This is a genomic window from Arthrobacter sp. efr-133-TYG-120, from assembly GCF_030209785.1.
Taxonomy (GTDB): Bacteria; Actinomycetota; Actinomycetes; order Actinomycetales; family Micrococcaceae; genus Arthrobacter.
Map to the genome: position 1 here is coordinate 1 of NZ_JARVRI010000012.1, position 57,671 is coordinate 57,671.

Here is a 57,671-nt window from a genome sequence, read left to right on the forward strand (position 1 = left end):
GGGGCGGGAAGATGCGGGTGGTGCGGCCGATGTCCAGGACGCGGCTGTCGCTGCCGAGCAGGACGGGGATGATGTCCGCGTCGCAGGCGATCTTGCGGATGATGGCGGGGTGGATGGGGCCCTGGAACGTGGACGCGCCGCTGCTGAGGCGCGGGCCGGGGCGGGTGGGCGTTTCGCGGTCGAGGTGTTCGAGGTGTTGGAGGCGGTTGAGGAGGTCTTGGTAGTCGATGGTGACCATGACCTGGGGCCGGAGGCCGCCGTTGGCGGGCAGTTGCCCGGTGGTCAGGGCCGCTGCGCAGGCGCCGGTGAGTCCGTCGAGGAGTTTCTGGGCCCGGGAGCGGCGGTCCAGGCCGGTGTCAGCCGCGCCGTCGCCGTCGGCTGCGTCGGTGTCGGTGGTGTGCTGGAGGCGGGGGTTGGTGGCGGTGTTCATGGCGGTGGCGAGGGTTTCGTATTGTTCGGCGGTGGCGAAGATTTCCAGGTGGTGCAGGCCGTGGCGGGGTTTGCGGATGAACGCTCCTTGGCGGTGGCGGAGTTCTTCCTCGCCGGGTTCGGTTCCGTCCTGGTCGATGGCGTCGATCCAGCGTTTGGCCGTCCGGTGCACGAAGTCGGGATCGCTTTCCATGGCGGTGCGGGTGAGGGAGTGTTCCATCTGCCGGGCGGTGTCCGCGTCGGCGTGGTGGCGTACCTGCTCCAGGGCCGTGCTGATGATCGTGGCCGAGCGGGTCGGCACGGCTGCGGTGGACAGGGCCGCGGCGAGGACTTCGTGGCGTGCGGGGAGGTCTTGTCCGGTGAGTCCTGTCTGCGGGAGCACGCCGGCGGCCAGGGTGAGCCGGCGCCGGGCTTCGCCGATGCCGATCCGCAGCCGGGCGCGCAGGAATTCGGCGGCGTTCCGGTAGCCGTCGTCGACCGCGGCCGCTGCCGTGGGGCCGGGCGCGGACCCCGGCGCATCCGGCGCGGTTGCCGGGTCTGACTGACCTCCCGCGTCCGCTGCTGCGGTTCCCGTATCGGCTGCGGCGGGTTCGGTCCAGCCGGTCCGCCAGCCCGGCGCCGCGGACGGCCGGCGGGAGGCCTGGGCTTCGCTGCGGGTCCGTTCCACGGCCTGGGCCGCGACGAGCTGCAGGAACTCGACCGTCCGGGAGATCTCTTCGACCGTGCCGGCGAAATCCGCCATCAAGGAAACCGAACGAGCGGGCGTCGGCGACGGCGGTTGAGCGCAGCGCATCCATCGCCGCGACCGCCCGGTCAAGGCCACCCGCGGTGGACGGCGCGGCGGCCGGGTTTCGGGGCCGGGAAGGGCTTTGGAACTGGGAAGGGTTTTGGAACTGCGCTGCGAATTGGAGCTGGGCGTGCCGGGCGGGGACGGGCTTCAGCCGGCGGGACAGGCGTCCCGGCGACGGGATCCCGCCGTCGGGCGCGGCCGCCCGAGGTGCGACGAGTTGACCGATGCCTTCCATGAATAAACCCTGTCACGGGGGTCGGACATTTTTACCTCCCGCACGGCCGTTCGGCGTCGCGACAAGCGAAACAAGGAAAACACGTCCCAAGAATCAGGTGCTGAGCTCCCAATGAACCCGGATCGCGTCGGCGATCGGGCCGGCGCCGCACTCACAATTGCAGAAGACAGATTCCCGCGCCGTCAATCCGCCCACCAACTTGCTGCCGTCAATGCACCTGAAGTAGCCGCGACACGCGGGACCAATATCACCCGGTGCGCGACGCCCGCCGGTGCCGGCGCGACCGCGTGGCCGAGGCTGGTAATCAAGTACGACGGTCACAGCGCGGGGGACTAGTATTGAAGTTACTTGGTCAATGTGACCTGGAAATCCGGTGCGCGCTGTGTGTGGCCCCCGTCCGCCTGCGCCCCGGCCAAGGTCTTCTATCTACCCATAGGGGTTTTTGTGTCTACACCTGATGTAAGCAACGAAGCCGGTTCGTCCGCAGCCAGCGTTACGGGCAGCAGCCGCGTCAAGCGCGGCATGGCCGAGATGCTCAAGGGCGGCGTCATCATGGACGTCGTCAACGTCGAGCAGGCCCGCATCGCCGAAGATGCCGGTGCCGTGGCCGTCATGGCGCTCGAGCGCGTTCCCGCGGACATCCGCGCCCAGGGTGGCGTGTCCCGCATGTCGGACCCGGACATGATCGACCAGATCATCGCCGCGGTGTCCATCCCCGTCATGGCCAAGGCCCGCATCGGCCACTTCGTCGAGGCACAGGTCCTGCAGTCCCTCGGTGTTGACTACATCGACGAGTCCGAGGTCCTGACCCCGGCCGACTACACCCACCACATCGACAAGTGGAACTTCACCGTTCCCTTCGTCTGTGGTGCCACCAACCTCGGTGAGGCGCTGCGCCGTATCAACGAGGGCGCGGCCATGATCCGCTCCAAGGGCGAGGCCGGCACCGGGGACGTCTCCAACGCCACCACCCACATGCGCCAGATCCGCGCCGAGATCCTCCGCCTCTCCATCCTGCCCGAGGACGAACTCTACGTTGCGGCCAAGGAACTGCAGGCCCCGTACGAGCTCGTCAAGGAAGTTGCCGCCACCGGCAAGCTCCCCGTGGTGCTGTTCACTGCCGGCGGCATCGCCACCCCGGCCGACGCTGCGATGATGATGCAGCTCGGTGCGGACGGCGTGTTCGTCGGTTCGGGCATCTTCAAGTCCGGCAACCCGGCCCAGCGTGCCGCCGCCGTCGTGAAGGCCACCACCTTCTTCGACGACCCCGACGTCATCGCCAAGGTCTCCCGCGGCCTGGGCGAAGCCATGGTGGGCATCAACGTCGAGGAAATCCCGGAGCCCCACCGCCTCGCCGAGCGCGGCTGGTAGGCCTTCGTTAAGCCGACGCGCCAGACGGCGCGGTTTGTTGGCGCCGGTCGGCGCTGATCCTCGGCCTGCTATTCCCCTCGACTCGCTGCCGCGGCTGCGCCGCCTACGTGTAACCGCGGCTAAGTACGGCGCCTTGCGTTGGCGGGTCGCACCGTCCATCGCATCGCTCTCCCGCTAAGTACGACGCCGGCCGGTCACCTTCTTCGGTGACCGGCCGGCATCGTGCGTTAACCCAACTGACTCCCAGTTGTTGTCGTTATGAGGCTCCATAACGACATTAACTGCGAGTCAGTTGGGGCGGCCCAGCAGCTATTCGAGGCCGCGGCGCTTGAGGAGCGGCTCGAGGGAGGCGTCGCGGCCGCGGAGCGTGCGGAATGATTCCAACGGATCGCGGCTGTTGCCACGGGAGAGCAGCTCCGAACGGAATCGTTCGCCGTTCTCGCGCAGCAGCCCGCCTTTTTCCGTGAACCAGTCCACCGTTTCCGCGTCCAGCACTTCACTCCAGATGTACGAGTAGTACCCGGCGGCGTAGAAGTCCCCGGCGAAGATGTGCTGGAAGTACCCCGTGCGGTACCGGGGCGGAATGAGGGAGTGCGCCACGCCTGCAGCAGCCAATGCCTTGGCTTCGAAGTCCAGCGCGTCCTGAGGAACGCCGTCGACGTCCAGCACGTGCCAGGCCAGGTCCAAAAGGGCGGCGCCGAGGTATTCCGTCGTGGCGAAGCCTTCGCCCCAAAGCTTGGACTCGTTGAGGCGGTCGATGATGTCCTGGGGAAGCGCTTCGCCAGTCGCGTGATGCCGGGCGTAGTTACCGATAATCTCGGGCCACATGATCCACATCTCGTTGACCTGCGACGGATACTCCACGAAGTCCCGGGGGACCGAGGTGCCGGAAAACCGGGGATACATGACGTTGGAGAAGAGTCCGTGCAAGGCATGGCCGAACTCGTGGAACGTGGTCCGGACCTCGTCCAGGGTAAGCAGGGTGGGTTCTCCGGCCGGCGGTTTGGAGATGTTCAGGTTGTTGATCACCACCGGCTTGTTACCCAGGAGTGCTGATTGTTCGACGAGCGAGTTCATCCAGGCGCCGCCGCGCTTTGAGTCCCGCGCGTAGTAGTCGCCCAGGAAGAGACCAAGCTCGGAGCCGTCTCCGTTTCGCACCTCCCAGACGCGGACATCGGGGTGGTACCCCTCAAGGTCATTCCGCACGTGGAAAGTAATACCGAAGAGGCTCGTGGCTGCGAAGAACACGCCGTCCACGAGTACCCGGTCCAATTCGAAATAGGGCCGAAGGAGTTGTTCGTCCACTTCGTAGCGCTCCCGCCGGACCTTCGAGGAGTAGTACGCCCAGTCCCATGCTTCCAATGGGTGCCCTGCGCTCTCCGCCAGGGCAGCCGCTTCTGCATCGGCGTTGCGGATGGCGGCCGGAGCAAGTCGGTTGAGCATCGCTTGCACGGCCGCGAAATCGGGGGCGGTCTGGCGGTCCATGACCATTTCGGCGTAGTTGCCGAATCCGAGGAGTGTCGCCTTCTCGGCCCGCAAACGCACCATCGCCTTCACCAGTTCCAGGACGTCCAGGCTGCTGCCGTCGCTTCCCCTCGCAACGGACGCCTCAAACAGGCGACGGCGGAGCTCGCGGTTCTGCAAAGAAGCCAAAGCAGGCTGGTTGCTCGGCTGTATGAGAGTCAGGAGGTATTTTCCCTCGTGCCCGGCAGTGCGTGCGGCCTCCGCAGCACTGGCGATGTCGTCCGCCGGCAGGCCGGCAAGTTCTGTGGCGTCATCCACCACCAGGGCGGCCGCCTTCATGGCTTCCTTGACCCGTTGCCCGTACTCCGTTCCCAATCGGGAGAGTTCCGCGTTGAGGCTCTTGAGTTTTTCCTGGTCAGCCGGGTCGAGCTGGATGCCCGACTGGCGGAATTCGCGGAGGTACTCCTGCACCAGGCGGATGGATTCGTCATCGAGTCCCGAGGTGTCTACGGCCGCGAATCGCCCGTACAGTCCGTGGTTGAGGTAGACCGCGTCCTGATGGCTCACGAACCGGGGAGACAGCTCGGTTTCGAGTTCGCGGATGGCCTCCGAGGCGTCGGCGGAAACCAATGTGAAGAAGGCCGCCGCTGCCCGCTCCAGCAGGCGGCCGGAGCGTTCCATCGCGACCGCCGTGTTTTCGAAGGATGCGGGCTCCGGGTTGTCGACGATGGACTGGATCTCGGCCAGGTGCTCAACGAGGCCCGCATCAACGGCTTCGGCGAAGTGGCTGTCCTGGATCTTTGCGAAGGGCGGCAATCCGTAGGGAAGGGTACTCGGCTCCAAGAGAGGGTTCGTCATGAAGCAACCCTTTCATGCAGGGGCCCCGCCCACAACGGTTTTCCCGTGTTAGCGCGGCCGCCGCGCCGCGTGTTCGCGCGCGAGGCGGGCAAAGTCGTCGTCGGGCGTTCCGGGGACGAAAGTACCGTACTTGCGTTCGACGGCGGTCCGGATCAGGAAATCGGCGATGGCCGGATTCTTGGGCAACAGGGAACCGTGCAAGTAGCTGGCAACCACATTCCGGTGCCTGGCGCCTTCGTGGTTGTCTTTGCTGTTGTTGCCGGCACCCTTGGACACGGTGCCGAGCGGCTCGACGCCGGCACCCAGGGAGGTCTGTCCGCTGTGGTTTTCGTAACCCATGATTTCACCGAACTCGGGTGAAGTGAGCGTGACGTTTCCGATGAGGCGTTCGTCCGTACCGATGGTCTCGACGTCAAGGATGCCGATACCGGGGATAACAGGTCCGCTCTTCGTCTTGAAGAACTTGCCGAAAAGCTGGTAGAGCCCGCAAATGACCAGCATGGGCGTTCCGTCCTCGGCCATCCCGCGCAGTTGCTCGCCGCGTGACTGGAGATCGTCCTGGATGACTACCTGGCCGCTGTCCTGGCCGCCACCGCCCACAATGAGATCGACATCTTCGGGGAAGTCGTCGCCCACATTGTATTCAAGGAGCTCGGGCGTGTAACCGTGCCAGAGCAGGCGCTGCCGCAAGACGAGCGCATTGCCCCAGTCCCCGTAGATGTTCATGTCACGGGGGTACAGCTGCAGGACCCGGATGGTGCCTTTGCTAGTGTGTGCGGTACCTTCGGCCGGGGTCATGAGACCACCTCTACTGTGGTGATTTTGGAGAGTTCGCGCCGGATGGCCAACATCGCGGTGTACGTGCAGAATACGCGTTTCGGTTTGCCGGCCGAACCCCGGATGAATTCGGCCAAGGCCGCAGTGATGTCGGTGTCCACTGAGCCGAAGCGGACCTCGTCGTACTGGAGGCGCAGTGCCATGTCATAGGCACGGACGCCGGTGACGACCTCGACACCGTCCTCGCGCAGGGAGTCGAATTCAACGTCCCAAAGCCACGACATGTCCCGGCCGTCGGCATAGTTGTCATTGATGGCGATCATGGAAGCGTAGCCCTTCGCCGGGAAAGACTTCAGGCCCAGGCGGAAACCGCTCGGGTTCTTCACGAGGACCAACTCAAAAGGCTGGCCGTCCACCGTCAGGCTCTCCCCGCGGCCAAACGCCGGAGCCACTTCGGAGAGCGCCTTGACCAGCTTGGCGGAGTCGCCGGGCCGCCCGCTTGCCCCGGTGATGCTCCTGGCGAGGACCAACGCGGCCGCGGCATTGAAGATGTTGTAGACGCCGCGGAGTTTCATGTGCGTGGACACAAGGGTTCCGTCGAACTCGAAGTCGGCGTCGTCGGTACCGACCCGGCGGAGCACGACGTCGGCCGCCGGGGATGCGGGGACCTCACCGCGGGGGCTGGTTTCCGGAGCCGCGGCCCGCATGTCGTCGTCGTTCGGGAAGGTGCTGCGGAGCGATTCGTCCAATCCGAAGTAGAGCACCTCGGGGCCGCTCACGGCTCCGGCAATACGGGCGACCCGGGGATCCTCGCGGTTCAGGACCACGGTCCCGGTGGTTCGCTCGGCGATGCGCTGGAGGAGTAGCGCCGTGGTGTCGATTTCGCCGAAACGGTCCAGTTGGTCGCGCAGGACGTTGAGGAGAAGGCAATAGCGCGGCGGCACCTTGTTCACGAAATGCACGGCGTGTGCCTCGTCGAGTTCCAACACCGCGACGTCGGCGTCCAACCTGCCGCGCCAGTCCACCTCACCCAGGAGAGCGGCCGCAACGCCACGGGTGAAGTTGCTGCCCGTCCGGTTGGTGAAGACCTTCAAGCCCTGGCTTTCCAGGAGCTCCACCACCATTTTTGTGGTGGTCGTCTTGCCGTTGGTTCCGCTCACCACCGCCACACCGTGGGGGAGCGAGGACAGCGTCCTCTGCATGAAGCCGGGGTCGATCTTCTCGACCACGAGGCCGGGCAAAGCCGAACCCCCGCCGCGCAGCCGGGACACAGCACGGACCAGCTTGCCGAGTGGAACGGTGAACGAAAACATGCTCTGTAATATATCCCAGTTGGTGCATAAACCACGTGCCGTAAAGCCGCGATCGGGTTGCCGGCGCAAGCCCGGCAGTGGCAGCGCATTATGATGGTCGAATGACCAATCCCCCTTCCGAGGCGTCATCAAGCGTGGGCGCTGGCCTGCGCATCGGCGTCCTCGCACTACAAGGCGATTTTCGTGAGCACATCCACGCCGTCGAAGCGGCCGGTGCCACCGGCGTCGGCATCCGGCGTCCGGCGGAGCTCGACGACATTGACGGCCTCATCATTCCCGGCGGCGAGTCGACTACCATCGACAAGCTGGCGCGGATCTTCGAACTCGCCGATCCCATCCGCAAGCAGATCGCGTCCGGGCTGCCGGTGTATGGATCCTGCGCCGGCATGATCCTGCTGGCGGACGACATCGCCGATCCCGCCACGGACCTCGCCGGAAATCCGCAGCAGACTTTCGGTGGATTGGACATCACGGTCCGTCGCAATGCCTTCGGCCGGCAGCGCGAGTCCTTCGAAACCGATCTTGACTTCAAAGGCCTCGAGTTCAGCGCAGGCGAGTCCGGCGTCGACCCCGTCCACGCCGTCTTCATCCGCGGACCGTGGGTGGAACGGGTCGGACCCGGCGTCGAAATCCTTGCGCAGGTGGAACCGGGCAAAGCGACCCACACGGACACTTTGCACGGGTTGGCTAGAATTGTTGCAGTGCGCTCAGGTCGGTTGCTGGCCACCTCCTTCCACCCGGAAGTGACTGGGGAGAAGCGCGTGCATGAATTGTTTATTCGAATGATCAGAGGGGAAGTTTAAAGCATGTCAGGCCACTCCAAATGGGCGACGACCAAGCACAAGAAGGCCATCCTCGATAGCCGCCGGGCCAAGTCGTTCGCCAAACTGATCAAGAACATCGAAGTCGCGGCCCGCATGGGCGGACCGGACCTTGCCGGCAACCCGAGCCTCGAACTGGCTGTGACCAAAGCCAAGAAGACCTCGGTCCCCGCCGACAACATCGACCGCGCCATCAAGCGCGGAGCCGGCCTCACCGGCGAAGTGGTCGACTACACGGAGATCATGTACGAGGCCCGCGGCCCGCAGGGTTCCGCCCTCCTGATCGAGTGCCTCACGGACAACAAGAACCGTGCCGCCTCCGAGGTCCGCCTGGCGATTTCCCGCAACGGCGGCACTATCGCCGATCCCGGCTCCGTGAGCTACCTCTTCACCCGCAAGGGCGTCGTCAACCTGCCCAAGAACGGGCTCAGCGAAGACGACATCCTGATGGCAGTGCTCGACGCCGGCGCAGAAGAAGTCAAGGACAACGGCGACAACTGGGAAATCCACTCGGAGCCCACCGATCTCCCGGCAATCCGCGAAGCCCTCACGGAGGCCGGCATCGAATACGAAACGGACGAAGCTGAATTCGTCCCGTCCATGCAGGTGCCGCTGGACCTTGACGGTGCCAAGAAGTTCATGAAGCTCGTCGACGCCCTCGAGGATCTCGACGACGTCCAGAACGTTTATACCAACGCGGACATGAGCGAGGAAGTCCAGGCTGCGCTCGAAGCCGAGTAGCGCCCGCTTGCCACACAGCTTCACAACAAACAGGGAGGCCCGGACTTGACTCTTCGCGTATTGGGAGTCGATCCGGGCCTCACCCGTTGCGGCATCGGAGTGGTCGACGTCGAACGGAACCGCCGCGCCACGATGGTAGCTGTCTGCGTCGTGGGAACCTCCCCGGAGCAATCATTGGACCAGCGACTGCTGGTCATAGCCAAGGCCATCGATGAATGGCTGGACCTCTATAAACCCGACGTTCTCGCGGTCGAACGGGTCTTCTCCCAGTTGAACGTCAGTACGGTCATGGGCGTTGCCCAGGCATCCGGCGTCGTCATCGCGGCCGCCGCGCGGCGGGGCATCCCGGTGGCGCTCCACACGCCGTCGGAGGTCAAAGCCGCCGTGACGGGAAGCGGCACCTCCAACAAGGAAGCGGTGACGAAACTCATCACCAAGATCCTTCGTCTTGACGCCCCGCCCCGCCCGGCCGACGCCGCGGACGCGTTGGCCCTCGCTGTCACCCACGCGTGGCGGGCCGGCAGCGGTGCCGCAGTTGCCACCACCGGACCGGGGAGCAGCGCATTGACGCCCGCCCAGCGAGCCTGGGCTGAAGCCGAAGCGAAAGCGCGCCGCGCCCGGTAATTGTCGGTGGCCCTTGCTAGGCTATTCGTAGATATGTTCGGATAGCCCGCGGCGCAGCATGCGCGGGGCAGTACTTCAGGAGCCGGGTCTTGATCAGTTTTCTCCGCGGAACCGTGGCACACGTCAGTCTCTCCACGGCCGTCATCGATCTCAACGGCGCCGGTATGAGCGTCTACGCCACGCCCCAAACCCTCAGCCACCTGCACGTCGGCGAGGAAGCGAAGCTGTTCACTTCGTTGATCGTCCGGGAGGACTCCCTGACGCTCTTTGGTTTCTCGAACGACGACGAACGCGAAGTTTTCGATGTCCTGCTCAGTGTGGGCGGGGTGGGGCCGCGCCTGGCCCTTGCAGTCCTGGCCGTCCACGAGCCCGAGGCGATCCGGGTGGCCGCGCATTCCGGCGATGCCAAGTCATTCACCAAGGTCCCCGGTATCGGCCCGAAAGTGGCCGGCAGGATCGTCCTGGAACTGGCGGGCAAACTCGTTCCCCACGGCACCGCGCCCGGGGCCGCCCCCGCCGTCGCGGCCGAGTCTGTCTGGAAGCCGCAGGTGGTCGCCGCGATGACGAGCCTGGGCTGGTCGGAGAAGGACGCTGCCGGCAGCATCGACAAGGCAATGGCCGATTCCCCGGAACTTGCCGACGCCGGCAACGTCGCCCAGATCCTGCGCGCAACCCTTCGCTGGCTCGGGCAGGACGGCGCCCGCGCCGGAAACCGGGTAGGCAGCCGTGGCTGAGCAGTCCCTCGTTACCGGGGGAGAGGAACCCGAAGAGCGCATCATCGAAGCCGCACTTCGCCCGAAGAACCTCCACGACTTCGTAGGCCAGCACCGTGTCCGAAAGCAACTCTCGCTCGTGCTGGAAGCCTCGAGGATGCGCGGCCGCAGCGCGGACCACGTCCTGCTTTCGGGCCCTCCTGGGCTCGGCAAGACCACTCTCTCCATGATTATCGCCGCCGAGATGAACGCACCCTTGCGCATTAGCAGCGGGCCGGCCATCCAGCACGCCGGAGACCTTGCGGCCATCCTCTCCTCGCTTTCTGAAGGCGAAGTGCTCTTCCTCGACGAAATCCACCGGATGTCCCGGCCCGCAGAGGAAATGCTGTACATGGCCATGGAAGACTTCCGGGTGGACATCGTGGTGGGCAAGGGCGCAGGCGCCACTGCCATTCCGCTTGAGCTGCCGCCCTTCACTCTCGTGGGCGCCACCACGCGGGCCGGCCTGCTGCCTGGACCGCTGCGTGACCGCTTTGGTTTTACCGGGCACCTGGAGTTCTACTCAGTGGCGGAGCTGGAACTGGTACTGCGCCGCTCGGCCGGACTGCTTGACCTGAAGGTCAACTCGGCAGGCTTCAGCGAGATCGCGGGCCGTTCCCGCGGAACCCCGCGTATCGCCAACCGGCTGCTTCGCCGTGTCCGGGACTGGGCTTTGGTACACGGCATCGAACAAATCGATGCCCGTGCCGCCTCCGCTGCGTTGGACATGTACGAGGTGGACCAGCGTGGCTTGGATCGCCTGGACCGTGCTGTGCTGGAAGCCCTGATCCTCAAGTTCAACGGCGGTCCCGTAGGGCTGTCCACCCTCGCTATCGCCGTGGGGGAGGAACCGGAGACCGTCGAAACGGTCGCTGAGCCGTACCTGGTGCGCGAAGGCCTCTTGGGACGGACGCCGCGCGGCAGGATTGCCATGGCGTCAGCCTGGACGCACCTCGGATACGCCGTGCCGCCAGGAGTGTTCGGGCAGGACCCGCTGGCGTTGTTCGAGGATAGCGAAAACGGGGCGGAAAGCATCGACACCGGCCGTTAGCACGATCCATTCAGCTTAACCCTCTAGACTGGTATGACACTCGGCACGTTCGAGTCCTTGGTTCTGTGCCCGCCCGTCGGAGCATTGTGCGGCCAAGTGGGCGAAAGCTCCACGGCCGCCGGATCCACCGGGCAGACATGGCCGTGAAACCAAAAACGTAAGTAAAGAACGGAACTTCCCTGTGGATCCAATGACAATCCTGCTGTTCGCCATGCTCGGCGTCTTCATCTTCATGATGTTCCGCCGCAACAAGAAGACGCAGCAACAGCAGGCCAAGCTGCAGTCCCAGTTTGCCCCCGGCGTTGACGTCATGACCAGTTTCGGACTGTTCGGCCGAATCGTCTCGATGGACGACGCCGAGAACAAGGTTGTCCTGGAACTGTCCCCGGGCAACCTCGCCACGGTGCACCGCCAGGCCGTCACCAAGATCGTTGAGCCCGCCGAGGAGGCCGCAGTTGACGTTCCGGACGACGCGTCGTCGCTGACGGCCGCGGATGCCGATGCATCTGCATCCGCGGAGACCCCGGACGAGACCCTCAAGCGCCTCAACGACGAGGGCAAGAAGGACAACTAGCCCGTACCCGCTCTACAAGCGGGAATAGTTCTACGGCAATGAATCGCCGCCGGCCTGCGCTCACCCGTGCACGTCGGCGGCTGTTCCGTCATCAACAGGAAGATCGAACATGGCACGAACCGGCCACAAAAATGCAGCCCGCAGGGTGCTGATCTGGCTTGTCGCAATATTCGCTGTACTGACAGCAGTCCTCGGTGGCGGCGTCATCACTGGTCACGCCAGCTGGGCCCCAAAGCTCGCGCTTGACCTCGAGGGCGGCACGCAAATGATTCTCGCGCCCAAGGTCGAAGGATCAACCGGCATCAACGAAGAACAGTTGAACCAGGCCGTCGCGATTATCCGCCAACGCGTTGACAGCTCCGGTGTCGCCGAAGCGGAAATCACCACGCAGTCCGGCCGTAACGTCGTGGTAAGCCTTCCCGGTACGCCAAGTTCGGAAACCCGTGCCCTGATCCAGGCATCTGCCGACATGAACTTCCGCCCAGTGATCACCACCGGTGACCCTGCGGCCGTTCCGGTCGCATCCCGCACGCCGGACGCGAGCCTGCCCAAGCCCACCGCTGCGCCGACCAACGCCAGCGACAGCAACTGGGTCACAGCCGACGTCTACAAGGCCTTCGAAGCCTTGGACTGCGTCAACCCGGCCCAGGATAAGCAGCCGCGGTCGGATCCCGCCAAGCCGCTGGTGACCTGCGAGCCGGCAACGGCCAAGACTCCTGCCGTCAAGTACATCCTTGGCCCGGTCGAAGTGAAGGGCCAGGACATCGTGTCGTCCTCCTTCGATCCCGTCCAGGGCGCGCAGGGCTCGGTCACCAATGCGTGGGGCGTGACCATCACGTTCGATGCCAACGCCACCAAGACCTTCAAGGACGTTACGCAGAGGCTCAACCAGTTCTACGTGGCATCGCAGGCGCAGGGCGGCAACGACCCCAAGGCCCAGTTCGCCATCGTCCTGGATGACCAGGTTATTTCCGCGCCGCGTGCCCTCGCAGTCATTACCGATGGCAAGCCGCAGATCACGGGTAACTTCACGCAGGCCTCGGCACAGGCGTTGTCGGACCAGCTTCGCTACGGCGCTTTGCCCATCAGCTTCGATATCCAGTCCGAGGAACAGATTTCCGCCACCCTCGGTGGCGAGCAGCTTCGTCTTGGCCTGATGGCCGGTGTGATCGGGCTCCTGCTCGTGGTGGTCTATTCGCTCTTCCAGTACCGGGCCTTGGGCTTTGTCACCATCCTCTCGCTCGTGGTGGCCGGTGGACTGACATACCTAGCCATCGCGATCCTTGGCTGGACTGAAAACTACCGGCTGTCCCTTGCCGGTGTGGCAGGTCTTATCGTGGCCATTGGCCAGACAGCAGACTCCTTCATCGTGTACTTCGAACGCATCCGTGACGAACTTCGTGAGGGCAAGGGCCTCGTGTCCGCCGTCGCGAACGGTTGGAAGCGCGCCAAGCGCACGGTCCTCGCGTCCAAGGCCGTCAACCTGCTCGCGGCCTTGGTGCTGTACTTCGTCGCTGTTGGAAACGTCCGCGGCTTCGCCTTCACCCTTGGCCTCACCGCGCTGGCAGACCTCCTGGTCGTGTTCATGTTCACGCACCCCACGCTCCAGGTGCTGGCCCGGACCAAGTTCTTCGGCGAGGGGCACCGCTTCTCCGGCCTCGACCCTGAGCGACTGGGCGCCGTGCCGCTGTACCGCGGTGCCGGCCGGCTCCGCACGCCAACGGAGAAGCCCGCCGTCGTGCGCGCCCGCAACACCGGTGCTGCCGCTGAAGCCGAGCGCCGCATGACCATCGCCGAACGCCGGCTTGCCGAGAAGCAGGCCCAGTTGACTGGTTCTTCCAACGGCACCAAGGAGGAGAAGTAATGACCACGAGCTTCGCAAAGTTCGGCAACGAGCTCTACACGGGCAAGCGTTCTTACAACTTCGTTTCCAGCAAGAAGATCTGGTTCATCATCGCCGCAGTAGCGGTGGCGATCTCCATCCTCCTGCCGGTGGTCAAGGGCGGGTACAACCTCGGAATCGACTTTCGGGGCGGCTCCGAGTTCACGGTGTCCAACGTGAAGACCACCGAATCCGCCCCGGGCGAGAAGGCAGTCCACGACGTCGTTGCTGGTGCCGTTCCGCGCGTCGCCAACGTCGCTGGTAGCACTATGCGCATCCAGACCGACAAACTCAGCGATGACCAGACCATCAAGATCAAGACGGATCTCGCGAAGGCCTACGGCGTGACCGAAAACCAGGTCACCTCGACCTTCATCGGCCCCACCTGGGGGCAGGATGTCACCAAGCAGGCCCTGATCGGCCTTGCGGTGTTCGTTGGGCTGGCCGCTCTTTTGATGGCGTTGTACTTCCGCACCTGGAAGATGTCGGTTTCTGCCCTTGCCGGCATGCTGGTCACGATGTTCACTACGGCCGGTGTCTACTCCTTGAGCGATTTCGAGGTGACACCGTCGGCCATCATCGGCTTCCTGACGGTCCTCAGCTACTCCCTGTACGACACCGTGGTGGTTTTCGACAAGATCCGTGAAAACACCTCGGACATCGCGACCTCCAGCCGGCGCACTTTCGCCGAAGAGGTCAACCTTGCCGTCAACCAAACCCTGGTGCGCTCCATCAACACCATGATGGTGGCAGTATTGCCGGTCGCCGCGATTCTGTTCATCGGCGCTGGACTGTTAGGCGCCGGCACGCTCCGCGACCTGTCCCTCGCCCTGTTCGTCGGCATCCTGATCGGTACGGCGGCGACGATCTTCATCGCGGCTCCGCTCTACGCGTGGCTGCGCCAGAGCGAACCCGAGCTGCAGAAGCAGGCCAAGAAGGTGGCGACCCGGCGCGCGGCAGCCGTCAGCGCGAACTCGGAAGCAGCGGCCGTTTAGCCTCGTTTCCCCTTGAAGGGCCGGTCACCGCCGAAAAGTGGTGACCGGCCCTTTTGCGTTCCCGGCTCCGTCATCTGGGTACCGGTTCTTGGAGAGCTCACCAGCGGGAATAGACTTGGAGAATTAAGTCAGTCGTGAGAGGTGCTTTTGTGGAGGAACGTACGACGTCGGCGCCGCCGGCGGGCGGAGAGGACGGCCTGAGCCGCGTGCCCGGCACCGCAACTGCAGCTACGGGAAGCACCGTGGACGGTGTGCCCGTGGACTCCCCGGGCGTGCGCCCGACGTTCCCCGGACGACGCGAGCGGACGCGCTCCAGGCTGGCGAAGTTGACGGGACGGGGCACCAGCACCTATTCGCCCATCCTCGAACCGCTCCTGCGGACCGTCAGGGCCAACAACCCCAAAGAAGACCTCGATCTCATCCAGCGGGCCTTTACCGTGGCAGAGCGCAGCCATCAGGGCCAGAAGCGGAAGAGCGGCGATCCGTACATCACCCACCCCGTTGCGGTGGCCACGATCCTGGCCGAGCTGGGCCTCACAGGCACAACCCTTGCTGCTGCACTCCTGCACGACACCGTCGAGGACACTCCCTACACCCTCGCTGACCTGACGCGCGATTTCGGCCCCGAGGTCGCGATGCTCGTGGACGGCGTCACCAAGCTGGACAAAGTCCAATTCGGTGAGGCCGCACAGTCCGAGACCGTCCGCAAGATGGTCGTGGCCATGGCCAAGGACATCCGGGTACTGATGATCAAGCTGGCGGACCGGCTGCACAACGCCCGTACGTGGCGCTTTGTTTCCGCTGAATCTTCCGCCCGCAAAGCGCGCGAAACACTTGAGATCTTTGCACCGCTGGCCCACCGCCTTGGTATGAACACCATCAAATGGGAACTTGAGGATCTTTCCTTCGCCGCCTTGTACCCGAAGGTGTATGAAGAAATCGTCCGGATGGTGGGGGACCGCACTCCGGAGCGCGAGAAGAGCCTGAGTGTCATCCGCAACCAGATTGCCGAAGACCTGCGCGTCGCCCGCATCAAGGCCACCATCACGGGCCGGCCCAAGCATTACTACTCGATCTACCAAAAGATGATTGTCCGGGACAAGGACTTCGACGACATCAACGACCTCATGGGCGTGCGTGTCCTCGTGGATTCCGTCCGTGACTGTTACGCGGCTCTTGGCACCTTGCATTCGCGCTGGAACCCCCTTCCGGGACGGTTCAAGGACTACATCGCCATGCCGAAGTTCAACATGTACCAGTCCTTGCACACCACCGTGATCGGTCCCGGGGGCAAGCCCGTTGAGATCCAGATCCGTACCCACGAAATGCATCGGCGTGCCGAGTATGGCGTGGCGGCACACTGGAAGTACAAGGACCAGCCCAACCGGACCGCCGTAGGTCCGGGGAGCCCCAAGGACGGCGACATGGGCTGGTTGCGTTCCCTGGTCGACTGGCAGCAGGAAACATCGGATCCGGGCGAATTCCTGGACTCGCTGCGTTTTGAAATCAATGCCCGGGAAGTGTTCGTCTTCACCCCCAAGGGCGAGGTCATGGCCCTTCCCGCAGGATCGACACCGGTGGACTTCGCCTACGCGGTGCACACCGAAGTGGGTCACCGGACCATCGGTGCGCGCGTCAACGGCAAGCTGGTTCCGCTCAACAGCGAACTCAATCACGGCGACTGGGTGGAGATCTTCACCTCCAAGGCCGAGGGCGCAGGACCGAGCCAGGACTGGCAGCATTTCGTCAAAAGCGCCCGGGCGCGCAACAAGATCCGGCAGTGGTTCAGCAAGGAACGCCGCGAAGAGGCCATCGAGCGGGGCAAGGACCAGCTGACCCGCGCCATGCGTAAGCAGAACCTGCCCCTGCAACGGCTCATGACACATGACGCCTTGTCCACGGTGGCCGAGGAATTCCACTACGTCGACATTTCCGGCCTGTATGCCGGCGTCGGAGACGGGCACACTTCGGCACAGTCCGTCATGGAAAAGCTCATGGAGCACCTCGGTGGGCATGAGACGCCCGATGAGGACCTGGACGAAGTCAGCATTCCCTCGCAACTCCAGAAGACCCGGTACTCGGACTCCGGCGTCATTGTCCGCGGCGTGGGGGATGTCTGGGTGAAGCTGGCCCGCTGCTGCACGCCTGTACCGCCTGATCCGATCCTCGGGTTCGTGACCCGCGGCTCGGGGGTGTCGGTACACCGCACGGACTGTACGAATGTCTCGGACCTCCGTGACCAGCCCGATCGCATCGTCGAGGTTGAATGGGCTCCGACCCAATCCAGCGTCTTCCTGGTGGAGATCCAGGTGGAAGCCTTGGACCGGAAGTCGTTGCTTTCGGATGTCACTCGCGTGCTTTCGGAAAACCACGTCAACATCCTGGCTGCTTCCGTGCACACCTCCAGCGACCGGGTAGCCATCTCCCGCTTCGCGTTCGAAATGGGCGATCCTAAGTACCTTCACCACGTGCTCAGTGCCGTGCGCAGGATCGACGGGGTCTTTGACGTCTACCGGACCACGGGCAACCGCAGGAGAAGCTGAACCTAGCAACTCAGGCGGCTACCTTAGGCGGCAAGACGTCGGAAGGCGGCGGGTCAGCGGTCCGAGCCAACGCGGCAATCTTGCGCAGTGCAGCCTTCTTGTGGGGCACCCTCGTGGACGCCTCCACCGCGAGGGTCAAGAGCCGCAGCCGGACGCCCAATTCATCCCGGGACAGCAGCATCCGCAGTGCGGGCAAGGCCCTGCTGGCTTCTACGTGTAGGGCCACATCCACGGCCGTCCGCAGGGGACTGGTCACGAGCAGCCCGCCGATGCTGACCACGTCCAGTTGGCCTAAACGGACTTCGTGCAGGATACAGCCGCGGGCCGAACGCAAGCTCGATATACGGTGTTTGGCGTCCACGAGAAGCGAAAGCCTCTCTGGGGCATCCGCGCAACCGTAAATCCAGGCCGCCGTCATGCGCCCCGCGATGACCTTCCTGCGAATGCGATCCGGAACCACCAGGGCGGCCGCGCGGGCTCGGAGCCGAGGCGTGACATCCAGCCCCGAGGGAGTGAAACTCTTCTCGTAGAGTGGTGTGAGCACGCCGTCCGTAGCCATTGATTGAAGCTCGGCCCACGTGAACTGCGGGCTGGGCGCGTACAGCTCTTGGGCAGGGAAGTCCTGTTGCTGCGGAGGCGGTAATCTCGGGGCCATTCAGCAATCATCGCGTGGCTGCCGCAACGGGAACAGGCCCCGTGTCGGTTATGTGGATAACCGGCACGGGGCCTGTTGGTTCAAGCTCTACTACTACGCGAGATCGCTTGCCGAACGCTGGATCTGGTCAAGCCAGGCCTCTCGTGCTTCAAGGGCCTCGCGGGCGTTCTTGATGCGGCGCTGGTCTCCGGCCTTTTCGGCCTTTTCCAGGTCTTCCCTCAGGCCGGCGATAGCCGCTTCCAGCTGCGACAAGGCGCTGTTGGTGCGGGCCTTCGTCTCCGGGTTGCTCCGGCGCCATTTGTCCTCTTCGGCGTCGCGGACGGCGTCCTCAACCTTGCGAAGGCCGGCTTCGATCCTGCCCATGTCGGCGCGCGGCACCTTGCCGGCTTCTTCCCAGCGGTCGCGGATGGACTGCAGGGCCTTCTTGGCAGCATTGAGGTCCGTGATCGGCAGCAGGGCCTGTGCCTCGACAACGAGCTCTTCCTTGACGGCAAGGTTTGCCGTGTACTGCTGGTCGATCTCGTCGTTGGCAGCCTGGCGGTTGCTGAAGAATACGTCCTGCGCGGCACGGAAACGGAGCCAGAGGGCGTCGTCATCCTTGCGGCTGGCGCGAGGCGTAGCCTTCCACTGGTCCATGAGACGGCGGTATTCGCCGGCGGCGAATCCCCAATCCGTGGAACTGGAGAGGGCTTCGGCCTCGACGATCAGCTGTTCCTTGGCGACCTTGGCCGCCGAGTTGGTGCTGTCCAACTGGGAGAAGTACGCACGGCGGTGGCGGTCAAAGACGGTACGGGCCGAGCGGAACCGCTTCCACAGCGCGTCCTCGTTGCTTCGTCCAAGCCGGATGCCGTTCTTCTGGGCTGTCTTCCAGCTCTCGAAGAGTTCGTTCATGCGGGCGCTGGACGTCTTCCACTGGACCTGGGACGGATCCTGGGATGCGATGGATTCGGCTTCGGCGACGATCGCCTCGCGTGCCGCGAGCTCCGCGGATCGTGCGGCGTCGTGTGCAGCTTTCTCGGACTTCTCCAACTCGGAAATCTGTCCAGCCAAGGCATCGAGTCGAGCCTCGGCAGTGCGGATGTCGCCCACCATGTTTCGCTCTGCCAGCTGCTCACGCAGGTGCTCGACCGTCTTCTGCATGTCCGTGGCCGGGGCCTTGGACTCCACGCGGTGTTCCATCAAAACGATCTGCGCAACAACGTCGTCGTACTTCCGGGCGAAGTATGCCAGCGCCTCGTCGGTGCTCACTCCCGGGTACTGTCCCACCGGCTGCTCTTCGCCGTCGATGGTCAGGAAGACGTGGCCGTCACCCTCGGCGCGCCCCCACTTGGCGGCTTCCGCCAGGGACACAGCCGTAGGCTGGGCTGCCGGTGCGGCCGGAATAACGCTGGCGGCTGCCTTGGGGCGGGCAGCAAATGCGGCGGGGGAGGGCGCATGCGAGGGGGCCGGACGTGGCGCCGGAGAGGCAGGCTTGGGCGCGGGTTCTGCCGCGTCGGCCACCGGGGCATCGGGTTCTGCCGCGTCGGCCACTGGGGCGTCGGGTTCTGCCGGGGCAGCGAGCTCGGCCGGGGCAACCGGCGCAACACCGGCTTGCTCAGCTACGGGAGCCTGGGTTTCTTCGTCGTTGGCCACTACTGCAGTTTCGTCGGATTTCTGACTGTCTGTCACCGCTAAAAGTCTTTCGCTTGGAGGGATTACTAAGGTAATGCGCCGTGGACCATGGTCCGGGCTAGTTACTTCAGAGAAAACGAGTCTATCGTGACAGCTGCCACAGGGGTGCCGTCGGTGGCGCTGCTCCCCGGATTAATACCGGCTTGGGCGATCTTCGTCACCACGTCCATGCCGCTCGTCACCTTGCCGACCACCGTGTACCCGCCGGCGGAGTCCGGGGGAATGACGGTGTCCTTGTACACAATGAAGAACTGGTGCCCGTTGCCATAGGCGTTGTTGCCGGTCCTGGCGACGGCGATGGTTCCGGCCGGGTAGGTGTTGTTCGCCGGGGTGTTCTCAAGTGGTCCCCAGTGGAAGTTGGGGTCGTCTGTGGTGTCCGTCCCCTTGGCTCCGCACTGCAGCACCGAGAAATTGTCGGCGGTAGTCAATCGAGGGCACTTGAGGCCGCTGTAATAACTCGCGTCAGTGAGGGATTTGAACACTGCTGCGGCCTGGGGAGCTGTTGTGCCATCCAGTTCGACGCCGACTGTCCCTCCATTGAGGCTGAGCTGGCCAGTGAAAGTCTTACCTGCGGCCGTGTCCGCTTTGGGAATGCCGGCGCTATTCGAGCCCGTCGCCGCGGCCGAAGCGGAGGGGTTGGCAGAGGCGGACGGCGAACTCAGCCCGGCTTGGGCCGCTGCGAACTCCGATTCGCTCGGATTCGAGTTGAACACCGTGAGTTGGAGCACGACGGCGGCAATCAGGGCGGCGGCACCCACGCTGACGGCGATCACATTGTCCCGGCGGCGGCGCTTGCCCTGTGCACGCCGAAGCTCGCGCTTGGCTTCCATCTGCCTGATGCGCCGTTTGGCTTCACGGTTGTCCCGCGGCCTTGTAGACAATGGTCCTCCTGGTTGTCTGGACAAGCTTCCCTCGCAAGCAAGCCGAACCCGGGCGCCCGCATTAGATGTGCAGGCGCCGAAAGCATAAACTGGCTGCCGCACATAGTTTATGCATGACTGGCTGGACGCCAGCCCATCCTGAGCCGAATCGGCCCGTGGTTCGTGGCGCTGGGTCCGGCCCGCGCAATCATTGAGGAGAAATTTCCACCATGGCCCGTACCGCCTCCCTGTCCGGATTCCCCGAGTGGCTTCCCCAGGAACGGTTGGTGGAACTGCATGTGCTGGACACGTTGCGCAAGACGTTTGAACTCCACGGCTTCTCTTCCATCGAGACGCGCGCTGTCGAAACCGTCGGCCAGCTTCTCCGCAAGGGCGAGATAGACAAAGAGGTATACGGACTGAGCCGGCTGCAGGAAGACGAGGACGGCGGCGAAGGCGGAAAGTCGGACAAGGCAGATCCCAACGCCTTGGCGCTCCACTTCGACCTCACGGTGCCGTTTGCCCGCTATGTCGTCGAGAACGCCGGCTACCTGGCGTTCCCGTTCCGCCGCTACCAGATCCAGAAGGTGTGGCGGGGGGAGCGGCCCCAGGAGGGCCGCGCCCGTGAGTTCACGCAGGCGGACATCGACGTGGTGGGCGACGGCGAGCTGCCTTTCCGCTACGACGTCGAGATCGCCCTTGTCATCGCGGAAGCGTTGAGCGCCCTTCCGATTCCGGACTTCCGCCTGCGCATCAACAACCGCAAGCTCGCCGAGGGCTTCTACCGCGGTATCGGCCTCACCGACACTGCCGGCGTGCTTCGAAGCATCGACAAGCTCGAAAAGATCGGCGAAGCGAAAGTTGCCGAATTGCTCAGGAGCGAGCTTGGCGCCACGGATGAGCAGGCAGCGCTTGCCTTGAAGCTTGCCAGCATCCGCACCGAGGACACGTCCTTCGTGGCGCAGGTGCGTGCGCTTGGCGTATCGGACGAGCTTCTTGAAGAGGGCCTCAGCGAGCTGGAACAAGTCATCGAGGCTGCCGTGCAGCGCGCCCCCGGCAAAGTTGTTGCCGACCTGAGCATCGCCCGCGGCCTCGACTACTACACCGGTACGGTCGTCGAAACCGTCCTGGTGGGACACGAGCAACTCGGTTCCATTTGCTCCGGCGGCCGCTACGACGCCCTCGCCAGCAAGGGCAACCGCAAGTTCCCCGGCGTCGGGCTGTCGATCGGCGTGACCCGCCTGGTCTCCCGCATCTTGAGCCAGGAATTCGCGACGGCGTCGCGCTCGGTTCCCACGGCAGTCCTGGTGGCGCTGAACAACGACGACAGCTGGTCTGCGGCCCAGGATGTGGCGGCCCAGCTGCGTGGACGGGGGATCGCCACCGAAGTTGCGGCGAAGGCCGAGAAGTTCGGCAAGCAGATCAAATTCGCCGACCGACGCGGCATTCCCTTCGTCTGGTTCACGGACGACGACGGCAAGCACCAAGTGAAGGACATCCGCACCGGGGAGCAAGTCGACGCGGATCCGGCCAGCTGGGAGCCGTCACCCGAGGATCTCCACGTCCGCATCACCACGCGATAGCCACGAACCGGCGCCTCAAGGCAAAAGCCCGCGGGCCCGGGCGGGAGCGGGCCGCGCCCGGTGGGGCCACGCTTCGTTCATACGGGTAAACTCGAACGGGATCGTTTTGTCATGGTCCTGAAAATCATGTTGAAAGGAATGCTGTGCTGCGCACACATGACCTCGGATCCCTGCGTTCCGAGCACATTGGACAGACCGTCACCCTGGCTGGCTGGGTAGGCCGCCGCCGAGATCACGGTGGCGTGGCCTTCGTCGATCTGCGTGACGCGTCCGGTGTCGCCCAGGTGGTTGTCCGCGAGGAAGAGGTCTTCCACGGCCTGCGCAATGAATACGTGCTGCAGATCGTGGGCACCGTCAGCAAGCGTCCCGAGGGCAACGAGAACCCGCACCTCGCCACCGGCGAGATCGAGGTCATCGCCGAGAAAGTGGTGATCCTCAACACTTCGGATCCCCTTCCGTTCCAGATCGACGAGCACGTGGAGGTCGGTGAAGAAGCGCGACTCAAGCACCGTTACCTTGACCTGCGCCGCCCCGGCCCCGCCCGGAACCTGCGCCTGCGTTCCGAAGCGAACCGTGTGGCCCGCGAGCTGCTTCACCAGCAGGGTTACGTCGAGATCGAGACTCCCACGCTGACGCGCTCGACGCCGGAAGGCGCCCGCGACTTCGTGGTTCCGGCGCGTCTGGCACCGGGTTCCTGGTATGCGCTTCCGCAGTCCCCGCAGCTTTTCAAGCAGCTGCTCCAGGTTGGCGGTTTCGAAAAGTACTACCAGATCGCCCGTTGCTACCGCGACGAAGACTTCCGTGCGGACCGCCAGCCGGAATTCACCCAGCTCGACATCGAAGCCAGCTTCGTTGACCAGGACGACATCATTGAGCTCGGCGAAGGCATCGTCAAGGCACTATGGCAGCTGATCGACGTCGAGATCCCGACGCCGATCCGCCGCATGACGTACCACGAGGCGATGGCCAAGTACGGCTCCGACAAGCCGGACCTGCGCTTCGGCCTGGAGCTCACTGAATTGACGGAGTTCTTCAAGGACACGAACTTCGGTGTCTTCAAGGCGCCCTACGTTGGCGCCGTCGTCATGCCTGGCGGGGCCTCGCAGGCCCGCCGCGCGCTGGACGCCTGGCAGGAATGGGCCAAGCAGCGTGGCGCCAAGGGTCTCGCCTACGTGTTGTTCAAGGAAGACGGCGAGCTCACGGGCCCCGTTGCCAAGAACCTCACGGACGCGGAGCGTGCCGGCCTGGCTGACGCCGTCGGCGCAAAGCCCGGCGACTGCATCTTCTTCGCCGCCGGCGAGAAGTCACCATCCCGCGCCTTGCTGGGTGCTGCCCGCGTCGAGATCGGCCACCGCACCGGCCTGATCGATCCCAAGGACTGGGCTTTCGTCTGGATCGTGGACGCCCCGATGTTCGAACCGGCTGCCGCAGCCGTCGCTTCCGGCGACGTCGCGGTGGGTGGCGGACAGTGGACGGCCCTGCACCACGCCTTCACCTCCCCGAAGCCCGAGTTCCTGGACTCCTTTGACAAGGACCCGGAAGCGGCCCTGTCGTACGCCTACGACATCGTGTGCAACGGCAACGAAATCGGCGGCGGATCCATCCGTATCCACGAGGCCGATGTCCAGGAGCGCGTTTTCGAGCTCATGGGCCTGGACAAGGAAGACGCGCAGACCAAGTTCGGCTTCCTGCTCGAGGGATTCAAGTACGGCGCACCTCCGCACGGCGGCATGGCCTTCGGGTGGGACCGGGTCGTGGCCCTTCTGGCCGGCGTGGACTCGATCCGCGACGTCATCGCTTTCCCGAAGTCCGGCGGCGGCTACGACCCCCTGACCGCTGCTCCTGCGCCCATCACGGCGCAGCAGCGCAAGGAAGCCGGAGTCGACTTCAAGCCTGAAGCCAAGCCGCAGGTAGCGGCAGCCAAGCCGGAGTAGCTGGAACCGTAGAAGTAGCCCGAAGGCCCTCGCACATTGCGGGGGCCTTCGGCGTAGCATGACGTCGACTGAATTCGAGGAGGACGCGTGACACAGGAAATGGGCCTTGCATCGATCGAGGAGCTCATGGACCGGGCATGGCCCGCCCCGGACCGTGAGGACACCGGGGGATGGGTCATGCGGGCCGCCGGAGGCGTGACACAGCGGGCAAACTCGGTCTGGCCCAGGGAGCAGGCCAGCGACCACGAGTCGGCAGTACGGGCCGCCACGCAGTGGTACCGCTCCCGGCGCCTGCCGCTGATCTTCCAGATTTTCGACGATGAGCGAAGCGCGGGCCTCAACAGTGTGCTCGATGCGCAGCGATTCACCCGGCAGTCGGAGACCCTCATCATGGTCCGTCCGGGCGGCGCCTTTCCAGCTACCCTGCCCGGTGGCCCGGCAACCGGCGTCGAGATCTCGGAGGAGCCTTCCGAAGAGTGGCTCCGGCTGTGGTGGTCCGTTGACGGCCGCGGGGGAGACGCCGAGCTGGACATCGCCCGGAGGATTCTGGTGTCTTGCCCTTCCGTCTACGCTCTCGCGAAGGACGACGACGGCGTCCCGGCCGCCGTCGGGCGCCTCGCCCTGGTGGACGGCAAGGGAGGCATCTACTGCATGGCAACTGCGGCCAAGCACCGCCGCCGTGGCTACGGGCGGCAGGTGCTTGAAGCGCTTCTGGAAGCGGGCGCCCACCGGGGCGTGTCCGAGTTCTGGCTACTGGTGATGGCCTCGAATACCGGCGCCCGGACCCTGTACGACGGCGCGGGGTTCGCAGAGCACGGCAGGTACTTCTACCGGCAGGCCCGGCCGCAGCGGGCGTTGTCGGGCTGCTAGCTGGCCCGGCGCCCCTCCTACAACGGATCCGTGACGTCGATCCGCACGGCGCAGGCATCTGCCGCCGCCCTACGAAGCACTGTCGCGTTGGGGTCGGCAACTGCCAGGAACGCGAGCTTCGCCCGGGACGAATATTCCTTCAACGCCTTTTCTTCGAGGACCGCCGCGGAGAGTGCGGCGTCTCCGCCCAGAACGAGATATTCAATACTGTCTCCGGCAAACACAGCGGCGGCATAACCGGCCACCGCTTCCGTCAGTGCGTTGGCCTGGTTCTCACGACGACGCGCAAAGCGCTGCTGCGAGGATCCACCTGCAGCCGAGCGGGATTGTACGTAACGTGAACCCGATTTGGAGGCGGACACTTTGCCGCCGCTCACGACCCCCACCGCGTAGCCGCCCCGGCGCACCAGGATGATTCCGAGCCGCCGTTCCTGCGAAGCAAGCGACGCCAGGCGCTCAACCGCGGTTGCGCCCCTGCCGGGCCGTCCATCGACAGGCCAGGGGGCCCTGAGTAGAGCGGTAGCGCCATCGGCCGCCCGCAGGAGCGTGCCGCCGTCGTCGGGCTCTTCCTGAACGGCGCCATGGCTTGCGGCGAAGCGCTCCACCCAGCCGGTCAACCGCGGACCGGGGATGAAAGCGGTGCGCACCGCCCCTGGCGGCGGCTTTTCGTTGGGGCCGGACGGCCGGGTCTCCACGTCGATGTCTCCTTCGCTGGAATCATGAGTAGCCTATCCATGTGGAAGATCTCTTTGGTGCCGACGCGGACAATGACGACGACGCCGGCAGCCAGGCGGATTCGGACCGTTCCAGCGATGGACGCGCAGGCACAGGGCGTCCGGCGTCGCCGCGGAGCCCTTTGGCTGTCCGTATGAGGCCCCGGACCCTCGACGACGTTGTGGGCCAGCAGCATTTGCTGGGCCAGGGGTCTCCGTTGCGGCAGCTTGCCGCAGGGGCCAACGCCGCCGGTCCTGCCGGCCCGAGTTCGGTCATTTTGTGGGGACCCCCGGGTACGGGCAAGACGACGCTGGCACACGTCATTGCCCGCGGACCCGGCCGGAAGTTCGTCGAATTGTCCGCCATTACCGCGGGCGTCAAGGATGTCCGCCTGGTCATGGAAAATGCCTTGACTGCCCGGGATCTCTATCGGACCACCACGGTGCTGTTCCTGGATGAAATCCACCGCTTCAACAAAGCCCAGCAGGACGCCCTGCTTCCCGGCGTCGAGAACCGCTGGGTGGTCCTGGTCGCAGCTACCACCGAGAACCCTTCGTTCTCGGTGGTCTCGCCGCTGCTTTCCAGGTCACTGCTGCTTACCTTGAAACCGCTCACCGACAGCGACATCGAGGCGCTCCTGCAGCGCGCCGTTGCCGATGCCCGCGGCTTGGCAGGAGGAGTGGAGCTCACCCCGGAAGCCTTGGAGCACCTGGTCCGCTTGTCCGGGGGCGATGCCCGCCGTGCGCTCACCGCGCTCGAGGCCGCTGCCGGCGTCGCCTACGGTGACAGGAACCACGACGACGGCGACGCGTCCGAAGACGCTTCTGAAGAGGAAGGGCTGGCAGGTGACGGCGCCCCCGAGGCTCCGGTCGTCGTCGAACTCCGCCATACGGAGCGGGCGCTGGACGTGGCTGCCGTCCGATACGACCGCGCGGGCGACCAGCACTATGACGTCGCCAGTGCGTTCATCAAGTCGATCCGCGGTTCCGACGTCGATGCGGCCCTCCACTATCTGGCCCGCATGCTTGAAGCGGGCGAGGATCCGCGCTTCGTGGCCCGCCGGATCGTCATTTCGGCCGCCGAGGACATCGGCATGGCGGATCCGACGGCGCTGCAGACCGCCGTCGCCGCTGCCCAGGCAGTGCAGTTGATCGGCATGCCCGAAGGCCGGATCATCCTCGCCGAAGCGGTGGTGCATCTGGCGACTGCGCCCAAGTCAAATGCCGCCTACCTGGGCATCAACAAAGCCATCGCAGATGTGCGTGCGGGGATGGGGGTCGGGATTCCGGCGCATTTGCGGGACGCGCACTACCAAGGAGCGAAAGGCCTTGGCCACGGCCAAGGCTACAAGTACGCCCACGATGCCCCGCATGGCGTTGCCACCCAGCAGTACGCTCCGGACGATCTGGTCGGCAGGGACTATTACGAGCCCACGGCAAACGGCGCCGAACGGGATATTGCTCCGAGGCTTGAGCGGCTGCGCAGGATCATCCGGGGCAAGTAGCCGTCATGGTAGGCTAGATGCTTGTCTGGCAAGGCTCGGGCGCACAATCCATCAAAATCCAGGTTTTGATGCTGTGCCCTGCGCCCCGTAGCAAAAGGCAGCGGTTGGCCGATGCTCTCCCTCATGGAGGCCAGTAACACTGACACACCGCAGATATTGGAAGGACACAAGTGGCTAACAACACTCGTGCTCGCCGTACCGCACGCCTTTCGCGTGCACTCGGCATCGCTCTGACTCCCAAGGCCGCCAAGTACATGGAGCGCCGTCCGTACGGCCCCGGTGAGCATGGCCGTGCCCGCAAGAAGCAGGACTCTGACTACGCCGTACGTCTGCGCGAAAAGCAGCGTCTGCGCGCCCAGTACGGCATCCGCGAAGCCCAGATGACCCGTGCCTTCGAAGAAGCACGTCGCACCAAGGGCCTGACCGGTGAAAACCTGATCGAACTGCTCGAAATGCGTCTCGACGCCCTCGTGCTGCGTGCCGGCTTCGCCCGCACCATCGCCCAGGCCCGCCAGCTGGTTGTGCACCGCCACATCCTCGTTGACGGCATCCGCGTGGACCGCCCGTCGTTCCGCGTTGCTGAAGGCCAGCTCATCCACGTTCACAGCCGTAGCGAAGTCATGGCTCCGTTCCAGGTTGCAGCTGCCGGCGCACACGTCCTGAACGTCGTTCCGGCATACCTGGACGTCAAGATCGACGCCCTCCAGGCACGCCTGGTTCGTCGCCCGAAGCGCTCCGAGGTCCCCGTGACCTGCGAAGAGCAGCTCGTGGTCGAATTCTACGCTCGCTAATTCCCAGCAAGCACATACAAAGAAGCCCGTGGCACGCGCCGCGGGCTTCTTTGTATGTAAGGTACTTGGGGAAGCCACGCCGGGGTGCCTGTGTAGAACCACATGGCGAACCAGCGGCAAAGCAACAAATGCTAGGAGATGAGTGTCCATGACTGGTGGCGATATTGCAGGCCTGATCGCAGCCGGAGTTTTCGCGCTCCTTGTAGTCCTGTTGGCCGTGCCGATCCTCAAACTCGGGCGGGTCTTCGATGAGGTCCGCACCTCCATCCGTTCCTTGAGCGACGGAGCGACCCCCCTGATGGACGAGGTCACGGCGACGGTTTCCACCACCAACCAGCAGCTGAAAAAGGTGGATGGCATCACCTCCAACGTTTCCGACGCCTCCGCCAACATCTCTGCCTTGTCCTCGCTGGTGGCCGCAACAGTCGGTTCGCCGCTCATCAAGGTGGCAGCGTTCAGCTATGGAGTGCGCTCGGCTTTTGCCGCCCGCCGCAAACCGGGCAGTGGCCGCCGCAGCCGCTGAATCCGTTCGTAAGTCACGACCTTCGTATGTCAGGAAAACTGTGAAAAGAATTGTCTGGATGGGGATCGGCATGGCAATCGGAGTCATCGCCTTCCGCAAGATCACCCAAGCACAGGCCGCCATTGGCCCCGAAGGCCTGAACCGTGCCGTTGCGCGGCTGGCCGACGGCGTGTACGACTTCGCCGACGCCGTGCGCGCCGGAATGAATGAACGCGAAGTCGACCTCAGGGCCGCGCTTGGCATCGTAGAGTCCGACGCCGGCAGCCGTTAGCAGCCGCGGTTCGCCCAAGCGGCCGTCAACAGGGCAGAATTAGAAGCTGCGGCAATGGCGCATGCCAGAACCGCGCACAAACTCATGTGCAGTGAATTGAGAAGGGTAAGTAATCAGCTAATGAAGTCGCAGGAGATCACCAAACGCTGGGTGGACTTTTTTGTCAGCAAGGGCCACACAGCCGTCCCCTCAGCGTCGCTCGTATCCAGCGACCCTTCCCTGCTCTTCACTGTGGCCGGCATGGTTCCCTTCATTCCCTACCTCACCGCCCGCGAGGAGCCGCCTTTCGACCGCGCCACGAGCGTCCAGAAGTGCATCCGCACCGGCGATATCGAGGAAGTGGGCAAGACCGCCCGCCACGGCACGTTCTTCCAGATGTGCGGAAACTTTTCCTTCGGGGACTACTTCAAGGAAGACGCCATCAAGTTCGCCTTCGAGTTGCTCACCAAGAGCGTCGACGACGGCGGTTACGGACTCGACGTCGAGCGCCTCTGGGTGACCGTCTACGAGGAAGACGACGAAGCCCAGGACTTGTGGCTGAAGAACACCGGCATCCCTGCCTCGCGCATCCAGAGGATGGGGAAGGCGGACAACTACTGGTCCACCGGGCAGCCTGGTCCTGCCGGCCCGTGCTCGGAAATCTACTATGACCGCGGCCCGGCCTATGGCGCCGAAGGCGGTCCCATCGCGGACGAAAACCGCTATGTCGAAATCTGGAACCTCGTGTTCATGCAGTACCAGATCGAGAACGTCCGCTCGAAGGTGGACTTCGACATCGTTGGCGAACTGCCCAAGAAGAACATCGATACCGGCCTCGGCATGGAACGCCTCGCGATGATCCTGCAGGGCGTCGAAAACATGTACGAAACGGACCAGGTCCGTCCCGTCATCGACAAGGCCGCAGCCCTTTCCGGCAAGGAATACACCTCTGCCGAGTCCGCTGACGACCCGCACCACACGGACGACGTCCGGATGCGCGTCGTCGCCGACCACATCCGTTCGGCCCTCATGCTCATTTCCGACGGCGTGTCCCCGTCCAACGAAGGCCGCGGCTACGTCCTGCGCCGGCTGATCCGCCGTGCCGTCCGTGCGATGCGCCTCCTCGGGGTCGAAGAAGCCTGCCTGCCGCAATTGCTCCCGGCTTCCCGCGACGCCATGAAGGGTGTCTACCCCGTGGTGGAGACCGACTTCGATCGCATCAGCCGCATCGCCTACGCCGAAGAAAAAGCCTTCCTGCGCACCATCGCCTCCGGCACCGCGCGCCTCGAGGAGGCCGTGGTGCTCTCCAAGGCCGCCGGGAAGCCGCTGTCCGGCGAGGATGCCTTCGCCCTTCACGACACCTACGGATTCCCGATCGACCTCACCCTCGAAATGGCCGAGGAGGCCGGCTTGAAGGTTGACGAAGCCGAATTCCGCAGCCTCATGCTGGAGCAGCGCCAGCGCGCCCAGGCGGATGCCAAGGCCAAGAAGGGTGGACACGCCGACGTCTCGGCCTTCCAGGAGCTCCTGGCCGAGGGCGAGACGGTCTTCACCGGCTACACCGAACTGGAAGGCGAGGCCCGGGTCCGCGGCATCGTGAGCTCGGGCCGGCGTGTTGCCCACGCGTCCACGGGCGACGAAATCGAGCTCGTGCTCAACGAGACCCCGTTTTACGCAGAGGCGGGTGGCCAGTCGGCCGACAAGGGCCTCATCACCGGTGACGGCTTCGTCGTCGAGGTCCTCGACGTCCAGCGCCCCGTGAAGGGCCTGAGCGTCCACAAGGCTATCGTCCGCGAAGGCGAGATCGCCTCGGACGCTTTGGTGCGTGCCGCCGTCGACCGCGAACGCCGCCACGCCGCCGAGCAGGCCCACACGGGCACCCACATCGTGCACGCCGCCCTGCACCAGATCCTCGGCCCGGAAGCCACCCAGCGTGGCTCTTTCAACAAGGCCGGTTACCTACGCTTCGACTTCGCCTGGGGCGAGGGATTGAGCGCAGCCACGAAGTCCGAGATCGAAGAGGTCTCGAACATCGCCATCCGCAATAACTTCCGGGTGGACACCAAGGTGATGGGCCTCGCCGAGGCAAAGGCCCTGGGCGCCATGGCTCTCTTCGGCGAAAACTACGGCAGCGAAGTCCGCGTCGTGGAGATCGACGGCGCGTGGTCCCGTGAGCTTTGCGGTGGCACCCATGTGGCCAACACCTCCCTCATCGGGAGCCTGTCGCTGCTCGGCGAGCAATCCGTGGGTTCGGGAAACCGCCGCGTGGAAGCCTTCGTCGGCCTCGACGCCTTCCGGCACCTCGCAGCTGAGCGAGCCTTGGTCACCGAGCTTACGGAGATGCTCAAGGTCCCGTCGGGCCAGTTGGCGGACCGGATCTCCAGCACCTTGGCCAAGCTCAAGGCAACGGAAAAGGAACTCGACCGCCTCCGCAAGGAACAGCTGACCGCAGCCGCTGCGAACCTCGTTGCCACGGCCCAGGATGCCGCAGGAGTCCGGGTAGTGGCGCACGACGCCGGCCAAGTCGGGGGAGCGGACGACCTCCGCAGCCTCGCCATGGACATCCGAAACCGGCTCGGCTCCGAAGCTTCCACGGTTGCCGTGGCCGGTGTCAGCAACGATCGTCCGGTCATCATCATCGCCACCAACGAGGCAGCGCGTGAAGCGGGCGTCAAGGCAGGCGCCCTTGTCCGCGTGGCCGCAGGAATCCTCGGTGGCGGCGGTGGCGGCAAGGACGACGTCGCCCAAGGCGGCGGAACCGACGCCGCGAAGATCGCACCGGCCCTTGCGGCCGTTGTGGACGCGATCGCCAAGCGCTGATTTTGGAGGCCATTGCGAGCAACGACGACTACCCCCGGGGCATCAAACTGGGGGTGGACGTCGGGACCGTCCGTGTGGGAGTCGCCATCTGCGACCCGGACGGGATCCTGGCCACGCCGTTCAAGACGGTAAGCCGGGACGCCAAGAAGAATTCCGATATCGGGGTCATTGTCCGGCATGCCGAGGAGCTCGGCGTAGTCCAGATCTTCGTCGGCCTGCCGCGGACGATGAAGGGCGAAGAACACGCTTCTGCGGCCATGGCCACGGACTACGCGGACTTGCTGGCAGCCCACTTGCAGCGCCGTGGACTCGATGTTCCAGTCAACATGGTGGACGAGAGGCTCAGTACTGTGACGGCCCACCGCAATCTCCATGAAGCTGGCATGAGCAGCAAGGATCATCGTAAAGTGGTGGATCAGGTTGCCGCTGCCGGAATTCTGCAGCACGCGATCGACATGCAAAAAGCCAGAGGTGCGGATGTGGGCAGGCGCGTGCAGGCGCCAATGCCACCCCAACACATTGACGGTGCCAGTGCGCCGCTGCCGGCCTCCGGCATTGATCCACACTCTCCAACGAGGGGAAGACAATAGTGAGCCCGGTCAACAACGACCCCTCCAACGACGCAGCAGAAGACCGTACCCGGCCTCTGACGCGTCGTGAAATCCGTGCCAGGGAACGATTCCTGGAGACGCAGAACCAGGAGGTGTTGCCACCACCTGTGCCTGTCCACTTTGAACCTGTCGCAGTCCCGAAACCGCAGCCTGCATTCGTCCCGGACTATGCGCCGGCGGCCCCGGAAGCGACCACGCACGCCGCTGACCTCCACGACGACGGTATCCATGGCGACGGTAACCATGGAGAAGCAGTCCGGTCCCAAGAGGACCTGCAGGAGCACCCTGACCCGGCGCAGCCTGAAGTTCCCCTGCAGCCCGTTGACGCCGTGCACCCCATCGACGACACAGTGCAGCCAGAGGTCGAGCACTACGACGTGGCGCACCCCGACGACGTCAGGCACGATACTCTCCACCCCGATGTCGTCGAGCACGACGCTGTTCACAGCTACGACGTTGCACACGATGACGAGTTTCACGACCTGCAGGCCCATGACGAAGGTTATGCGCACCACGACCCCCAGTTCGACTACGGGGTCCACGAGGAGCACGGTGCGCACGACCTCATGGCAGCTGCGACTCCTGCGCCGAAGGTCCCCTCGAAGAAAGTCCGCAGGCGCCGTCGGCTTGTCGCGCTCCTGCTCACCCTCACGGTGTTCGTCGCAGCGGTTGCCGTTGGTGCACAGTTCCTGAAGCCATTGCTCGGGATGGACAAGGTCAGCGACTACCCAGGCCCGGGCACCGGCTCGGTCACCATCACGGTTGCCCCGGGCTCCGGCCCCAAGCTGGTCGCGAGCAACCTCCAGAGCCAGCACGTCATTGCCGACGCCGATTCTTTCGTGGCAGCCTTCACTGCCGCCGGTGGTGAGCTCTCACCCGGTGATTTCACTTTCAAAACGGAAATGAAGAACTCCGATGCGGTGAATGTGCTCCTCGGCAAGGATTCTTCCAAGGTCATGTACTTCGCATTGAGTGCCGGATTGCGCATCGGTGAATCCCTTGACGCGATCTCCAAGGGTTCGGGCATACCTCTCTCCGAATTGAAGGCGCTCAGCGACTCGCCGGCCCAGTTTGGCGTCCCTGCCCAGGCAAAGAACCTGGAAGGCTTCCTGGCACCGGGGGAGTACCGTTTCCCCGTTGGAACCTCTGCCAAGGACATCCTCCAGAAGCTGGTCACGGCCACTACCGACGAGCTCAAGGCCCAGGGTGTCACGGATCCCGCCAAGCAGTACCAGACCATCACGGTAGCCAGCATCGTGCAGGCTGAAGGCGGGCAGGCCGACTACGGCAACGTGGCCGGCGCCATTTACAACAGGCTCAAGCCGGGCAACACCGAGACGAACGGGCTCATCCAGTCCGACGCCACCGTTACGTACGGCCTGGGTACCAAGACCTTCCACCTGACCGACGCCCAGAAGGCCGACAAGGGCAACCCCTACAACACCTACGCCAACGTGGGCCTGCCGGTCGGCCCCATCGGTTCACCCGGCAAGACGGCGATCGATGCCGCCGCCAAGCCCACAGCCAACAACTACCTTTACTGGGTGACGATCAATCTCGACACCAAGGAAACCAAGTTCTCCAGCACCCTGGCGGAACACCTCAAGTACGTTGACCAATACAACGCCTGGTGTGCTGCCAACGCCGGACGGTGCGTGTGAGTAGACGTGCTGCCGTCCTGGGGCACCCCATCAGCCACTCGAAGTCACCAGCGCTCCACCGAGCGGCCTACGCGAAGCTCGGGCTCGACATCGAATACTCGGCGATCGATGTAACGGTGGAGCGGCTCCCGGCCTTCATGGCGGGCCTCGTGGACGGGGATGACTGGTGCGGCTTGTCCGTCACCATGCCCCTCAAGACCGCCATGGTGGACGAAGTCGACGAGGTCCGGGGGGCCGGTGCGTACTTGGGCGTCATCAACACGGTGGCTTTCGAAGCGACTGAGTACGGCGTGCGGCGGGTCGGCCACAACACGGATGTGGCGGGCATAGTCGACGCCGTCAGGAATGCAGGAGTCAAGGAGCAGCCGGGCTCGGCGGTCCTTGGCGGCGGAGGGACCTCGGCAGCGGCTATTGCGGCGCTCCGGGAGCTCGGCTCGAAACACGTTGACGTCTTTGTGCGCGACGCCGGGCGGGCCGCCGAGGCGAAAGCCGCGGCAGCCGCCGTCGGGCTTTCCATCCACCTCCGGCCGATGACCGAAGCGGCTGTTGGCATGGCAGGAGCGGATCTGGTGATCTCCACGCTTCCGCCGCGGGCGGCGGACGGCATTGCGGCGCAGCTTGGGCAGCTTCCCGACGGCACGCTTCCCGACGTCGGCACAGGTGTGCTGCTCGATGTGGCCTACGATCCTTGGCCCAGCCGTATTGCCGAAGCATGGCGTTCGCGGGGCGGAGTGGTGGTTCCGGGCCTCGAGATGTTGCTCTATCAGGCCGTGGAGCAAATCCGTTTGTTTTCAGGAGCCGACGTCACCGCCGATGTCATAGATGTGATGTGTGACTCAGTCGGGCTTCCCCGGCGGGTCTAGTAAGGGCCTTACATGGCAGGATTGGATATATGTTGCGTTGGTTGACTGCCGGTGAATCCCATGGCCCGGCACTGCTCGGAATTGTTGAAGGCGTCCCCGCCGGTGTTGAACTCACCAGCGAGGAAATACGTGACGCCTTGGCGCGTCGCCGTCTCGGCTATGGCCGCGGCGCCCGGATGAAGTTCGAGCAGGACGAAGTGACCATCCTTGGCGGCGTCAGGCACGGCGTGACGCAGGGTGGCCCCGTCGCGATCCAGATCGGCAACACCGAATGGCCCAAATGGGAGCAGATCATGTCTGCCGACCCGGTGGACCCCGCAGTCCTCGCGGACCAAGCCCGCAATGCGCCGTTGACACGTCCGCGGCCCGGCCATGCGGACTTCACAGGCATGCAGAAGTACGGATTCCCTGAGGCCCGCCCTGTGTTGGAACGCGCCAGCGCCCGCGAGACCGCCACGCGTGTCGCCTTGGGTACCGTCGCTTCGCAATTCCTGAAGCAGCTTGGCATCGAGCTCGTGAGCCACACCGTATCCATCGCGAGCGTGACCGTGCCCGAGGGCCGCCCCCTGCCCGTGCCGTCCGACGTCCTGGCCCTCGACGCCGATCCTCTGCGTTGTTTCGACCGGGAGACCTCCGACGCCATGGTGGCCGAGGTCGACGCAGCACACAAGGAAGGCGAAACCCTCGGCGGTGTTGTCGAAGTCCTGGCCTACGGCCTTCCGCCGGGGCTCGGAAGCTACGTGCACTGGGACCGTCGCCTCGACTCCCGCCTGGCCGCTGCCCTGATGGGCATCCAGGCAATCAAGGGCGTCGAAGTCGGCGATGGCTTCCTGACAGCGGCCCGCCGTGGCTCCGCCGCGCACGATGAAATCGTCAAGGACGAGACCGGCCGGATCGTCCGCAAGACCAACCGGGCCGGTGGCATCGAAGGCGGCATGAGCATCGGCGAGGTCCTGCGTGTCCGTGCCGCCATGAAGCCCATCGCCACCGTCCCGCGTGCGTTGAAGACCATTGACGTGAGCACCGGTGAGGCCGCCAAGGCGCACCACCAGCGCTCCGACGTCTGTGCCGTTCCGGCGGCGGGTGTCGTGGCCGAGGCCATGGTTGCCCTGGTGTTGGCCGAGGCCGTTGCCGAGAAGTTCGGCGGTGACTCGGTCGCTGAGACCGCCCGGAACCTTCGGGGTTACCTGGACAGCATCCCGGCAACCCTGGACTCGGTCGGCCACTAGTGGTCCGCGGTAACTCGGGCGCCGGTTATGGGCGCGCGATCGTTTTGGTTGGGCCAATGGCCGTCGGCAAGTCGGTCATCGGCCAGCAACTCGCCCAACAATTGAGCGTGCCCTTCGTGGACACGGACGCCGTCATCGTTGAGCACCACGGCACGATTGCGGATATTTTCGCCGGTCGCGGAGAACACGCATTCCGGGAGATCGAGGCCAGGACGGTGGCACGCGCCGTCGACGCTGCGAACATCAACCGTGCCGTAGTCTCGCTGGGTGGCGGCGCAGTGCTCGATTCGGGCACGCAGCAGCTGCTGGGCGACTGCACCGTGATCTACCTTGAGTGCGACGCCGAGACTGTCGCCGAGCGCATTGCCCGCAACACAGGCCGGCCACTCCTGGCCGGCGACGCCATGGCCCGCTGGGAGACCCTTTTTGCCGCCCGGCGTCCAGTCTATGAACGCCTTGCAGACATCATCGTCGACGTCCGGTCCGGGACAGTGGCGGAAATCGCCCTCCACGTGGAGGAAAGACTGCGTGAATACGCGGCCTTGAAAGAGGAAGTGCAAAAGTGAGCAACGAAGCAACTGTCATCAAGGTCACTGGCCAGTCCGCCAACGAGAACTATGACGTCGTTGTCGGGCGCGGGCTCCTGGAGACCCTTCCCGCGAAGCTGGGCGAGCGGGTCCGGCGGGTTCTCGTGATCCACCCTCGTGCCCTGCGCCTCACGGGCGATACGGTCCGCGCCGAACTCGAGGCTGCCGGGTTCACGGCCCTCACAGCCGAGATCCCCGACGCCGAAGAAGGCAAGCACATCCAGGTTGCCGCCTTCTGCTGGCAAGTGCTTGGCCAGAACGACTTCACCCGCTCCGACGCCATCGTGGCGGTCGGCGGCGGCGCGGTCACCGACCTCGCCGGATTCGTCGCCGCAACGTGGCTGCGCGGCGTCAAGGTCATCCACATGCCCACGAGCCTCCTCGGTATGGTGGACGCATCGGTTGGCGGCAAGACCGGCATCAACACGGCCGAAGGCAAGAACCTGGTAGGTTCCTTCCATCCGCCCGCGGCTGTCCTCGCGGACCTGGACACACTCCAGACGCTGCCCAAGAACGAGTTGATCTCCGGAATGGCGGAGGTCATCAAGTGCGGATTCATTGCCGATCCCGCCATCCTGGAACTCGTCGAAAACAAGCCGGAGGAAGTCACCGATCCAGGCTCGGCGGTGCTCCGCGAGCTCATCGAACGCGCCATCGCGGTCAAAGCGAAGGTGGTTTCCGAAGACCTCAAGGAATCCGGCCTGCGTGAAATCCTCAACTACGGGCACACCCTTGGCCATGCGATCGAACTCGTGGAACGCTACTCGTGGCGCCACGGCGCAGCGGTTTCGGTCGGCATGATGTTTGCCGCCGAGCTCGCCCGCAGCGTCGGCCGGCTTTCCGACGTCGACGCCGACAGGCACCGCACCATCCTGGAGGGACTCGGGTTGCCGGTCACCTACCGCCGGGACCGCTGGCAGGGCCTGCTGGACGGCATGCGCCGTGACAAGAAATCCCGCGGAGACCTCTTGCGCTTCGTGGTGCTCGACGGCGTCGCAAAGCCCGGAATCCTTGACGTTCCGGACACCTCGTTGCTCTTCGCTGCCTACCAGGAGATCGCATCATGACCACCGAGACCTTCAGCAGCATCAGCGATTGGCCCACGGGCGGATTCCCCGGGGTGCGCACCAACCCTGACACCCTCCTGCCGGCCATCGTCAACGAGGAAGCCATGCAGTCCGCACTGGCCGAGTCGAGCGATCCGGCCGACCGCATCATGGCCCTCATGCTCGAAGGCCACCCGGGTGAAGCCGCCGAGTTGTTGGCCGAGGCGCGCTACAACGATCCCGAGTCGTTCAAATTACGGATCTTCGAGGCCGAACTGCACCGTGCCACCAACCGCTTTGACCGGGCCGTGGAGCTCTTCCGCCAACTCCTGGGCGAAGTCCACGGCACCGCCAAGGAACCTGTCGTCCACCAATATTTGGGGCGGGCCTATTTTGTGGCCGGCAATCACGTCGCCGCTGCAGAATCGTTTACCAAGGCCTTGGACCTGCGGGTCGCCTTGGCGGCCGACGCTTCGCTGATCTACTCCTCTGCTGTGGCCCTGCAGCGCGCCCGGAACGTCCTCGAGTTCGCCTCCTGACACGGGCGCGGCCAGGCTCGGCGCATTTTGCCGGTAGAATGGACTTTGGATTTTTGATAAATACGCGCTGGCGGCCGTCACGGCATGCCTGCTTGGCATAGTCGGCTGGAAGCTAAACCAGTAGCTAAAGCGGTAGCTAGCACCAGTGAGAGAAACCAGAGGATACTAGTGGCAACCACAAATGACATCAAGAATGGAACCGTGCTGAAGCTCGAGGGCCAGCTCTGGAACATCATTGAGTTCCAGCACGTCAAGCCGGGCAAGGGCGGCGCGTTCGTGCGCACGAAGATGCGCAACGTCATGTCGGGCAAAGTGGTCGACAAGACCTTCAACGCCGGCCTCAAGATCGAAACCGCCACGGTTGACCGCCGCGACTACCAGTACCTGTACCAGGACGGCGCGGACTTCGTGTTCATGGACACCCAGGACTTCGACCAGATCACGGTTTCCGGTGCCACGGTAGGCGACGCCACCAACTTCATGCTGGAAAACCAGATGGTCAACATCGCCATCCACGAGGGCACCCCGCTCTACATCGAACTGCCCCCGAGCGTTGTCCTCGAAATCACCTACACCGAGCCGGGCCTGCAGGGCGACCGCTCCTCGGCCGGAACCAAGCCGGCTACCCTCGAGACCGGCTACGAGATCCAGGTGCCCCTCTTCGTTGAGAACAACACCAAGGTCAAGGTCGACACCCGCGACGGCAGCTACCTGGGCCGGGTCAACGACTAGTGAGCGCCCGTGGTAAGGCCCGTAACAGGGCCCTCGAAGTACTGTTCGAGGCGGAGCAGCGTTCCGCCTCCGCTTTCGAGGTCTTGAAGGCCCGCCGGGAAATGACCGACCTCGTCGTCAACCCGTACACGGTGGACATCGTGGAAGGCGTGGTTGCCATGCAGCCCACCATCGACGAGTTCCTGCAGACCTACGCCCAGGGCTGGACCTTGGAGCGGATGCCGGCGGTAGACCGCATCATCCTGCGGATCGGCGCCTGGGAACTCCTCTACAACGACGACGTGCCTGACGGCGTAGCAGTCAGCGAAGCGGTAGCCCTGGCCAAGGTCATGTCCACCGACGAATCCCCTGCGTTCATCAACGGCCTCCTCGGCCGCTTGCAGACGCTGAAGCCTTCACTGCTCGCATAAGCGGCATTGGAAGCAGACGAAGGGCCGGAGCCACGGGAAACCGCGGGCACCGGCCCTTCGTCGCACCCGCAACTGTGAGCTAAAACGCAGCGGACTGGCCCTGGGCGCGTCTGGCGGGCCTGAGCCCTGTGGTAATTTTGAAGAGCAAATGTTCCTTTTTTAATTCCGTCCCGTGAGGCGGGGAAAGGGGAGACGAGCGATGACTGAAGTCACTGCGCCGGTGCCGTCCCGGGTTGTTCTCAACCACGCGGATATCGATCGTGCGCTCACTCGTATCGCCCACGAGATCCTCGAAGCCAACAAAGGCTCCCAGGACCTGGTTCTTTTGGGCATCCCACGCCGCGGTTATCCGCTGGCAGTGCGGCTGGCAGAGAAAATCGCCGCCGCGGATCCGTCCGTCAACGCTTCCGCGATTGTCGGTCAGCTGGACGTCACCATGTTCCGTGACGATCTTTCGCACCAGCCCGCCAGGCCTCCATACCCCACCAAGCTGCCGTTGTCCGGCATCGACAACAAGGTTGTTGTCCTCATCGACGACGTCCTGTACTCGGGCCGCACCATCCGGGCAGCCCTCGACGCCATCATCGACCTCGGCAGGCCACGCATCGTCCGCCTTGCCGTCCTCGTGGACCGCGGGCACCGTGAACTGCCGATCCGCGCGGACCACGTCGGCAAGAACCTGCCCACGTCTTCTTCGGAAAAGGTCCGGGTCCACCTCGAGGAACTCGATTCCGTTGATGGCCAGCCCATCAATGAAGTAGTGATCGAGGCGGGCGCATGAAACACCTGCTCTCCACCGAGAACCTGAGTGCCGAGAACGCCATCCGGATCCTGGACACCGCCGAAGAGATGGCTGCAGTGGGGGACAGGGAGGTCAAGAAGCTGCCCGCCCTGCGCGGCCGCACCGTGGTCAACCTCTTCTTCGAGGACTCCACCCGCACCCGCATTTCCTTCGAGGCCGCGGCGAAGCGGCTGTCCGCCGACGTCATCAACTTCGCGGCCAAGGGTTCCTCGGTTTCGAAGGGCGAGTCCCTCAAGGACACCGCGCAGACGCTCGCCGCCATGGGGGCCGATGCGGTAGTCATCCGCCACTGGGCTTCCGGGGCTCCGCACCGCCTGGCTGCCACCGACTGGATCGACGCGGCCGTCATCAACGCCGGGGACGGCACCCACGAACACCCCACGCAGGCACTCCTGGACGCCTTCACGATGCGTCGCCACTGGTCCTCGTTGCACGGCTCGGCGTCCACAGGCGCCGACCTCACGGGCATGCGCGTCGCCATCGCCGGCGATGTCCTGCACTCCCGCGTCGCCCGCTCCAACGTGTGGCTCCTGCGCACGCTTGGTGCGGAAGTAACCCTGGTGGCCCCGCCCACTTTGCTGCCGATCGGCGTCGAACACTGGCCTTGCAAGGTCAGCTACAACCTCGACGAGACCCTCGAGGCCGGAGTGGACGCCATGATGATGCTGCGCGTCCAAGGTGAGCGCATGAACGCTTCCTTCTTCCCCTCCACCCGCGAGTATTCGCGGCGCTGGGGCTTCGACGATGCCCGCCTCCGCGCCCTCGACGACCTCGGGCTCAAGGACACCATCATCATGCACCCCGGCCCCATGAACCGCGGGCTGGAGATTTCTTCCGCTGCCGCCGATTCGCCGCGCTCCACCGTCCTGGCCCAGGTCCGCAATGGCGTGTCGGTCCGGATGGCCGCCCTGTACTTGCTGCTCTCGGGGGATTCCCGTGAAGCCGCCCCCATGCCGGGCACCGCCCGTTCCGATAAGGAGAGCAACTGATGACCCAGACCTCAACAGGGACAGCAACGGGTACCTTTTTGATCCGAGGTGCGGCCATCCTGGGTGGCGACGCCGAGGACCTGCTGATCCGCGACGGCGTCATCGCTGAGCGCGGCACCGGCCTTACCGCCGACGGTGCCACCGTGATCGAGGCCGCGGGCCTCGTGGCGCTTCCAGGCATGGTAGACATCCACACGCACTTGCGCGAACCTGGCCGCGAAGACGCGGAAACCGTGGAGACGGGTACCCGCGCCGCGGCCCTTGGCGGCTACACCGCGGTCCACGCCATGGCCAACAGCAACCCGGTGGCGGACACGGCCGGCGTCGTCGAGCAGGTCCACAGCCTGGGCCGCGCCTCCGGTTGGGTGGATGTCCGCCCGGTGGGCGCCGTTACGGTCGGGCTCGCCGGCGAGCAGCTCGCCGAACTCGGCGCCATGGCGGACTCCCGCGCGCAGGTCCGGGTCTTCTCCGACGACGGAATCTGCGTCCACGATCCCGTGCTGATGCGCCGCGCCCTGGAGTACGTCAAGGCGTTCGACGGCGTCGTAGCCCAGCACGCGCAGGAACCCCGCCTCACCGCGGGTGCCCAGATGAACGAGGGCACCGTGTCCGCGGTCCTCGGCCTGGCCGGGTGGCCGGCAGTCGCCGAGGAAAGCATCATCGCCCGGGACGTCCTGCTGGCCCAGCACGTCGGTTCGCGCCTCCACGTCTGCCATGTATCCACGGCCGGCTCGGTGGAGATCGTCCGTTGGGCCAAGGAACGCGGGATCAACGTCACCGCGGAGGTCACACCCCACCACTTGCTGCTCACCGACGAACTGGTCCGCAGCTACGATCCCGTCTACAAAGTCAACCCGCCCCTGCGCACCGACGCGGATGTCCAGGCGCTCCGTGCCGGGCTCGCGGACGGCACCATCGACGTCGTCGGCACGGACCACGCCCCGCACCCGAGCGAGCACAAAGAGTGCGAGTGGGCACAGGCGGCCATGGGCATGACGGGACTGGAGACTGCTTTGTCGGTAGTCCAGGAAACCATGATCGAAACGGGGCTCATGACGTGGGCCGACTTCGCCCGGGTCACGTCCACGGTTCCCGCGGCCATTGGCCGCGTGGCGGATCAGGGACGTCCGCTCGAGGCCGGCGAGCCCGCGAACGTCATCCTCGTGGATCCGGCTGCCCGGTGGACCGTGGATCCGCATAAGATGGCGACCATGGGCCGGAACTCACCCTTTGCGGGCAAAGAGCTGCCGGGCGCCGTCGTCGCCACCTTCTTCAAGGGCCACCCGACCGTGCTGGACGGAAAGCTCAACACGCCGTACCGCTACGCAGCGGAGCCGGCCGGCGCCGGCAGCAACTGATGGACACCAAGATTGCTTCGCTGCTCCTCGTTGTGGTTCTCGCCGCGGTCGCGGCCGGACTCATTGCGATAGGTTGGCGCGGCAGGCTCAAGCGGCAGGCCGGCCTCGGGCAGCTTCCGGATGTACCTGAACCGCTCAGCCCGGCAGGCATTGTGGCTGAAGGGCAGTATGTGGCCACGACGACGGCGGGAGACTGGCTCGACCGGGTGGCCGTCCACGGGCTTGGCTTCCGCGGCAACGCGGAAATGAGCGTCCATCCGGAAGGCATCCTCTTCGACCGGAAGGGGACCGCACCATTGTTCGTTCCGGCGGAAGCCGTGACCGATTGCGGCAGCGCCAACGGAATGGCAGGCAAGTTCGTGGAGAAGGATGGACTCGTGGTCTTGAGCTGGATGCTTGGAGAACACGAACTCGATACCGGATTCAGGCCCAGGCGCGCCGCTGACAAGCAACCGCTCCTCGAAGCACTTCAAGAATTGATCTCTGCAGCCCCCCAGGCAGATGCCGATAGTGGAAAGTAACAAAGTGACGGACACCAACGCAGTGACAGGCAATACCAACCCAGCAGAGTCCTCCGCGGCAGTGCTGGTCCTCGAAGACGGCCGCACGTTCCGCGGCCGCAGCTATGGCGCCACGGGCGTGGCCCTGGGCGAGGCGGTCTTCGCCACCGGTATGACCGGCTACCAGGAAACCATTACGGACCCCTCCTACGCCCGCCAACTGGTGGTCCAGACGGCTCCGCACATCGGGAACACCGGTGTGAACAAAGAAGACGCCGAGTCCCGCCGCATCTGGGTGGCCGGCTACGTGGTCCGCGACGCCGCGCGCCGCCCATCGAACTGGCGCTCGGAGCGCAGCCTCGACGCAGAGCTCGTCGAACAGGGCATCGTCGGCATCCAGGCCGTGGACACCCGCGCCATCACCCGGCACCTGCGTGAGCACAAGACCATGCGGGCCGGAATCTTCTCCGGCGAGGCAGCCCAGGCCACCGACAAGGAACTCCTGGACACCGTCCTGGCCAGCGCACCCATGGAAGGTGCCCGCTTGGCCGAAGAAGTGAGCATCGACGAAGCATACGTCGTCGAGCCCACGGACCATGGCTGGGACGGCGAGCCGAAATTCAGCATCGCCGCGATCGACCTTGGCATCAAGGCCATGACCCCGGTCCGCTTCGCCGAACGCGGCGTACGTGTCCATGTCCTGCCGGCCACCGCAACACTGGAAGACGTCAAGGCAGTCAACCCTGACGGCTTCTTCATGTCCAACGGCCCCGGCGACCCCGCCACGGCGGATGCCCAGGTGAAACTGCTCCGCTCCGTGCTCGATGAGAAGCTGCCGTACTTCGGAATCTGCTTCGGCAACCAGATCCTGGGCCGCGCCCTCGGATTCGGTACCTACAAGCTCAAGTACGGCCACCGCGGAATCAACCAGCCGGTGATGGACCGCCGCACGGGCAAAGTCGAAATCACCTCGCAGAACCACGGCTTCGCCGTCGACGCTCCCATGGACGGTGCCACCATGGCTCCCGAAGAGCGCTTCGGCCGGGTCGAGGTCAGCCACGTGAGCCTCAACGACGACGTCGTCGAAGGACTCGCCTGCCTCGACATTCCGGCCTTCTCGGTCCAGTACCACCCCGAAGCCGCGGCCGGACCGCACGACGCCGCCTACCTCTTCGACCGCTTCATCGAGCTGATGGAGAGCACGAAGAACGGCCAGGACGCCGCACAGGGCACCGCCACTCAGACATCGAACTCCGCGAAGAACGAGGACACCAAGTAATGCCAAAGCGTACAGATCTCAAGAGCGTCCTCGTTATCGGGTCCGGCCCGATCGTCATCGGCCAGGCGGCCGAATTCGACTACTCCGGAACCCAGGCCCTGCGGGTGCTCAAAGAGGAGGGCCTGCGCGTCATCCTCGTGAACTCCAACCCGGCCACCATCATGACGGACCCCGAGTTCGCCGATGCCACCTACGTGGAGCCCATCACCCCGGAGGTAGTGGAAAAGATCATCGCCAAGGAGCGCCCGGACGCTGTCCTGCCTACCTTGGGTGGACAGACGGCCCTCAACACGGCCATCGCGCTCGACAAGAACGGCGTGCTCGAGAAGTACAACGTCGAACTCATCGGTGCCAACATTGCCGCGATCGAACTCGGCGAGGACCGCGAAAAGTTCAAGGGCGTCGTGGAACGCTGCGGCGCCGAGTCGGCGCGCAGCCACATCATCCACACCATGGATGAAGCACTGACTGCGGCGGAAGACCTCGGCTACCCGATGGTTGTCCGCCCATCCTTCACCATGGGCGGCCTGGGCTCGGGCCTGGCGTACAACGAGGACGACCTGCGCCGAATCGTGGGCCAGGGCCTGCAGTACAGCCCCACCTCCGAGGTCCTGCTCGAAGAGAGCATCCTCGGCTGGAAAGAGTACGAGCTGGAGATGATGCGCGACAAGAACGACAACGTCGTTGTTGTCTGCTCCATCGAGAACTTCGATCCGGTGGGTGTCCACACGGGCGACTCCATCACGGTTGCCCCGGCCCTGACCCTGACGGACCGCGAGTACCAGAGGCTGCGCGACATCTCCATCGCCGTCATCCGCGAAGTCGGCGTCGACACAGGTGGCTGCAACATCCAGTTCGCCATTGAGCCGGACACAGGACGCGTCGTCGTCATCGAAATGAACCCGCGGGTTTCGCGATCCTCGGCGCTGGCTTCCAAGGCCACCGGCTTCGCGATCGCCAAGATCGCCACCAAGCTCTCCCTGGGCTACACCCTGGACGAGATCCCCAACGACATCACGCAGAAGACTCCGGCATCGTTCGAGCCGACGCTCGACTACGTCGTCGTCAAGGTTCCGCGATTCGCGTTCGAGAAGTTCCCGGCCGCGGACAACACGCTGACCACCACCATGAAGTCCGTCGGTGAAGCCATGGCCATGGGCCGCAACTTCACGGAAGCCCTGCAGAAGGCCCTTCGCTCCCTCGAGCAGAAGGGCTCGCAGCTGGACTTCAGCCACGTTCCCGAATGGGAAGTTCCGGAACTCATCGAGAAGTCCAAGCGCCCGACGACGGACCGCCTCCACCAGGTCCAGCGCGCCCTGCTCGGCGGTGCCTCGGTTGAGGAACTCTACGCCGCAACCAAGATCGATCCGTGGTTCCTCGACCAGCTGCAGCTGCTCAACGAAATGTCCCACGAGATCCGCAAGGCCGGCGCCCTGACGGAAGACATGCTCCGCAACGCCAAGCGCCACGGTTTCTCTGACGAGCAGATCGGCGCCCTGACGCACAACCCGGAGGCCGTTGTCCGCGGCGTCCGGCAGGCCCTGGGCATCCGTCCGGTCTACAAGACGGTGGACACCTGTGCCGCTGAATTTGCTGCCTACACCCCATACCACTACTCGTCATATGACGAGGAGGACGAGGTCGGCCTGCACTCCAAGCCTTCCGTCATCATCCTGGGTTCGGGACCGAACCGCATCGGCCAGGGCATCGAGTTCGATTACTCGTGCGTCCACGCCTCCATGGCGTTGCGCAAGGCCGGTTACGAGACCGTCATGGTCAACTGCAACCCGGAAACCGTCTCCACGGACTACGACGTCTCAACGCGCCTCTACTTCGAACCGTTGACTCTCGAGGATGTCCTCGAAGTCATCGCGGCCGAGGAGCGCACGGGCGGCGTCATGGGCGTGTTCGTGCAGCTCGGCGGACAGACCCCGCTCAAGCTCGCACAGCAGCTGGCGGACGCCGGCGTGCCGATCCTGGGTACCTCCCCGGAAGCGATCGACCTTGCCGAGCACCGCGGCATGTTCTCGCGCGTGCTTGACCAGGCCGGACTGATCGCCCCGAAGAACGGCACCGCTGTGTCCTTCGAGGACGCGAAGAAGATCGCCGACGAAATCGGCTACCCGGTCCTCGTCCGCCCGTCCTACGTGCTGGGCGGACGCGGCATGGAGATCGTCTACGACGAGGCCAACCTCTCGCGCTACATCGCCAACGCCACCGAAATCACCCCGGACCACCCGGTGCTGATCGACCGCTTCCTCGAGGACGCCGTCGAAATCGACGTCGATGCGCTCTTCGACGGCACGGACATGTACCTCGGCGGCATCATGGAGCACATCGAGGAAGCCGGCATCCACTCCGGTGACTCCGCGTGCGTCCTGCCCCCGATCACCCTGGGCAGCAACGTGATCGAACGCGTCCGCACGGCCACCCGGGCCATCGCTGAAGGCGTCGGCGTCCGTGGCCTCATCAACATCCAGTTCGCGCTGGCTTCAGACGTGCTCTACGTGCTCGAGGCCAACCCGCGCGCTTCCCGCACCGTTCCGTTCGTCTCAAAGGCAACGGGCGTGCAAATGGCCAAGGCTGCGGCCCTGATCGGCACCGGCGTCACCATCAACCAGCTCCGCAGCGCCTACAAGATGCTGCCGGAGACGGGCGACGGTTCAACCCTGCCGCTCGACGCGCCTGTCGCGGTGAAGGAGGCCGTGCTGCCGTTCAGCCGCTTCAGGACCCCGGAAGGCAAGGTAGTGGACTCGCTGCTCGGCCCGGAAATGCGCTCGACCGGTGAGGTCATGGGCATCGACAAGCACTTCGACACCGCTTTCGCCAAGAGCCAGGCCGCGGCCAACAACGCGTTGCCCACCGAAGGCAAGATCTTCGTCTCTGTGGCCAACCGGGACAAGCGATCGGTGATCATGGGCGTCAAGCGCCTGTCCGATCTCGGTTTCGAGATCGTCTCGACGGGTGGCACCGCGGATGTCCTGCGCCGCAACGGCATCCAGGCCACCCCGGTCCGCAAGGTTGCCGAAGGCAGCAGCGCCGAAGGCGAAGGAACCATCGCGGACCTCATCATCGCCGGCGAAATCGACATGGTCTTCAACACGCCTTCCGGCGGCGAGGCCCGCAGCGACGGCTACGAACTCCGGGCGGCCGCAACGTCCATCGGCATCCCCTGCATCACTACGGTTGCCGAGTTCAACGCCGCCGTGCAGGCCATCGAGGCACTGCGCACCTACGAGTGGTCGGTGACGAGCCTGCAGGAGCACGCAGCGGCACTGTCAGCTTCCCAGGCCGCGGCAGCCGAGGCCGTCAATGCCTGAGTCTGCCGCAGCCGGGCAGCGTTCACTTGCGCAGCCGGGAAGGGAGCCTTTCGGTTCCCGCCTGGCTGCCGCAATGGCAGCCCGCGGCCCCTTGTGCGTCGGCATTGACCCCCACCCGGGGCTCTTGGCGGACTGGGGATTGAACGACGACGTCGCCGGCCTGAAGCGCTTTTCGCTCACCGTCGTGGAGGCCGTGGCAACGCTCGCTGCCGCGGTCAAGCCGCAGGTGGCACTCTATGAGCGTCACGGCTCGGCAGGCATGGCGGTCCTGGAACGGACCCTTGCGGCCGCATCGGACGCCGGAGTATTGAGCATCGCCGACGCCAAGCGCGGAGACATCGGCTCCACGATGGCTGCCTACGCCGACGCCTGGCTACGGGATGGCTCCGCCTTGGCAGCAGACTCGGTGACGCTGAGCCCGTACCTCGGCTTCGAGTCGCTGCGCCCGGCGCTCGACCTCGCGGCGGAGTCCGGCCGTGGTGTTTTCGTGCTCGCCCTGACGTCCAACCCGGAGGGCAAGTCCGTGCAGCATGTTGGCGGTACGGAATCGGTGGCCCGGCGGATCGCCGAGGCCGCGGCTGAGGAGAACCGCCGTTATCCCGGTGCCATGGGGTCTGTCGGTCTCGTGGTGGGTGCCACGATCGGCAGGGCGCTCGTGGAACTCGGGCTGGACCTCGACGCCGTCCACGGGCCCATCCTTGCGCCCGGGCTGGGCGCGCAAGGAGCCACGACGGCGGATCTGCGTGCCACTTTCGGCGCGGCATACCCGGCGGTCCTCGGGACGTCGAGCCGCGGAATCCTGGCGGCTGGTCCAACGATTGCCGGACTACGATCCGCCACCGAGTCCACCCGCGACGGCTTGCTGGAAGCCTGAGCCTGATCTTCGTCGGTCCAATGCATTGCGCTCCGCACTGGGCACGCGATAGCTTCGGGATCAGTCCAATCCGCTACGCACTCGATGCCGGCCAAAGGGGGATGTGTCAGTGACCTTAAAGGCTCTGTCGCCAGAGGAACGTTCCGATGCCTTGGAAAAGGCAGCGAGAGCCCGGGCAAGACGCGCACTCGCGAAGGAACAGCTTAGGACGGGCGAACTCAGCATTGCCGGTCTGATCAAGTCGGCGCAGACTGACGAGGCCATCGCCCGAATGCGCGTTTCCGAGCTGATCGAGGCCGTACCGGGCATTGGCCCGGTACGGGCAGCGGCCATCATGGCGGAGATCGGGATCGCTCCTTCACGCAGGCTCAGGGGCCTGGGAATTCACCAATCCCGGTCGCTGATAGATTTTATGGAAGACAAATACAGAGTTTAAACGAATGCAGCGTTCAACAAATGCGGCGTTTAGAAGATACGCAGCATATATAGAATCTCCACGAAGGACGATGTGAGCAAGAATCCGGGACTGACCGTCCTCGCAGGCCCCACTGCCGTTGGCAAGGGAACAGTATCCACGTATATCCGGGACAATTACCCCGAGGTCTGGCTGTCGGTTTCAGCCACCACCCGCGCACCGCGTCCGGGGGAGAAGGACGGTGTCCACTACTACTTCAAGTCCGCCGAAGAATTCGACGCACTCGTTGCGGACGGCCAGTTGCTTGAGTGGGCCGTCGTCCACGGAAAGAACCGCTACGGCACGCTCCGCAGCACCGTGGACGCCGCCATCGCCGAAGGCAGGTCCGTGCTGTTGGAGATCGATCTGCAGGGCGCCCGCCAGGTCAAGGCGGCAGTTCCGGACGCCAACTTCGTGTTCCTCGCTCCGCCCAGCTGGGACGAAATGGTCCGCCGCTTGGTGGGCCGTGGCACCGAAACCCCGGAGGAACAGCAGCGACGGCTGGAAACCGCTAAACTGGAACTTGCCGCTGAACCGGAGTTTGACCACACCGTCATCAATGACGACGTACGCCGGGCAGCGGACGAGCTTGTTTCACTCATGGGGCTTACCCCGCACCAGCGCTAAGCGCTAGCACTTGTCAGCCCGTTAGAATTTGGAGAATTCGTGTCCACGAACCTTGAAGGCATCATCAACCCGCCGATCGACGAGCTGCTTGCTGCTGCCGATTCAAAGTACGGCCTGGTGATTTTCGGCGCCAAGCGCGCGCGCCAGATCAACGCGTACTACGCCCAGCTGCACGAGGGCCTCTTCGAGTACGTTGGCCCGCTGGTCGACACCAAGCTGAACGAGAAGTCGCTTTCCATCGCCCTGCGCGAGATCAACGAAGGCCTGCTGGTTTCCACGCCCATCGAGCCCGCAGAGTAAACAGACTGCCTGTTGACGGAGGTCACGTGCGCATAGTCCTCGGAGTCGGGGGAGGGATCGCAGCCTACAAGGTTGCATCGCTCCTCCGGCTTTTTACTGAAGCCGGACACAACGTCACGGTCATTCCCACGGAGGCCGCCATCCGCTTTGTCGGCGTGGCTACGTGGGAGGCCCTCTCGGGCAATCCGGTGAGCAACAGCGTCTTTGACGACGTCGACAAGGTCAACCACGTCCGCCTCGGCCATGAAGCAGATCTCATTGTGGTCGCGCCGGCAACTGCCGACCTGCTGGCCAAGGCGGCAACCGGCCAAGCGGGGGATCTGCTCACCAACACACTGCTCATGGCGCATGGTCCGGTGCTTTTCGCTCCGGCGATGCACACCGAAATGTGGCGCAACCAAGCCACCCAGGCGAATGTGGAAACACTGCGCAGCAGGGGTATCACCGTCCTGGAACCCGCGGTGGGCCGTCTGACAGGAGCGGATTCCGGGCCGGGCAGGCTGCCCGAGCCGGAAGCGATCTTCGCGGCCGCCATGGCTTTGGTCGACGCCTCCTCGCCCTCAACCCCGCTTGCTGGACCCAAACCCCTGGCAGGGCGCACCATCACGATTTCCGCAGGCGGCACCCGGGAAGCCCTGGATCCGGTCCGTTTCCTTGGGAACAGGTCTTCCGGCAAGCAGGGTGTTGCGCTGGCCGCCGCGGCCCTTGACGCAGGAGCCCACGTGAGGTTCCTCGCTGCCCACATGGACGTCCAGGCACCTGCCGGCGTCGAACTGGTCCAGGTTGAATCCGCACTGGAGCTCCGTGACGCCGCGCTGGAAGCCGCCGTCGGCTCCGACGTCGTGATCATGGCTGCGGCTGTGGCGGATTTCCGTCCTGCCGAAGTTTCAGACACGAAAATCAAGAAGGTCAACGGCAACGACGCCCCCGTGGTACGCCTCGTGCAGAACCCGGACATCCTGCATGAACTGGTAGTGCGACGCGACGCCGCGGCATCCACGCAGTTGATCATCGGGTTTGCGGCCGAAACCGGGGACGAAGACGGCGACGTCCTGGAACACGCCACCGCCAAGCTCAAACGCAAAGGCTGCGACCTTTTGGTGGTCAACCAGGTCGGCGTCGGGCGAGTGTTCGGCCAGGACCAGAATTCTGTGATCATTCTCTCCGGCCATGGCGCGGCGCCGCAGTCGGCGGCGGGTTCCAAATCCGACGTCGCCGCCGCTGTCATTGACCGGATCAGCACTGAACTAAGCCGAGTACGCCCGGCGACGTAGGCGCCGGGCGAGGCTCATTTCCTGGCTGGTCCATCCTTAGCATAGGGACATACGGCGGAAGCCGGCCGCCCCCAACCGAGTAAGGTAGTCGAGTGACTTTACCGCTGCACCATGAATCCCACGGCACCACGTCCAAGCTCCGGCTCTTCACCTCGGAGTCGGTTACGGAAGGGCACCCGGACAAAATCTGCGACCAGATCAGCGACGCCATCCTTGATGCGCTCCTGGCGGCAGACCCTGAGTCGCGCGTGGCTGTTGAAACCATGGCCACCACGGGCTTGGTGCATGTAGCCGGTGAAGTCACGACGGACGCGTATGTTGAAATCCCGCAGATCGTCCGCGAGACCATCCTCGGAATAGGGTACGACTCGTCGGCCAATGGCTTTGACGGCGCCCGTTGCGGCGTGTCTGTCTCCATCGGACAGCAGTCCAACGACATCGCCGGTGGCGTCTTCAATTCGCTCGAAGCCCGCGAAGGCCGCCAGGAGGACGACTACGACCTTCAGGGCGCCGGTGACCAGGGCATCATGTTCGGCTACGCGAGCGATGAGACCCCGTCCTACATGCCGACGCCCATTTGGCTCGCACACCGCCTTTCGGAGCGCCTTACCGAAGTCCGCAAGAGCGGCGAACTGGCCTACTTGCGCCCCGACGGCAAGACCCAGGTGACGGTCGGCTACGACCGTGACCGTCCGGTTTCCGTTGAAACGGTGGTTATCTCCAGCCAGCACGCAGAGGGAACCCACCTCGATCTCTTGCGCGCCGATCTCGCCTCGCACGTGATCGACCCCGTCCTGGCTGCGGCCAACCTGGATATCTCCCACGTCGCGAATATCCTGAATCCCGCCGGCGCCTTCGTCATCGGCGGTCCCGTCGGCGATGCCGGGCTGACAGGCCGCAAGATCATCGTTGATACGTACGGCGGCATGGCCCGCCACGGTGGCGGTGCCTTCTCCGGCAAGGATCCGTCGAAGGTGGACCGCTCGGCGGCCTACGCGATGCGCTGGGTAGCAAAGAACGTTGTGGCAGCAGGCTTGGCCAAGCGGGCCGAAATCCAGATCGCCTACGCGATCGGCCAGGCACGTCCGGTGGGTACCTACGTGGAAACCTTTGGTACCGAGACTGTCGACCCGGCCAAGATCAGCGAAGCGATTGCGGAGATCTTCGACCTCCGTCCGCGCGCCATCATTGACGCCCTCGACCTCAAGCGCCCCATCTACGCCAAGACGGCGGCGCATGGCCACTTCGGCCGCGACGAGCCGGATTTCACGTGGGAACGATTGGACCGCGTGGACGAATTGAAGGAATTCTTCAACGCCTGAATCGGCTTGCCCGTGCCGGCCGGAATCCGGAATTGTCGGTGGGGCCTGCTTGGATTGGACGAAGGCATCCGGCACTCCAGGGAGGTGACAAGCATGAGCGATGGTTCGCTGCTTCCGTTTGCCATGGTGTCGTCTTCGCCGGCCCATCAGCCGTCCTTGCTCCAAGGCTTCCCCTCGCGCGCGAACGACGTCGGCGGGCCGCCGCTCGCGGCGAGCAACCCGGTGGCGCGGATCTTGATCGAATCATCCTTGCCGCATCTCGACAGGCCCTTTGACTACAGTGTCCCGGCCGAGTTGGAGAAGACGGCCCTGGCAGGCGTCCGGGTCAAAGTCCGCTTCAGCGGCCAGGAACTCAGCGGCTACGTCCTGGAGCGCATGGAATCGTCGGAAGCCGGGCATGCCCTGACTCCCCTTCTCAAGGTGGTTTCAGCCGTCCCGGTGCTGACTCCGGCGTTGCTGGACCTTGCCACGAGTGTCGCGGCCCGCTACGCCGGAACGCTCAGCGATGTCCTCCGGACCGCCATTCCGCCCCGCGTCGCGCGGCTGGAGAAGCTGCTCCTGTCCGGCGATTCCCTTTCGGACGAGCCGGCCACCCCTGCCGAACACACCGAGGCGCCCCAGGGCATCCCGTCCCAGGGCTCGGCCTCGCAGGCGCACGCGGCGTGGGCTTCCTACACCAACGGAGCGCCATACTTGCAACACCTGGCCGGGGGTGGCTCACCCCGCGCGGTCTTGACGGCAACGCAGGGTTTTGGAACCGCAGGCTGGCCCGAGCTCGTGGCATCCGCGGTGGCGGCAGTCCGCTCCTCAGGGCGGGGCGCCGTCGTCGTCGTTCCCGACTATCGTGATCTCGACCGCATGGAGGCGGCACTGCGCGCTGTCCTGCCACCAGGAGACGTCGCGCGGCTGACGGCCGACGACGGCCAGACGCCGCGGTACCGGAGCTACCTCCGGCTCCTTAGCGGCGCGGCACAGGTGGCTGTCGGCACCCGCTCCGCCGCGTACGCTCCGGTGCAGGACCTTGGCCTCGTGGTGTGCTGGGACGACGGCGACGACCTCCACATTGACCAGCGCGCTCCCTACGCCCACACCAGGGAAATCCTGCTCTTGCGTTCCGAACAGGAATCAGCGGCGTGCCTCATGGCTGCGCATAGCCGCAGCACCGAGCTTCAACGGCTCGTTGAGGGCGGGTGGGCCGTGCCGGTGGAAGCTCCCCGGCAAGTGGTCCGCGCCAGGACGCCCCGGGTGCTCAATACGGCTGACAGCTTCGAGCAGGAGCACGACCCCTTGGCGAAGATCGCACGATTGCCCGGCGCCGCCTGGCGGGCCGCCAAAGAGGGACTGGAACGCGGCCCCGTCCTGGTGCAGGTGGCCCGGGCCGGCTACGCCCCCTCCCTTGTCTGCGAGGAGTGCCGCGAAACCGCCAGGTGCAACAACTGCCAGGGACCCCTCGCAATCGCCGGACAATCGGCCCTGCCGCAGTGCCGCTGGTGCTCCACGCCGGCCCCGGAATGGCGATGCCGGCATTGCGGCGCAGGCCGCCTTCGCAGAGGAGCAGCCGGTGTGCTGCGGACAGCGGAAGAACTGGGCAGGGCTTTTCCAGGCAAGGCTGTGGTGACATCGTCGGGAGACCAAGTCAAAGCCACAGTGTCCGATGCCCGCGCCTTGGTGGTGGCGACCGTGGGGGCTGAGCCGATCGCAGCCGGCGGCTACGCAGCGGCGCTGCTCCTGGATGGCAATTCGCTCCTGCGCAGGGAAAACCTGCGCGCCGGGGAGGACACCGTTCGGCGATGGTTCAATGCCGCGGCCCTCGTGCGACCCGCGAACGAAGGCGGGCTCGTCGTTGTCACCGCAGACGACACCGCCGCGACAGGTGCCCTGCTGCGCTGGGACCCCGCTGGATATGCCTCCCGAGAACTGGCACTGCGGCAGGAACTCCAGTTACCGCCCGCCGTGCGGATCGCCTCAGTGACGGGCAAGCGGGCCGACGTCGTGCATTTCACCGAAAGCCTGGCCGACACCATCCAGCTCCGCACTGCGGGCCCAGCGCCGGTCTCCCTTGCACTATCGGCGCAGCGCGCTTCAGGGCGGGACGACGATCCGGACGTCCGGACGCTGATCTTCATTCCCTATGCACAAGCAGTTGTTGCCACCCGTTCCATGAGGGCCGTCAAAGCCGCCAGTGCGGCGAAGCGCACCTCAGGACCGGTGCAACTGCGGCTCGACGGCGTCGACGTCCTCTAGCGTCCTCAGCGCCGTTTGCGGCTCCGCATCGCAACGATCTCTTCGGCCACCGCCAGCAGTTGGCGCGCAGACTCGTCCCAATTGAAATCAGCCGCGCGTTCCACGGAGCGGCGCGACCGTGCCTGCCACAATTCGCCGTCTTCAAGGGCCTTGACCGCTGCGGCGAACTCGCCGGGCGATTCGGGGTGTACGTAGCTCACGGCGTCCCCGCCGACCTCACGGAAGATGGGGGTGTCGCTGGCGATCACGGGAGTGCCAAGTGCCATCGCCTCGACCAGGGGCAGCCCGTAACCTTCTGCCTTGGACAGGCTGACGAGGGCGGTGGCCCGGAGCAGGAGGGAATCGTATTCGGCATCCGTGACGCCGTTGTGGAACTCGACCTGGGCGCCAGGCGGGACCAGGGGCTCCAGCTCCGCACGGCGCTGGGGGGTGATCCTGCTGAGCAGATGCAGCGTGAATCCTGGCAAATCGGCCATTCCCTGGATCATGGTCTCCACGTTTTTGTAGGGCATGAACGAGCCCATGTAGAGCAGGGATTTCTCGGCGCCGGCTGCGGGATCGCGCGGCTTCTGGCCCGGCTGTGGCGCGTTGCCCACGATCCGGACCGGGCGGCGCGTGAGATTGAACTTCGCCATGAGCGACTCGGTGGTGTGGCTGATGGTCGCCACGATGTCGGCCCGGTTGAGAAGCAATCGCTGCGGCCAGTAGGCCTTGTGGTAGAGCCGCCAGAGCAGCCGCACGGGTGCGGGCAGGAAGCCCGGAGGGGCAGGGTGCTCATAGTAGATGAGGTCGTGCAGGGTCAGGACCAGCCCGTACTTGCGGCCCCAGGTTCCCATGGTCTGCATGGGGCAGACCACGACGTCGGCGCCGAGCTTGTTGACTTCGCGCGCCACGAACAGTTCGCGGGGGGACAGCGGGCTGCTGATGTGAACGTAGGGGACGTCCGGGAGGAGCGCCAATTGGCGCTTGTCACTGATGAGCATGGTGACATCCGCGATCTTGGACGTCGCCGCGATGAGGCTCGATCCGTAGCGGCTGATCCCGTCATGATGGTCCGTGCGGGTGAAGCGGGCATCTATGACGATTTTCACGCGGGGTGTTCCTCCAGGAAACTGCGGATGGCGGCGGCGGCCGGCGCCGGTGTCTCGTAATGAATCAAATGCCCGACGTCGGGAATCACTTCCAGCGCGCCGTCCGGGAGCATCTCCAGTAGCTTGTGCTGGTCCTTGAGCAGCGCGATCTCGTCTTTCTCGCCGGCCACCAACAACACAGGAAGGTCCAATTGCCCGGCGACCTCGGCCACATGGCTGGACACCGAAGCCCGGAAAGACTCCAGCAGGCTAGCGCGGTCGGCGAACGCGGAGAAGTACGCATCGTGCTGGCCATGGACAAAGGCCCGGAGTTCCTTGTCCCGGGTCTTGGCCATCGCGGCGCTCATGACGCGGACAATGAGGCGGCTGCGCAAGACGGCGAGTCCAAGCCGGCGCGGGAGCTTGGCGGAGACCTGGTAGTACAGGACCGCGAGCTTGGTCATGAGGCCTTTGGGGCCCTCAAGCGCGGGAGCGGCGATGGGATTGACCAGGATCAGCGGGCGGATGGCGCCCGGGTTCGCCGCGGCGAAGTGGCTGGCGACAATGGATCCGAAGGAGTGCCCCAAGAGAACCGTGTCCGCTCCGAGGCCCAAGGCCGCCATGAAACCGGTGATGAACTTCCCGTAGCGTTCCACGGTGTGGGTGTCTCCGGCGAAAGGCTCCGAGCTGCCAAAGCCGGGAAGGTCGGGCATGATGACGCGCATTTCCGGCAGGTGGTCCACTACGCGGAGCAGGCCGTGGTGGTCGCCGCGGAAACCGTGAATGACCAGTATGGTGCGCGTCGCCGGGGTCACCGTGACCGGTTCGTAGCACCAATAGGCGACGTTGCTGCCGTCGAGGTCGATGTCCGAGGCACTCGTCCTGGAGGCCAAGGCCTTGCTGAAGAACTCCCGTGGGGAGGCTGGTGCGGGTTCGGGGGAGTGGTTGGTGTCCACTTGTTCCATTCGGCAGGTCCTAGTTGACGTTGTCCGGGTGTGACCCGGTGCGGTGGTGGCGTTCGAGGGCGGCCAAGCCATCCATGTCGTCGGCATCAAGCTCGAAGCCGAAGACGTCGAAGTTCTCCTGGATGCGTGCCGCGGTACTGGCTTTGGGAATCACGATATTTCCGAGCTGGAGGTGCCAGCGGATGATGATTTGGGCAGGTGTCTTTCCATATTTATCCGCGAGCGCGCTGACTGCCGGATCCTGGAGGACCTGGCCGCGCCCCAACGGGCTCCACGCCTCCGTGCGGATGCGCAACTGCTCGTGGAGGGTCCGGAGCCTGGTCTGCTGCAACCACGGGTGCAGCTCGATCTGGTTCACCGCAGGAACCACTTCGGCTTTTTGCATGAGCGCTTCGAGGTGGGCCGGCTGGAAGTTGGAGACGCCGATCGCGCGCACCCGGCCCTCACGGTACAGGGTTTCCATTGCCCGGTAGCTCTCCTGGAACAATCCACGCCCAGCGCAAGGCCAATGGATCAGGTACAGGTCGACGTAGTCGAGGCCGAGATTGGCCATGGAGGTATCGAAGGCGCGCAGCGTGGAGTCGTACCCCTGGTCGTCGTTCCAGAGCTTGGTGGTGACAAAGACGTCTTCGCGGGAGAGGCCGTGAGTTCCTTCCCCGGAGCCTCCCGTGTTGCTGTCGATGCCGGGCGGGGGTATGACCGCACTGCCGATGCCGCGTCCGACCCCGGTCTCGTTGCCGTACATGGACGCTGTATCGAAATGCCTGTAGCCGGCGCCCAGCGCAGTGGCGACCAAAGAAGTGGCATCCGCCGGCGGCACCTTGTAGAGCCCGAACCCCAACTGGTCAATCAAGACACCATTGTTGAGACTGAGCCTAGGCGAGGGTTTCATAGCCAAGACTCTACCTACCTCGATGCCGGGAATGTTTCAGGGTCCTTCAATTATTCAGGAAGGGCTGCCGAAACTGACCAGGCGCTTCGCCGTGGCCTCGTCCAGGATCAGATCTGTTGCCAGTTTCGCTTCGAGTGCTCCGCGAAGCCCGTTGATCTTGGATGCACCAGAGACGACGCAGATCCGGCGACGCACCTGCCGTAGTTGCTCGTGGCTTGGGCCTGTTGACCGCTCGTTGAGGGTGATGCCGTCGGAAGAGCCGTCGGCGCGGAAAAAGACGGTGGCAACGTCGCCCACGACGTCCGAGCTGGCCAACAAGTTCAAGTCC

Annotated in this window: 52 protein-coding genes (1 of these 52 running past the window's edge); 40 read left to right on the top strand and 12 right to left on the bottom strand. The window is 64.8% G+C overall.

What is annotated here, in order from left to right; genetic code table 11:
* Positions 1-1,171, bottom strand: a 1,171-nt coding sequence (locus QRN51_RS07180) for a DUF222 domain-containing protein (protein WP_350224962.1), incomplete at its 3' end; no start/stop codon positions are given.
* A 727-nt stretch (positions 1,172-1,898) separates the two neighbouring features.
* On the opposite strand from QRN51_RS07180, the gene pdxS reads away from it, so the two are divergent.
* Positions 1,899-2,825, top strand: coding sequence for a pyridoxal 5'-phosphate synthase lyase subunit PdxS (gene pdxS, locus QRN51_RS07185; protein ID WP_284989254.1), 927 nt, complete (start codon positions 1,899-1,901; stop codon positions 2,823-2,825).
* Positions 2,826-3,134: 309 nt separating this feature from the next.
* Here the strand turns inward: pdxS and QRN51_RS07190 are convergent, their stop codons facing one another.
* From QRN51_RS07190 to QRN51_RS07200, 3 genes are read right to left on the bottom strand one after another with little or no spacing between them, the layout of a single operon-like run.
* Positions 3,135-5,147 (bottom strand): M3 family metallopeptidase, encoded by a 2,013-nt coding sequence (locus QRN51_RS07190; protein WP_284989255.1) that lies wholly within the window; start codon positions 5,145-5,147, stop codon positions 3,135-3,137.
* Between the two features lie 48 nt (positions 5,148-5,195).
* On the bottom strand, positions 5,196-5,945 hold the full coding sequence (locus tag QRN51_RS07195) for a type 1 glutamine amidotransferase (RefSeq protein WP_284989256.1): 750 nt from the start codon (positions 5,943-5,945) through the stop codon (positions 5,196-5,198).
* On the bottom strand, positions 5,942-7,237 hold the full coding sequence (locus QRN51_RS07200; protein ID WP_284989257.1) for a Mur ligase family protein: 1,296 nt from the start codon (positions 7,235-7,237) through the stop codon (positions 5,942-5,944). Before QRN51_RS07200 ends, QRN51_RS07195 begins: the two co-directional genes overlap by 4 nt.
* 101 nt (positions 7,238-7,338) lie before the next feature.
* Here QRN51_RS07200 and pdxT point away from each other — a divergent pair, with 101 nt between their 5' ends.
* From pdxT to QRN51_RS07245, 9 genes are all read left to right on the top strand, one after another.
* Positions 7,339-8,040, top strand: coding sequence for a pyridoxal 5'-phosphate synthase glutaminase subunit PdxT (gene pdxT, locus QRN51_RS07205; protein WP_059390283.1), 702 nt, complete (start codon positions 7,339-7,341; stop codon positions 8,038-8,040).
* Positions 8,041-8,043: 3 nt separating this feature from the next.
* Positions 8,044-8,799 carry a YebC/PmpR family DNA-binding transcriptional regulator gene (locus QRN51_RS07210; RefSeq protein ID WP_059390284.1) on the top strand — a complete coding sequence of 252 codons (756 nt, stop codon included), beginning with the start codon at positions 8,044-8,046 and terminating at the stop codon, positions 8,797-8,799.
* Between the two features lie 45 nt (positions 8,800-8,844).
* Positions 8,845-9,423 carry a crossover junction endodeoxyribonuclease RuvC gene (ruvC, locus tag QRN51_RS07215; protein ID WP_078108969.1) on the top strand — a complete coding sequence of 193 codons (579 nt, stop codon included), beginning with the start codon at positions 8,845-8,847 and terminating at the stop codon, positions 9,421-9,423.
* An 89-nt stretch (positions 9,424-9,512) separates the two neighbouring features.
* Positions 9,513-10,157 (top strand): Holliday junction branch migration protein RuvA, encoded by a 645-nt coding sequence (gene ruvA / locus QRN51_RS07220; RefSeq protein ID WP_284989258.1) that lies wholly within the window; start codon positions 9,513-9,515, stop codon positions 10,155-10,157.
* Positions 10,150-11,226, top strand: a complete 1,077-nt coding sequence (gene ruvB / locus QRN51_RS07225; RefSeq protein WP_284989259.1) for a Holliday junction branch migration DNA helicase RuvB — start codon at positions 10,150-10,152, stop codon at positions 11,224-11,226. Before ruvA ends, ruvB begins: the two co-directional genes overlap by 8 nt.
* A 190-nt stretch (positions 11,227-11,416) precedes the next feature.
* Positions 11,417-11,800, top strand: a complete 384-nt coding sequence (gene yajC, locus QRN51_RS07230; protein ID WP_059389206.1) for a preprotein translocase subunit YajC — start codon at positions 11,417-11,419, stop codon at positions 11,798-11,800.
* Between the two features lie 109 nt (positions 11,801-11,909).
* Positions 11,910-13,664, top strand: a complete 1,755-nt coding sequence (secD, locus tag QRN51_RS07235) for a protein translocase subunit SecD (protein ID WP_284989260.1) — start codon at positions 11,910-11,912, stop codon at positions 13,662-13,664.
* Positions 13,664-14,677: a protein translocase subunit SecF gene (gene secF / locus QRN51_RS07240; RefSeq protein ID WP_284989261.1), complete on the top strand. Its 1,014-nt coding sequence runs from the start codon at positions 13,664-13,666 to the stop codon at positions 14,675-14,677. Before secD ends, secF begins: the two co-directional genes overlap by 1 nt.
* A 149-nt stretch (positions 14,678-14,826) precedes the next feature.
* Positions 14,827-17,220, top strand: coding sequence for a RelA/SpoT family protein (locus QRN51_RS07245; RefSeq protein ID WP_272909578.1), 2,394 nt, complete (start codon positions 14,827-14,829; stop codon positions 17,218-17,220).
* 10 nt (positions 17,221-17,230) lie between these two features.
* Here QRN51_RS07245 and QRN51_RS07250 read toward each other — a convergent pair whose 3' ends face one another.
* The 3 genes from QRN51_RS07250 to QRN51_RS07260 all read right to left on the bottom strand — a co-directional run bounded on the left by QRN51_RS07250 (position 17,231) and on the right by QRN51_RS07260 (position 20,376).
* On the bottom strand, positions 17,231-17,875 hold the full coding sequence (locus QRN51_RS07250) for a type IV toxin-antitoxin system AbiEi family antitoxin (protein ID WP_284989262.1): 645 nt from the start codon (positions 17,873-17,875) through the stop codon (positions 17,231-17,233).
* A 93-nt stretch (positions 17,876-17,968) separates the two neighbouring features.
* A complete protein-coding gene (locus QRN51_RS07255; protein WP_284989263.1) occupies positions 17,969-19,543 on the bottom strand; it encodes a DUF349 domain-containing protein in 1,575 nt (524 codons plus the stop codon).
* A gap of 65 nt (positions 19,544-19,608) precedes the next feature.
* Positions 19,609-20,376 (bottom strand): peptidylprolyl isomerase, encoded by a 768-nt coding sequence (locus tag QRN51_RS07260; protein ID WP_370872108.1) that lies wholly within the window; start codon positions 20,374-20,376, stop codon positions 19,609-19,611.
* 260 nt (positions 20,377-20,636) lie between these two features.
* Here QRN51_RS07260 and hisS point away from each other — a divergent pair, with 260 nt between their 5' ends.
* The 3 genes from hisS to QRN51_RS07275 all read left to right on the top strand — a co-directional run bounded on the left by hisS (position 20,637) and on the right by QRN51_RS07275 (position 24,793).
* Complete coding sequence (hisS, locus tag QRN51_RS07265) at positions 20,637-21,989, top strand: histidine--tRNA ligase (protein ID WP_284989265.1); 1,353 nt, start codon at positions 20,637-20,639, stop codon at positions 21,987-21,989.
* A gap of 143 nt (positions 21,990-22,132) precedes the next feature.
* Entirely contained in the window at positions 22,133-23,923 is a 1,791-nt protein-coding gene (aspS, locus tag QRN51_RS07270; protein ID WP_284989266.1) for an aspartate--tRNA ligase, read from the top strand.
* 99 nt (positions 23,924-24,022) lie between these two features.
* On the top strand, positions 24,023-24,793 hold the full coding sequence (locus QRN51_RS07275; protein WP_284989289.1) for a GNAT family N-acetyltransferase: 771 nt from the start codon (positions 24,023-24,025) through the stop codon (positions 24,791-24,793).
* 17 nt (positions 24,794-24,810) lie between these two features.
* Here QRN51_RS07275 and QRN51_RS07280 read toward each other — a convergent pair whose 3' ends face one another.
* Entirely contained in the window at positions 24,811-25,488 is a 678-nt protein-coding gene (locus QRN51_RS07280) for an acVLRF1 family peptidyl-tRNA hydrolase (protein WP_284989267.1), read from the bottom strand.
* Positions 25,489-25,529: 41 nt separating this feature from the next.
* On the opposite strand from QRN51_RS07280, the gene QRN51_RS07285 reads away from it, so the two are divergent.
* The 27 genes from QRN51_RS07285 (at position 25,530) to QRN51_RS07415 (ending at position 54,416) form a co-directional block, all read left to right on the top strand.
* Entirely contained in the window at positions 25,530-27,011 is a 1,482-nt protein-coding gene (locus QRN51_RS07285) for a replication-associated recombination protein A (protein WP_284989268.1), read from the top strand.
* Positions 27,012-27,181: 170 nt separating this feature from the next.
* A complete protein-coding gene (gene rpsD / locus QRN51_RS07290) occupies positions 27,182-27,802 on the top strand; it encodes a 30S ribosomal protein S4 (RefSeq protein WP_028267147.1) in 621 nt (206 codons plus the stop codon).
* A gap of 148 nt (positions 27,803-27,950) precedes the next feature.
* Positions 27,951-28,325 (top strand): DUF948 domain-containing protein, encoded by a 375-nt coding sequence (locus QRN51_RS07295; protein WP_059389201.1) that lies wholly within the window; start codon positions 27,951-27,953, stop codon positions 28,323-28,325.
* Positions 28,326-28,383: 58 nt separating this feature from the next.
* Positions 28,384-28,596: a hypothetical protein gene (locus QRN51_RS07300; RefSeq protein WP_059389200.1), complete on the top strand. Its 213-nt coding sequence runs from the start codon at positions 28,384-28,386 to the stop codon at positions 28,594-28,596.
* 120 nt (positions 28,597-28,716) lie between these two features.
* Positions 28,717-31,395 carry an alanine--tRNA ligase gene (alaS, locus tag QRN51_RS07305; protein WP_284989269.1) on the top strand — a complete coding sequence of 893 codons (2,679 nt, stop codon included), beginning with the start codon at positions 28,717-28,719 and terminating at the stop codon, positions 31,393-31,395.
* A gap of 2 nt (positions 31,396-31,397) precedes the next feature.
* Positions 31,398-31,985, top strand: coding sequence for a Holliday junction resolvase RuvX (ruvX, locus tag QRN51_RS07310; RefSeq protein ID WP_284989270.1), 588 nt, complete (start codon positions 31,398-31,400; stop codon positions 31,983-31,985).
* On the top strand, positions 31,985-33,667 hold the full coding sequence (gene mltG, locus QRN51_RS07315; RefSeq protein ID WP_284989271.1) for an endolytic transglycosylase MltG: 1,683 nt from the start codon (positions 31,985-31,987) through the stop codon (positions 33,665-33,667). The genes ruvX and mltG overlap by 1 nt, the downstream gene beginning before the upstream one ends.
* Positions 33,664-34,530 carry a shikimate dehydrogenase gene (locus QRN51_RS07320; RefSeq protein ID WP_284989272.1) on the top strand — a complete coding sequence of 289 codons (867 nt, stop codon included), beginning with the start codon at positions 33,664-33,666 and terminating at the stop codon, positions 34,528-34,530. Before mltG ends, QRN51_RS07320 begins: the two co-directional genes overlap by 4 nt.
* 29 nt (positions 34,531-34,559) lie before the next feature.
* On the top strand, positions 34,560-35,759 hold the full coding sequence (gene aroC / locus QRN51_RS07325) for a chorismate synthase (RefSeq protein WP_059389196.1): 1,200 nt from the start codon (positions 34,560-34,562) through the stop codon (positions 35,757-35,759).
* On the top strand, positions 35,759-36,325 hold the full coding sequence (locus QRN51_RS07330) for a shikimate kinase (RefSeq protein WP_284989273.1): 567 nt from the start codon (positions 35,759-35,761) through the stop codon (positions 36,323-36,325). Before aroC ends, QRN51_RS07330 begins: the two co-directional genes overlap by 1 nt.
* Complete coding sequence (gene aroB, locus QRN51_RS07335) at positions 36,322-37,413, top strand: 3-dehydroquinate synthase (protein ID WP_284989274.1); 1,092 nt, start codon at positions 36,322-36,324, stop codon at positions 37,411-37,413. Before QRN51_RS07330 ends, aroB begins: the two co-directional genes overlap by 4 nt.
* Positions 37,410-37,931: a tetratricopeptide repeat protein gene (locus tag QRN51_RS07340; protein ID WP_059389193.1), complete on the top strand. Its 522-nt coding sequence runs from the start codon at positions 37,410-37,412 to the stop codon at positions 37,929-37,931. The genes aroB and QRN51_RS07340 overlap by 4 nt, the downstream gene beginning before the upstream one ends.
* Before the next feature lie 168 nt (positions 37,932-38,099).
* Positions 38,100-38,663: an elongation factor P gene (gene efp / locus QRN51_RS07345; protein WP_028267136.1), complete on the top strand. Its 564-nt coding sequence runs from the start codon at positions 38,100-38,102 to the stop codon at positions 38,661-38,663.
* Positions 38,663-39,073 (top strand): transcription antitermination factor NusB, encoded by a 411-nt coding sequence (gene nusB, locus QRN51_RS07350; protein WP_059389192.1) that lies wholly within the window; start codon positions 38,663-38,665, stop codon positions 39,071-39,073. The genes efp and nusB overlap by 1 nt, the downstream gene beginning before the upstream one ends.
* Before the next feature lie 199 nt (positions 39,074-39,272).
* The gene (gene pyrR / locus QRN51_RS07355; protein WP_059389191.1) at positions 39,273-39,854 is read left to right on the top strand and encodes a bifunctional pyr operon transcriptional regulator/uracil phosphoribosyltransferase PyrR; all 582 of its coding nucleotides are present in this window, start codon (positions 39,273-39,275) and stop codon (positions 39,852-39,854) included.
* Entirely contained in the window at positions 39,851-40,864 is a 1,014-nt protein-coding gene (locus QRN51_RS07360) for an aspartate carbamoyltransferase catalytic subunit (RefSeq protein WP_284989275.1), read from the top strand. Before pyrR ends, QRN51_RS07360 begins: the two co-directional genes overlap by 4 nt.
* The gene (locus tag QRN51_RS07365) at positions 40,864-42,222 is read left to right on the top strand and encodes a dihydroorotase (protein WP_284989276.1); all 1,359 of its coding nucleotides are present in this window, start codon (positions 40,864-40,866) and stop codon (positions 42,220-42,222) included. Before QRN51_RS07360 ends, QRN51_RS07365 begins: the two co-directional genes overlap by 1 nt.
* Entirely contained in the window at positions 42,222-42,743 is a 522-nt protein-coding gene (locus QRN51_RS07370; protein ID WP_284989277.1) for a PH-like domain-containing protein, read from the top strand. Before QRN51_RS07365 ends, QRN51_RS07370 begins: the two co-directional genes overlap by 1 nt.
* Positions 42,724-44,001 carry a glutamine-hydrolyzing carbamoyl-phosphate synthase small subunit gene (carA, locus tag QRN51_RS07375; protein WP_284989278.1) on the top strand — a complete coding sequence of 426 codons (1,278 nt, stop codon included), beginning with the start codon at positions 42,724-42,726 and terminating at the stop codon, positions 43,999-44,001. Before QRN51_RS07370 ends, carA begins: the two co-directional genes overlap by 20 nt.
* A complete protein-coding gene (gene carB, locus QRN51_RS07380; protein ID WP_284989279.1) occupies positions 44,001-47,321 on the top strand; it encodes a carbamoyl-phosphate synthase large subunit in 3,321 nt (1,106 codons plus the stop codon). The genes carA and carB overlap by 1 nt, the downstream gene beginning before the upstream one ends.
* The gene (gene pyrF, locus QRN51_RS07385) at positions 47,314-48,195 is read left to right on the top strand and encodes an orotidine-5'-phosphate decarboxylase (RefSeq protein ID WP_284989280.1); all 882 of its coding nucleotides are present in this window, start codon (positions 47,314-47,316) and stop codon (positions 48,193-48,195) included. The genes carB and pyrF overlap by 8 nt, the downstream gene beginning before the upstream one ends.
* A 109-nt stretch (positions 48,196-48,304) precedes the next feature.
* Positions 48,305-48,631: an integration host factor, actinobacterial type gene (gene mihF / locus QRN51_RS07390; RefSeq protein WP_084784535.1), complete on the top strand. Its 327-nt coding sequence runs from the start codon at positions 48,305-48,307 to the stop codon at positions 48,629-48,631.
* A gap of 72 nt (positions 48,632-48,703) precedes the next feature.
* Positions 48,704-49,276, top strand: a complete 573-nt coding sequence (gene gmk, locus QRN51_RS07395; protein WP_059389188.1) for a guanylate kinase — start codon at positions 48,704-48,706, stop codon at positions 49,274-49,276.
* 39 nt (positions 49,277-49,315) lie between these two features.
* A complete protein-coding gene (rpoZ, locus tag QRN51_RS07400; protein ID WP_028267125.1) occupies positions 49,316-49,576 on the top strand; it encodes a DNA-directed RNA polymerase subunit omega in 261 nt (86 codons plus the stop codon).
* Between the two features lie 26 nt (positions 49,577-49,602).
* Complete coding sequence (gene coaBC, locus QRN51_RS07405) at positions 49,603-50,850, top strand: bifunctional phosphopantothenoylcysteine decarboxylase/phosphopantothenate--cysteine ligase CoaBC (protein WP_284989281.1); 1,248 nt, start codon at positions 49,603-49,605, stop codon at positions 50,848-50,850.
* Between the two features lie 92 nt (positions 50,851-50,942).
* Entirely contained in the window at positions 50,943-52,172 is a 1,230-nt protein-coding gene (metK, locus tag QRN51_RS07410) for a methionine adenosyltransferase (protein ID WP_284989282.1), read from the top strand.
* Positions 52,173-52,295: 123 nt separating this feature from the next.
* The gene (locus QRN51_RS07415) at positions 52,296-54,416 is read left to right on the top strand and encodes a primosomal protein N' family DNA-binding protein (RefSeq protein WP_284989290.1); all 2,121 of its coding nucleotides are present in this window, start codon (positions 52,296-52,298) and stop codon (positions 54,414-54,416) included.
* A gap of 5 nt (positions 54,417-54,421) precedes the next feature.
* Here QRN51_RS07415 and QRN51_RS07420 read toward each other — a convergent pair whose 3' ends face one another.
* The 4 genes in view from QRN51_RS07420 to QRN51_RS07435 are tightly spaced (at most 54 nt apart) and all read right to left on the bottom strand, a layout consistent with a single transcriptional unit that may run on beyond the window.
* Positions 54,422-55,507 (bottom strand): glycosyltransferase family 4 protein, encoded by a 1,086-nt coding sequence (locus QRN51_RS07420; RefSeq protein WP_284989283.1) that lies wholly within the window; start codon positions 55,505-55,507, stop codon positions 54,422-54,424.
* Positions 55,504-56,451, bottom strand: a complete 948-nt coding sequence (locus tag QRN51_RS07425) for an alpha/beta fold hydrolase (RefSeq protein WP_284989284.1) — start codon at positions 56,449-56,451, stop codon at positions 55,504-55,506. The genes QRN51_RS07420 and QRN51_RS07425 overlap by 4 nt, the downstream gene beginning before the upstream one ends.
* Before the next feature lie 10 nt (positions 56,452-56,461).
* On the bottom strand, positions 56,462-57,343 hold the full coding sequence (locus QRN51_RS07430) for an aldo/keto reductase (RefSeq protein ID WP_284989285.1): 882 nt from the start codon (positions 57,341-57,343) through the stop codon (positions 56,462-56,464).
* A gap of 54 nt (positions 57,344-57,397) precedes the next feature.
* Positions 57,398-57,671, bottom strand: the final stretch of a protein-coding gene (locus QRN51_RS07435; protein WP_059389187.1) for a sugar-binding transcriptional regulator. The gene runs 689 nt beyond the window's last position; only the last 274 of its 963 coding nucleotides appear in the window; its start codon lies off the right edge, out of view — the gene reads right to left on this strand; it ends in the stop codon at positions 57,398-57,400.

What these genes read in the sequence shown, in the direction of transcription:
- QRN51_RS07210 (WP_059390284.1), top strand. Translation starts at nt 8,044, where the DNA reads ATGTCAGGCCACTCCAAATGGGCGACGACCAAGCACAAGAAGGCCATC.
- QRN51_RS07360 (WP_284989275.1), top strand. Translation starts at nt 39,851, where the DNA reads ATGAAACACCTGCTCTCCACCGAGAACCTGAGTGCCGAGAACGCCATC.
- QRN51_RS07340 (WP_059389193.1), top strand. Translation starts at nt 37,410, where the DNA reads ATGACCACCGAGACCTTCAGCAGCATCAGCGATTGGCCCACGGGCGGA.
- carA (WP_284989278.1), top strand. Translation starts at nt 42,724, where the DNA reads ATGCCGATAGTGGAAAGTAACAAAGTGACGGACACCAACGCAGTGACA.
- secF (WP_284989261.1), top strand. Translation starts at nt 13,664, where the DNA reads ATGACCACGAGCTTCGCAAAGTTCGGCAACGAGCTCTACACGGGCAAG.
- aroC (WP_059389196.1), top strand. Translation starts at nt 34,560, where the DNA reads ATGTTGCGTTGGTTGACTGCCGGTGAATCCCATGGCCCGGCACTGCTC.
- QRN51_RS07365 (WP_284989276.1), top strand. Translation starts at nt 40,864, where the DNA reads ATGACCCAGACCTCAACAGGGACAGCAACGGGTACCTTTTTGATCCGA.
- QRN51_RS07425 (WP_284989284.1), bottom strand. Translation starts at nt 56,451, where the DNA reads ATGGAACAAGTGGACACCAACCACTCCCCCGAACCCGCACCAGCCTCC.
- QRN51_RS07200 (WP_284989257.1), bottom strand. Translation starts at nt 7,237, where the DNA reads ATGTTTTCGTTCACCGTTCCACTCGGCAAGCTGGTCCGTGCTGTGTCC.
- secD (WP_284989260.1), top strand. Translation starts at nt 11,910, where the DNA reads ATGGCACGAACCGGCCACAAAAATGCAGCCCGCAGGGTGCTGATCTGG.
- QRN51_RS07370 (WP_284989277.1), top strand. Translation starts at nt 42,222, where the DNA reads ATGGACACCAAGATTGCTTCGCTGCTCCTCGTTGTGGTTCTCGCCGCG.
- QRN51_RS07295 (WP_059389201.1), top strand. Translation starts at nt 27,951, where the DNA reads ATGACTGGTGGCGATATTGCAGGCCTGATCGCAGCCGGAGTTTTCGCG.
- QRN51_RS07260 (WP_370872108.1), bottom strand. Translation starts at nt 20,376, where the DNA reads ATGGAAGCCAAGCGCGAGCTTCGGCGTGCACAGGGCAAGCGCCGCCGC.
- QRN51_RS07195 (WP_284989256.1), bottom strand. Translation starts at nt 5,945, where the DNA reads ATGACCCCGGCCGAAGGTACCGCACACACTAGCAAAGGCACCATCCGG.
- QRN51_RS07275 (WP_284989289.1), top strand. Translation starts at nt 24,023, where the DNA reads ATGGGCCTTGCATCGATCGAGGAGCTCATGGACCGGGCATGGCCCGCC.
- alaS (WP_284989269.1), top strand. Translation starts at nt 28,717, where the DNA reads ATGAAGTCGCAGGAGATCACCAAACGCTGGGTGGACTTTTTTGTCAGC.
- QRN51_RS07250 (WP_284989262.1), bottom strand. Translation starts at nt 17,875, where the DNA reads ATGGCCCCGAGATTACCGCCTCCGCAGCAACAGGACTTCCCTGCCCAA.
- pdxT (WP_059390283.1), top strand. Translation starts at nt 7,339, where the DNA reads ATGACCAATCCCCCTTCCGAGGCGTCATCAAGCGTGGGCGCTGGCCTG.
- QRN51_RS07415 (WP_284989290.1), top strand. Translation starts at nt 52,296, where the DNA reads ATGGTGTCGTCTTCGCCGGCCCATCAGCCGTCCTTGCTCCAAGGCTTC.
- carB (WP_284989279.1), top strand. Translation starts at nt 44,001, where the DNA reads ATGCCAAAGCGTACAGATCTCAAGAGCGTCCTCGTTATCGGGTCCGGC.
- yajC (WP_059389206.1), top strand. Translation starts at nt 11,417, where the DNA reads ATGACAATCCTGCTGTTCGCCATGCTCGGCGTCTTCATCTTCATGATG.
- QRN51_RS07300 (WP_059389200.1), top strand. Translation starts at nt 28,384, where the DNA reads ATGGGGATCGGCATGGCAATCGGAGTCATCGCCTTCCGCAAGATCACC.
- hisS (WP_284989265.1), top strand. Translation starts at nt 20,637, where the DNA reads ATGGCCCGTACCGCCTCCCTGTCCGGATTCCCCGAGTGGCTTCCCCAG.
- QRN51_RS07190 (WP_284989255.1), bottom strand. Translation starts at nt 5,147, where the DNA reads ATGACGAACCCTCTCTTGGAGCCGAGTACCCTTCCCTACGGATTGCCG.
- pyrF (WP_284989280.1), top strand. Translation starts at nt 47,314, where the DNA reads ATGCCTGAGTCTGCCGCAGCCGGGCAGCGTTCACTTGCGCAGCCGGGA.
- QRN51_RS07430 (WP_284989285.1), bottom strand. Translation starts at nt 57,343, where the DNA reads ATGAAACCCTCGCCTAGGCTCAGTCTCAACAATGGTGTCTTGATTGAC.
- pyrR (WP_059389191.1), top strand. Translation starts at nt 39,273, where the DNA reads ATGACTGAAGTCACTGCGCCGGTGCCGTCCCGGGTTGTTCTCAACCAC.